Annotated in this window: 55 protein-coding genes, 1 tRNA gene and 1 riboswitch (1 of these 57 cut by a window edge); of the genes, 22 read left to right on the top strand and 34 right to left on the bottom strand. The window is 69.3% G+C overall.

What is annotated here, in order from left to right:
• Positions 1–144, bottom strand: partial view of an IclR family transcriptional regulator gene (locus G5S38_RS06690; RefSeq protein ID WP_268921049.1) — the 5' end (the start) only. 573 nt of this gene lie to the left of the window's left edge; the window shows 144 of its 717 coding nt (coding positions 1–144); the start codon lies at positions 142–144; the stop codon falls past the left edge of the window.
• On the bottom strand, positions 141–1328 hold the full coding sequence (locus tag G5S38_RS06685) for an adenosylhomocysteinase (RefSeq protein WP_165066219.1): 1188 nt from the start codon (positions 1326–1328) through the stop codon (positions 141–143). Before G5S38_RS06685 ends, G5S38_RS06690 begins: the two co-directional genes overlap by 4 nt.
• A 47-nt stretch (positions 1329–1375) precedes the next feature.
• Between G5S38_RS06685 and uriH the strand changes: the two genes are divergently transcribed.
• Positions 1376–2323 (top strand): uridine-preferring nucleoside hydrolase UriH, encoded by a 948-nt coding sequence (gene uriH, locus G5S38_RS06680; protein WP_165066216.1) that lies wholly within the window; start codon positions 1376–1378, stop codon positions 2321–2323.
• Between the two features lie 14 nt (positions 2324–2337).
• Here uriH and G5S38_RS06675 read toward each other — a convergent pair whose 3' ends face one another.
• The 9 genes from G5S38_RS06675 to G5S38_RS06635 form a co-directional block, all read right to left on the bottom strand.
• Positions 2338–2670 carry a hypothetical protein gene (locus G5S38_RS06675; RefSeq protein ID WP_165066213.1) on the bottom strand — a complete coding sequence of 111 codons (333 nt, stop codon included), beginning with the start codon at positions 2668–2670 and terminating at the stop codon, positions 2338–2340.
• The gene (locus G5S38_RS06670; protein WP_165066210.1) at positions 2667–3962 is read right to left on the bottom strand and encodes a thymidine phosphorylase; all 1296 of its coding nucleotides are present in this window, start codon (positions 3960–3962) and stop codon (positions 2667–2669) included. Before G5S38_RS06670 ends, G5S38_RS06675 begins: the two co-directional genes overlap by 4 nt.
• On the bottom strand, positions 3959–4381 hold the full coding sequence (locus tag G5S38_RS06665; RefSeq protein ID WP_165066207.1) for a cytidine deaminase: 423 nt from the start codon (positions 4379–4381) through the stop codon (positions 3959–3961). Before G5S38_RS06665 ends, G5S38_RS06670 begins: the two co-directional genes overlap by 4 nt.
• On the bottom strand, positions 4378–5691 hold the full coding sequence (locus G5S38_RS06660) for an ABC transporter permease (protein ID WP_165066204.1): 1314 nt from the start codon (positions 5689–5691) through the stop codon (positions 4378–4380). Before G5S38_RS06660 ends, G5S38_RS06665 begins: the two co-directional genes overlap by 4 nt.
• Positions 5688–6962 carry an ABC transporter permease gene (locus G5S38_RS06655; protein WP_165066201.1) on the bottom strand — a complete coding sequence of 425 codons (1275 nt, stop codon included), beginning with the start codon at positions 6960–6962 and terminating at the stop codon, positions 5688–5690. Before G5S38_RS06655 ends, G5S38_RS06660 begins: the two co-directional genes overlap by 4 nt.
• Positions 6959–8479 (bottom strand): ABC transporter ATP-binding protein, encoded by a 1521-nt coding sequence (locus tag G5S38_RS06650; RefSeq protein WP_165066198.1) that lies wholly within the window; start codon positions 8477–8479, stop codon positions 6959–6961. Before G5S38_RS06650 ends, G5S38_RS06655 begins: the two co-directional genes overlap by 4 nt.
• Before the next feature lie 138 nt (positions 8480–8617).
• A complete protein-coding gene (locus G5S38_RS06645) occupies positions 8618–9730 on the bottom strand; it encodes a BMP family lipoprotein (protein WP_165066195.1) in 1113 nt (370 codons plus the stop codon).
• 177 nt (positions 9731–9907) lie between these two features.
• Complete coding sequence (locus G5S38_RS06640) at positions 9908–10969, bottom strand: BMP family lipoprotein (RefSeq protein WP_165066192.1); 1062 nt, start codon at positions 10967–10969, stop codon at positions 9908–9910.
• 10 nt (positions 10970–10979) lie between these two features.
• Entirely contained in the window at positions 10980–12101 is a 1122-nt protein-coding gene (locus G5S38_RS06635; RefSeq protein ID WP_165066189.1) for a mannose-1-phosphate guanylyltransferase, read from the bottom strand.
• A gap of 172 nt (positions 12102–12273) precedes the next feature.
• Between G5S38_RS06635 and G5S38_RS06630 the strand changes: the two genes are divergently transcribed.
• The 5 genes from G5S38_RS06630 to G5S38_RS06610 all read left to right on the top strand — a co-directional run bounded on the left by G5S38_RS06630 (position 12274) and on the right by G5S38_RS06610 (position 17083).
• On the top strand, positions 12274–13413 hold the full coding sequence (locus tag G5S38_RS06630) for a glycosyltransferase family 4 protein (protein WP_165066186.1): 1140 nt from the start codon (positions 12274–12276) through the stop codon (positions 13411–13413).
• Positions 13414–13583: 170 nt separating this feature from the next.
• Complete coding sequence (sdhC, locus tag G5S38_RS06625) at positions 13584–14033, top strand: succinate dehydrogenase, cytochrome b556 subunit (protein WP_407943828.1); 450 nt, start codon at positions 13584–13586, stop codon at positions 14031–14033.
• A gap of 4 nt (positions 14034–14037) precedes the next feature.
• Positions 14038–14502 carry a succinate dehydrogenase hydrophobic membrane anchor subunit gene (locus tag G5S38_RS06620; protein WP_165066183.1) on the top strand — a complete coding sequence of 155 codons (465 nt, stop codon included), beginning with the start codon at positions 14038–14040 and terminating at the stop codon, positions 14500–14502.
• Positions 14502–16328, top strand: coding sequence for a succinate dehydrogenase flavoprotein subunit (gene sdhA, locus G5S38_RS06615; RefSeq protein WP_235928942.1), 1827 nt, complete (start codon positions 14502–14504; stop codon positions 16326–16328). Before G5S38_RS06620 ends, sdhA begins: the two co-directional genes overlap by 1 nt.
• Entirely contained in the window at positions 16328–17083 is a 756-nt protein-coding gene (locus G5S38_RS06610) for a succinate dehydrogenase iron-sulfur subunit (RefSeq protein ID WP_165066180.1), read from the top strand. Before sdhA ends, G5S38_RS06610 begins: the two co-directional genes overlap by 1 nt.
• A 396-nt stretch (positions 17084–17479) precedes the next feature.
• Here the strand turns inward: G5S38_RS06610 and G5S38_RS06605 are convergent, their stop codons facing one another.
• Both G5S38_RS06605 and G5S38_RS06600 read right to left on the bottom strand, forming a co-directional pair.
• On the bottom strand, positions 17480–18304 hold the full coding sequence (locus G5S38_RS06605) for a hypothetical protein (RefSeq protein WP_165066177.1): 825 nt from the start codon (positions 18302–18304) through the stop codon (positions 17480–17482).
• A gap of 36 nt (positions 18305–18340) precedes the next feature.
• Entirely contained in the window at positions 18341–18676 is a 336-nt protein-coding gene (locus tag G5S38_RS06600) for a hypothetical protein (protein WP_165066174.1), read from the bottom strand.
• A 152-nt stretch (positions 18677–18828) separates the two neighbouring features.
• Between G5S38_RS06600 and G5S38_RS06595 the strand changes: the two genes are divergently transcribed.
• From G5S38_RS06595 to G5S38_RS06545, 11 genes are all read left to right on the top strand, one after another.
• A complete protein-coding gene (locus G5S38_RS06595; protein ID WP_165066171.1) occupies positions 18829–19968 on the top strand; it encodes a YihY/virulence factor BrkB family protein in 1140 nt (379 codons plus the stop codon).
• Positions 19969–19977: 9 nt separating this feature from the next.
• The gene (locus G5S38_RS06590; protein WP_165066168.1) at positions 19978–20823 is read left to right on the top strand and encodes an exodeoxyribonuclease III; all 846 of its coding nucleotides are present in this window, start codon (positions 19978–19980) and stop codon (positions 20821–20823) included.
• A 152-nt stretch (positions 20824–20975) separates the two neighbouring features.
• On the top strand, positions 20976–21989 hold the full coding sequence (trpS, locus tag G5S38_RS06585; protein WP_165066165.1) for a tryptophan--tRNA ligase: 1014 nt from the start codon (positions 20976–20978) through the stop codon (positions 21987–21989).
• Entirely contained in the window at positions 21986–22597 is a 612-nt protein-coding gene (locus tag G5S38_RS06580) for a GNAT family N-acetyltransferase (protein ID WP_165066162.1), read from the top strand. Before trpS ends, G5S38_RS06580 begins: the two co-directional genes overlap by 4 nt.
• Positions 22598–22651: 54 nt before the next feature.
• A riboswitch (FMN riboswitch) is annotated at positions 22652–22805 on the top strand.
• 88 nt (positions 22806–22893) lie between these two features.
• Entirely contained in the window at positions 22894–23976 is a 1083-nt protein-coding gene (ribD, locus tag G5S38_RS06575) for a bifunctional diaminohydroxyphosphoribosylaminopyrimidine deaminase/5-amino-6-(5-phosphoribosylamino)uracil reductase RibD (RefSeq protein WP_165066159.1), read from the top strand.
• On the top strand, positions 23976–24617 hold the full coding sequence (locus G5S38_RS06570) for a riboflavin synthase (protein ID WP_165066156.1): 642 nt from the start codon (positions 23976–23978) through the stop codon (positions 24615–24617). The genes ribD and G5S38_RS06570 overlap by 1 nt, the downstream gene beginning before the upstream one ends.
• On the top strand, positions 24614–25912 hold the full coding sequence (ribB, locus tag G5S38_RS06565) for a 3,4-dihydroxy-2-butanone-4-phosphate synthase (protein ID WP_165066153.1): 1299 nt from the start codon (positions 24614–24616) through the stop codon (positions 25910–25912). Before G5S38_RS06570 ends, ribB begins: the two co-directional genes overlap by 4 nt.
• Positions 25909–26424 carry a 6,7-dimethyl-8-ribityllumazine synthase gene (gene ribH, locus G5S38_RS06560; RefSeq protein WP_165066150.1) on the top strand — a complete coding sequence of 172 codons (516 nt, stop codon included), beginning with the start codon at positions 25909–25911 and terminating at the stop codon, positions 26422–26424. The genes ribB and ribH overlap by 4 nt, the downstream gene beginning before the upstream one ends.
• Before the next feature lie 303 nt (positions 26425–26727).
• Positions 26728–28092: an MFS transporter gene (locus G5S38_RS06555; RefSeq protein WP_165066147.1), complete on the top strand. Its 1365-nt coding sequence runs from the start codon at positions 26728–26730 to the stop codon at positions 28090–28092.
• 69 nt (positions 28093–28161) lie between these two features.
• A complete protein-coding gene (locus tag G5S38_RS06550; RefSeq protein ID WP_235928941.1) occupies positions 28162–28374 on the top strand; it encodes a hypothetical protein in 213 nt (70 codons plus the stop codon).
• 118 nt (positions 28375–28492) lie between these two features.
• Positions 28493–30406 carry an ABC transporter ATP-binding protein gene (locus G5S38_RS06545; protein WP_165066144.1) on the top strand — a complete coding sequence of 638 codons (1914 nt, stop codon included), beginning with the start codon at positions 28493–28495 and terminating at the stop codon, positions 30404–30406.
• Between the two features lie 60 nt (positions 30407–30466).
• Here G5S38_RS06545 and G5S38_RS06540 read toward each other — a convergent pair whose 3' ends face one another.
• Genes G5S38_RS06540 through G5S38_RS06525 form a run of 4 tightly spaced genes read right to left on the bottom strand, consistent with a single transcriptional unit; the run spans position 30467 to position 34415 of the window.
• The gene (locus G5S38_RS06540) at positions 30467–31273 is read right to left on the bottom strand and encodes a TrmH family RNA methyltransferase (RefSeq protein WP_165066236.1); all 807 of its coding nucleotides are present in this window, start codon (positions 31271–31273) and stop codon (positions 30467–30469) included.
• A 28-nt stretch (positions 31274–31301) separates the two neighbouring features.
• Positions 31302–32792 carry an NAD-dependent succinate-semialdehyde dehydrogenase gene (locus tag G5S38_RS06535; protein ID WP_165066142.1) on the bottom strand — a complete coding sequence of 497 codons (1491 nt, stop codon included), beginning with the start codon at positions 32790–32792 and terminating at the stop codon, positions 31302–31304.
• Complete coding sequence (locus tag G5S38_RS06530; RefSeq protein ID WP_165066139.1) at positions 32789–33373, bottom strand: isochorismatase family protein; 585 nt, start codon at positions 33371–33373, stop codon at positions 32789–32791. The genes G5S38_RS06535 and G5S38_RS06530 overlap by 4 nt, the downstream gene beginning before the upstream one ends.
• A gap of 46 nt (positions 33374–33419) precedes the next feature.
• Positions 33420–34415 (bottom strand): Gfo/Idh/MocA family protein, encoded by a 996-nt coding sequence (locus tag G5S38_RS06525; protein ID WP_165066136.1) that lies wholly within the window; start codon positions 34413–34415, stop codon positions 33420–33422.
• A gap of 139 nt (positions 34416–34554) precedes the next feature.
• On the opposite strand from G5S38_RS06525, the gene G5S38_RS06520 reads away from it, so the two are divergent.
• Both G5S38_RS06520 and G5S38_RS06515 read left to right on the top strand, forming a co-directional pair.
• On the top strand, positions 34555–35298 hold the full coding sequence (locus G5S38_RS06520) for a fumarylacetoacetate hydrolase family protein (RefSeq protein WP_165066133.1): 744 nt from the start codon (positions 34555–34557) through the stop codon (positions 35296–35298).
• Positions 35299–35337: 39 nt separating this feature from the next.
• On the top strand, positions 35338–36111 hold the full coding sequence (locus G5S38_RS06515) for a cyclase family protein (protein WP_165066130.1): 774 nt from the start codon (positions 35338–35340) through the stop codon (positions 36109–36111).
• A gap of 19 nt (positions 36112–36130) precedes the next feature.
• Here G5S38_RS06515 and G5S38_RS06510 read toward each other — a convergent pair whose 3' ends face one another.
• The 3 genes from G5S38_RS06510 to G5S38_RS06500 all read right to left on the bottom strand — a co-directional run bounded on the left by G5S38_RS06510 (position 36131) and on the right by G5S38_RS06500 (position 39785).
• Positions 36131–37801 (bottom strand): thiamine pyrophosphate-binding protein, encoded by a 1671-nt coding sequence (locus G5S38_RS06510; RefSeq protein WP_235928943.1) that lies wholly within the window; start codon positions 37799–37801, stop codon positions 36131–36133.
• A gap of 103 nt (positions 37802–37904) precedes the next feature.
• On the bottom strand, positions 37905–38927 hold the full coding sequence (locus G5S38_RS06505) for an aldo/keto reductase (RefSeq protein WP_201276609.1): 1023 nt from the start codon (positions 38925–38927) through the stop codon (positions 37905–37907).
• A gap of 207 nt (positions 38928–39134) precedes the next feature.
• On the bottom strand, positions 39135–39785 hold the full coding sequence (locus tag G5S38_RS06500; protein ID WP_165066124.1) for an NADPH-dependent F420 reductase: 651 nt from the start codon (positions 39783–39785) through the stop codon (positions 39135–39137).
• A 165-nt stretch (positions 39786–39950) separates the two neighbouring features.
• Between G5S38_RS06500 and G5S38_RS06495 the strand changes: the two genes are divergently transcribed.
• Together G5S38_RS06495 and G5S38_RS06490 are read left to right on the top strand one after the other, a co-directional pair.
• Positions 39951–40280 (top strand): DUF7882 family protein, encoded by a 330-nt coding sequence (locus G5S38_RS06495; protein ID WP_165066122.1) that lies wholly within the window; start codon positions 39951–39953, stop codon positions 40278–40280.
• Entirely contained in the window at positions 40277–40546 is a 270-nt protein-coding gene (locus G5S38_RS06490) for a TetR/AcrR family transcriptional regulator (protein WP_165066119.1), read from the top strand. The genes G5S38_RS06495 and G5S38_RS06490 overlap by 4 nt, the downstream gene beginning before the upstream one ends.
• A 63-nt stretch (positions 40547–40609) precedes the next feature.
• On the opposite strand, the gene G5S38_RS06485 is transcribed toward G5S38_RS06490, so the two are convergent.
• From G5S38_RS06485 to G5S38_RS06430, 12 genes are all read right to left on the bottom strand, one after another.
• On the bottom strand, positions 40610–41503 hold the full coding sequence (locus tag G5S38_RS06485) for a DUF808 domain-containing protein (RefSeq protein WP_165066116.1): 894 nt from the start codon (positions 41501–41503) through the stop codon (positions 40610–40612).
• A gap of 149 nt (positions 41504–41652) precedes the next feature.
• Positions 41653–41725 (bottom strand) — tRNA-Thr (locus tag G5S38_RS06480).
• Positions 41726–41771: 46 nt separating this feature from the next.
• Positions 41772–42410, bottom strand: a complete 639-nt coding sequence (locus G5S38_RS06475) for a TetR/AcrR family transcriptional regulator (RefSeq protein WP_165066113.1) — start codon at positions 42408–42410, stop codon at positions 41772–41774.
• 105 nt (positions 42411–42515) lie between these two features.
• Positions 42516–44057, bottom strand: coding sequence for an alpha/beta hydrolase (locus G5S38_RS06470; protein ID WP_165066110.1), 1542 nt, complete (start codon positions 44055–44057; stop codon positions 42516–42518).
• Positions 44054–45217: a DNA polymerase III subunit delta' gene (locus G5S38_RS06465; RefSeq protein WP_165066106.1), complete on the bottom strand. Its 1164-nt coding sequence runs from the start codon at positions 45215–45217 to the stop codon at positions 44054–44056. The genes G5S38_RS06470 and G5S38_RS06465 overlap by 4 nt, the downstream gene beginning before the upstream one ends.
• Before the next feature lie 63 nt (positions 45218–45280).
• Complete coding sequence (gene tmk / locus G5S38_RS06460) at positions 45281–45898, bottom strand: dTMP kinase (protein WP_165066103.1); 618 nt, start codon at positions 45896–45898, stop codon at positions 45281–45283.
• A gap of 1 nt (position 45899) precedes the next feature.
• Positions 45900–48905 carry a type I DNA topoisomerase gene (gene topA / locus G5S38_RS06455; RefSeq protein ID WP_165066100.1) on the bottom strand — a complete coding sequence of 1002 codons (3006 nt, stop codon included), beginning with the start codon at positions 48903–48905 and terminating at the stop codon, positions 45900–45902.
• A 144-nt stretch (positions 48906–49049) separates the two neighbouring features.
• The gene (locus tag G5S38_RS06450) at positions 49050–49499 is read right to left on the bottom strand and encodes an Rv3654c family TadE-like protein (protein ID WP_165066097.1); all 450 of its coding nucleotides are present in this window, start codon (positions 49497–49499) and stop codon (positions 49050–49052) included.
• A 95-nt stretch (positions 49500–49594) separates the two neighbouring features.
• Positions 49595–50020: a TadE family type IV pilus minor pilin gene (locus tag G5S38_RS06445; protein ID WP_268921048.1), complete on the bottom strand. Its 426-nt coding sequence runs from the start codon at positions 50018–50020 to the stop codon at positions 49595–49597.
• A complete protein-coding gene (locus G5S38_RS06440; RefSeq protein ID WP_165066091.1) occupies positions 49962–50153 on the bottom strand; it encodes a DUF4244 domain-containing protein in 192 nt (63 codons plus the stop codon). Before G5S38_RS06440 ends, G5S38_RS06445 begins: the two co-directional genes overlap by 59 nt.
• Before the next feature lie 94 nt (positions 50154–50247).
• Entirely contained in the window at positions 50248–51177 is a 930-nt protein-coding gene (locus G5S38_RS06435; protein WP_165066088.1) for a type II secretion system F family protein, read from the bottom strand.
• Positions 51170–52438: a TadA family conjugal transfer-associated ATPase gene (locus G5S38_RS06430; protein WP_235928940.1), complete on the bottom strand. Its 1269-nt coding sequence runs from the start codon at positions 52436–52438 to the stop codon at positions 51170–51172. Before G5S38_RS06430 ends, G5S38_RS06435 begins: the two co-directional genes overlap by 8 nt.
• A gap of 416 nt (positions 52439–52854) precedes the next feature.
• Here G5S38_RS06430 and acs point away from each other — a divergent pair, with 416 nt between their 5' ends.
• A complete protein-coding gene (gene acs, locus G5S38_RS06425) occupies positions 52855–54822 on the top strand; it encodes an acetate--CoA ligase (protein ID WP_165066082.1) in 1968 nt (655 codons plus the stop codon).
• Positions 54823–54974: 152 nt separating this feature from the next.
• On the opposite strand, the gene G5S38_RS06420 is transcribed toward acs, so the two are convergent.
• Complete coding sequence (locus G5S38_RS06420; protein ID WP_165066079.1) at positions 54975–55436, bottom strand: RidA family protein; 462 nt, start codon at positions 55434–55436, stop codon at positions 54975–54977.
• On the bottom strand, positions 55436–55594 hold the full coding sequence (locus G5S38_RS06415; protein ID WP_165066076.1) for a DUF4177 domain-containing protein: 159 nt from the start codon (positions 55592–55594) through the stop codon (positions 55436–55438). Before G5S38_RS06415 ends, G5S38_RS06420 begins: the two co-directional genes overlap by 1 nt.
• Positions 55595–55831 lie beyond the last annotated feature (237 nt).

The raw sequence follows: 55831 nt of genomic DNA, 5'->3' as shown, positions 1-55831 counted from the left end.
GGCCGCGACCTCGGCCTGCGTGAGCCCGCCGCCCTGCTCTGCGAGGAGCTCGAGCACGTCGAGAGCCTTGTCGAGCGCTGGCACCGCATAGCCGGGCGGTCCATCCCCATCGCCGGAAACCGGGCGAGCGGCCTCGGCGGTCATCGCTCCGCGCCCATCACGGCGAGCATCCGCCGGGCGATGAGCCTGTCGATGTCGTCGGGCACCGGCTGCGCGCCCGGGGCGAGCGATGCCGCACCGGTCGCGACCCGCTCGAGCGACAGGGCCTGCAGGAGGAAGCCGAGGTCCATCGACTCGAGCGAGTTGCCCTTCGGCTCGCGGCCGGCGAGGTTCACCATGCGCCCGTTCGCGAGCAGGATGACGTGGCGTCCGCCCGGGAGGTCGATGCGCTCGATCGCCTCGTCGAGCTCCCGCACCGCCACGGCGCCCGCCTTGAGGGCGGCGACGTCGATCTCCCAGGGAAAGTGGCCGCAGTTCGCGAGGATCGCGCCATCGCCCAGCAGCGCGACGACGTCATCGCCGACGATGCCGGGGCGCCCCGTCGCCGTGATGACGACGTCGGCCCACCCCGCGAGGTCATGCATCCCGCCGACCCGGAACCCGTCGAGCGCCGCCTCGAAGGCCTTGAGCTCGTCTACCTCGACGACGGCGACCTTGCCGCCGAGCGCCCTCAGGTACCTGGCGACGCCACTGCCGCACCACCCGTAGCCGGCGACGAGGAACCGGCGCCCCGGGATCATCAGGTTGGTGATACGCATGAAGCTCTCGACCACCGACTGGCCGACCGCGTGCCGGTTCTCGCCGATGGCCTTGAGCAGGCTGTCATTGATCACGAAGACGGGGAACGGCACGCGCCCCGCGAGTTCGCTGCGCAACCGGTCGCCCCCGGAGGTCGTCTCCTCGGTGCCGCCGAGGATGCCCGCGGCAGCTCCGCGCGCGATGACTCCCGCGGCCAGGTCTCCCCCGTTGTCGAGCAGCATGGTGGGCGCAGCGTCCAGCACGCGCGCAACGTTGGCGTGGTGCTCGTCGATGCTGTCGTCGCGCCGGCCGAACACGGTCATCCCCTGGTCGCGCAGCACGGCGACGGTGTCGTCCTGGGTCGAGCCGTGGTTGCCGGTCGCGACGATCTCGGCGCCGCCTGCTGCCAGGGCCTCCAGCAGCACCGCCGTCTTGGGTTCCAGGTGCAGCGACATGCCGATCCGATGCCCGGCGAATGGCTGGCTCCCGGCGAACTCGGCCCGCACGGCCGCGAGCAGCGGCATGCGCGACCTGATCCATTCGATGCGGTTGCGGCCGCGGTCGAGCAGGTCTGTCGTCGTGTCATCCATGACGGAAGACTACGCCAGTGAATGTGAGTTTCATATATGCTCGCGTCATGGCGACGAAGATCATCCTCGACTGCGACCCTGGGCATGACGACGCGATCGCGCTGCTGCTCGCGCACGGCAATCCCGACATCGACCTGGTCGCCGTCACCACCGTGCACGGCAACCAGACCATCGAGAAGGTGACGCGCAATGCGCTGGCGGTGGCCCGCATCGCCGGGGTCACCGGAGTGCCGTTCGCTGCGGGAGCGCACCGGCCGCTCGTGCGGGTGGCGGAGGTCGCGGCATCCATTCACGGCGAATCCGGGCTCGACGGGCCCGCCCTGCCCGAACCGACGCTCGAACCCGACGCCAGGCACGCCGTCGACCTGATCATCGACACCGTGATGGAGGCGGAGCCCGGCACGATCACGCTGGTTCCGACCGGCGCGCTCACGAACATCGCGATCGCCGCCCGAAAGGAGCCGCGCATCGTGCAGCGGGTGCGCGAGATCGTGCTGATGGGGGGTGGATACCACGGCGGAAACTGGAGCGCGGCATCCGAGTTCAACATCGTCATCGACCCGGAGGCGGCGCACATCGTCTTCAACGAGTCGTGGAAGGTCACGATGGTGGGCCTCGACCTGACACACCAGGCCATCGCCACCCCGGAGGTGGTCGCGGCGATCGCGGCGGTCGACACCGGGCCGGCGCGCTTCGTGGTGGAGCTGCTCGACTTCTTCGGCGAGACCTACCGCGACCAGCAGGGATTCGAGCACCCGCCGGTGCACGACCCGTGCGCGGTCGCCCTGGTGATCGACCCGTCGGTGATGACGGTGGTTCCGGTGCCGATCGACGTCGAGCTCACCGGAACGCTCACCCTCGGCATGACGGTCGCCGACTTCCGCTCGCCCGCGCCCGCTGGCTGTACGACGCACGCCGCGACCGCCCTCGACCGCGAGCGGTTCTGGGCACTGGTGGTCGACGCGCTCGAGCGCATCGGCGACGTGCGGGTCTAGGCGACCCGGGCGCTCTACTTGAGCACGCGCGCCACGACGCCGACGACCACGCCGACCGCGGCGAGGCCGAGCAGGCGCCGGAACGGGTTCGCGCCCGTGGTCGCCTCGGAGACTCCCCACCAGCCGGCGGCGATGGTGGCGATGGATGCCGCCACCTGCCTGGTCTCGGTGTCGCTCGACGTCCAGCGCACGATGATCGCGGCCGTCGTCACCAGCGCGGGAAAGTTCGGCGTCTCCGCGGCGACGAGTTCACCGGTCGACCGGTCGCGCAGCAGCCAGCCGACGAACCGGCCGATGGGGTCGCGGCCGGGGGAACCCGCGATGGTGCCTGGAGTGCCGAGTGTCATGATCCGATCCGATCTGCGATGAGCGGGCCGCCGGTGACGATCTCGTCGCCGTCGGTGCCGATGCGGTACGCGCCGTCGAGGGCCTCGATGGCGCGGGAGAAGCGTTCGGGTTCGTCGGCGCTGAGGGTGAACAGCGGCTGGCCTTCCGTCACCGTGTCGCCGGGCTTCGCGTGCAGGTCGATGCCGGCGGCGTGCTGTACCGGGTCCTGCTTGCGGGCACGTCCGGCGCCGAGGCGCCAGGCCGCGATGCCGAATGGCAGCGCCTGCTGCTCGACGAGCACCCCCGATGTGGTGGCCGTGACCACGTGCGTCTCGCGGGCTGCCGGCAGGGCGGCATCCGGGTCCCCACCCTGAGCCGAGATCATCGCGCGCCAGGTGTCCATCGCGCGGCCGTCGCGCAGGGCTGCCTCGACGTCGGCGTCGGGCTGGCCGGCGAGGCGCAGCATTTCCCTCGCCAGCGCGACGGTGAGTTCGACCACGTCGGCCGGTCCGCCACCGGCGAGCACCTCGACCGATTCGCGCACCTCGTTGGCGTTGCCGATGGCGAGCCCGAGCGGCACGTTCATGTTGGTGAGCAGGGCGGATGTCGCGACGCCGGCGTCCTCTCCGAGCGCGACCATCGTCTCCGCCAGTTCGCGGGACTGCGCGATGTCGGTGAGGAACGCACCGGATCCGAACTTGACGTCGAGCACGAGGGCGGAGGTGCCCTCGGCGATCTTCTTGCTCATGATCGACGACGCGATGAGCGGGATGGATTCGACGGTGCCGGTGATGTCGCGCAGGGCGTAGAGCTTGCCGTCGGCGGGGGCGAGTCCGGAGCCGGCGGCGCAAACGACCGCGCCGACCTCGTCGAGGATCTCGGTCATCCGTTCGGTGGAGACCGATGCTCGCCACCCCTGGATGCTCTCGAGCTTGTCGAGGGTGCCGCCCGTGTGGCCGAGCCCGCGACCGGAGAGCTGCGGTACGGCGACGCCGAACGAGGCGACGAGCGGCGCGAGCGGCAGGGTGATCTTGTCACCCACGCCTCCCGTGGAGTGCTTGTCGGTGGTGCGCTTGGTGAGCCCGTCGAAGCTCATCCGCTCGCCGCTGTCGATCATCGCGAGGGTGAGGTCGCGAATCTCGCGGCGTTCCATTCCGTTGAGGAAGATGGCCATCGCCATGGCGGCCATCTGCTCGTCGGCGACGTAGCCGCGCGTGTAGGCGTCGACGAGCCATCGGATCTGCTCGGTGGAGAGGGTGCCGCGGTCGCGCTTGCCGCGAATGAGGTCGACGACGTCGAAGGGTTCGATCATTGCTCTGGGGTCTCCTGGTCGGTGGCCCGGTAGGCCTCGAGGGTGCGCGGTCCGAAGGCGTCGGGAATGACCTCGTCGATGGTGCGGATGCCGGACACCGTCTCGAGCAGCATGCCGGGAGCGGAGTGTTCGTAGAGCAGCTGGCGGCAGCGTCCGCACGGCATCAGGGCGCCGCCCTGGCCGTCGACGCAGGTGAAGGCGACGAGCTTGCCCCCGCCGCTCATGTGCAGGGCGGAGACCAGCGCGCACTCGGCGCACAGCGTCAGCCCGTAGGAGGCGTTCTCGACGTTGCAGCCCGCGATGACCCGGCCGTCGTCGACGATCGCCGCGACTCCCACCGGGAACTTCGAATACGGCACGTAGGCGTTGCCCATCGCGTCGAGCGCGACCGCGCGGAGGGCGTCCCAGTCGACGGTCATGACTTGATGTACGGCTTGCCGGCGGCCGCGGGTCCGCGCACGCGCCCGACCAGGCCGGCGACGGCGACGATCGTGACGATGTACGGGAGCATGAGCATGAATTCGCTCGGCACGGGCGACCCGATGATGCTGAGCACGTTCTGCAGGTTGGTGGCGAAACCGAACAGCAGCGCGGCGAGGGTCGCCCTGATCGGATCCCACCGCCCGAAGATCACCGCGGCGAGGGCGATGAACCCGGCACCCGCGGTCATCTCCTTGTTGAATGCGCCGACCGCGCCGAGGGTGAGGTACGCCCCGCCGAAGCCCGCGATGGCGCCGGCGAGGGAGACGTTCCAGAACCGGGTACCCGTGACGTTGATGCCGACGGTGTCCGCGGCCTGCGGGTGTTCGCCGACGGAGCGCAGCCGGAGGCCCCAGCGGGTGTGGAACAGCCCGATGTAGACGGCCGCGATGGTGAAGTACATGACGTACACGATGATCGTCTGGCGGAACAGCACCGGTCCGAGCACGGGGATCTCCGACAGCACGGGGATGTTGATGCGTTCGAGGCGGGGCGGCGAGTTGAGCAGCGTGGGGTTGGCGCTGAGCACCTGCGAGAACAGGAAGCCGGTGAGCCCGGTGACGAGCACGTTGAGCACGACGCCGACGATGACCTGGTCGACCAGGTAGCGGATGGAGAACGCAGCGAGCACGAACGACACCAGCATGCCGGCGACCATCGCCGCGAGCAGTCCGAGCAGCGGCATCTGGGTGATCGACGCGACGACGGCGGAGACGAAGGCACCGGCGAGCAGCTGGCCCTCGATGGCGACGTTCACGACCCCGACCCGCTCGGAGATGACGCCGCCCAGCGCACCGAAGATCAGGGGAACGCTGATACCCAGCGTGCCGATCAGCAGGCCCGCGACGGGAAGGGTGGAGCCCGCGGACGCCCAGACCAGGAAGCCGACCACGAAAAGGAACCCGAAGACCGCGATTGCCCACAGCGGGGTCGCCTTCGCCGCGCGCGACAGGGTGAAGCTCCACGCGGTGATGGCGGCGAGCAGGATGACGATGACGACGCCGGTCGCCCGGGCGGGGAAAGGGATGGTCGGCAGCTGGATCACGTCGGATCCGGTCGACAGCCGGAAGGTGGAGATTCCGTCGCGGCCGATCACGATGAAGAGCAGGATGCCGATCACCGTGAAGATGGCGAACGCGACCGGCGCCTTCCAGCTGCGGATCTCCGCGCGCTCGAGGGCTATCACGTCGGCGGTGCCGGCGGCGTTCTCCGGCGTGTCCGGGTGGTTGTGCTGGGTCACCGTGCTCATGATGTCGCCGCCTTCTTGCTCGCGCGGGGGGTGCGGGTGGCACCGGGAGTGGGCAGTCTGAAGATGCTGCGCACGAGCGGCGGGGCCGCGATGAACAGCACGATGAGCGATTGCACGACGAGCACGATGTCGATGGGAATGCCCTCAGCCGCCTGCATCGAGAATCCACCGGCCTTGAACGCGCCGAACAGGATGCCGGCGAAGAACACGCCCCACGGCCGTGACCGCCCGAGGAGCGCGACCGTGATGGCGTCGAACCCGATGCCGGCGTCGATTCCGGAACCGAACCCGGTCGTGATGGTTCCGAGCACCTGCGCGGTGCCGGCGAGCCCGACGAGTCCCCCGGAGAAGAGCATCGCGTAGACGTAGACGCGCTTGACGTTGATGCCGGCGACGCGGGCCGCGTTGGGGTTTGCCCCGACCGCGCGGAACTGGAAGCCGGTGCTCGATCGCTCGAGCAGGTACCAGACGAAGATCGTCGCGGCGATGACGAAGATGAAGCCGGCGTGCAGGTTGTAGCCGGCGCCGAGGAGGTCGGGGAAGACCGCCGTGTCGGAGATCGGCGGCGACTGCGGGTTGTTGCTCGACGGGTTCTGCAGTACCGGGGTGCGCAGGAAGTAGGAGACGAGGTAGAGCGCGACGAAGTTGAGCATGATCGTGACGATCACCTCGTGCGCGCCGGTCCTGGCCTTGAGCACGCCGACGACGCCACCCCAGATGGCACCGCCGAGGATGCCCGCAATGACCGCGACGATGAGGTGGATGCCGTACGGCAGTTCGAGCGAGAAGCCCACCCAGCCGGCGCAGGCGGCGGCGATGAGCATCTGGCCGCGGCCACCGATGTTGAACAGCCCGACGCGGAAGGCGAGGGCGACGCCGAGGCCGGCCGCGATCAGCGGGGTGGCGAAGTTCAGGGTCTCGGTGAGGGGGCGGATGCCGTCGGCGAACCCGGGGCGCCGGAAGTTGTAGACCGACCCCTGGAACAGTGCGACGTAGGCACCGGAGACCGCGTCCCAGATCGCCCTGAAGGTGTCGGCGGGGCGGGAGAAGAAGTACCCGGCCGCCTCCTGCACGTCTTCGTTGGTGATGGCGATAAGCACGCCGCCGACGACGAGGGCGAGGAGCACGGCGAAGACCGAGATGGCTGCGCTGCCGCCAATGAGGTCGCGCAGGAAGGCGGACGAGCGCGGCTCGTCGGCCGGTGGCCGTTCCTTCGTGGCCAGGAGGGCCTCGTCGGCAGCCTGGCCCCTGACTGGCAGCTGGTCGCTCATGCGGAGACCTGCGCTTCCGGGTGGTGCTCGCCGGCCATCATGAGGCCCAGGATGTCCCTGGGGGTGTTGCCTGGAACGATTCCCACTATTTCTCCGCGGTACATGACCGCGATGCGGTCGGCGAGGGCGACGACTTCGTCGAGTTCTGTCGAGACGACGATGACCGGCGTACCGGCATCCCTCGTCTGCACGATTCGGGTGTGCACGAATTCGATCGAGCCTACGTCCAACCCGCGGGTCGGCTGCGCGGCGACGAAGAGGCGCAGGTCACGGCTGAGTTCGCGGGCGAGCACGACCTTCTGCTGGTTTCCCCCGGAGAGGCGGCCGACGGGGGTGGTAATGCCCTGGGCGCGCACATCGAACTCGGTGACCTTCTGCTCGGCGAATTCGGCGAGGGTGGCGAGCTGCAGCGTGCCTGCCTTGACAAACGGCTCGCCGATGCTGCGATCGAGCATCAGGTTCTCCGAGATGGTGAACGTCGCCACCAGCCCGTCTTCGGTGCGATCCTCCGGAACGAAGCCAACCCCGGCGTCGAGCACGCGCCGCACGCTGAGCCCGGTGAGCGGCTTGCCGTCGAGCTCGATGCGGCCGGTGACGCGTTCCTGCAGGCCGAGCAGCGCCTCGGTCAGTTCGGTCTGCCCGTTGCCCTGCACGCCGGCGATCGCGAGAATCTCGCCCGCCCGCACTTCGAAGCTCACGTTGTTCACGACGATCTGGCCGCGGGGGTCGACGACCGACAGGCCATCGACGGTGAGGGCAGCGGGGCCGGGAGCGGCCGGCGCCTTGTCGACGGTCAGCTCGACGGCGCGGCCGACCATGAGGGACGCGAGTTCGGCGTTGGTCGCGGTGGGCTCGGCCTCACCGACCACCTTGCCGAGCCTGATGACGGTGATGCGGTCGGCGACTTCGCGCACCTCGCGCAGCTTGTGGGTGATGAAGACGATGGAGGTGCCGGCCTCCTTCAGCTGGCGCATGATGACGATGAGCTCGTCGGTCTCCTGCGGGGTGAGCACGGCGGTCGGCTCGTCGAAGACGAGCACCTTCGCATCGCGGGAGAGCGCCTTGATGATCTCGACGCGCTGCTGCACACCAACGGGCAGGTCTTCGACGAGGGCGTCAGGGTCGACGTCGAACCCGAAGCGGGCCGAGATCTCACGCACCATCGCGCGGGCCGCGGCGAGGTCGAGCCTGCCGCCGAATGAGGTCTCCTCGTGGCCGAGCATGACATTCTCGGCGACGGTGAACACCGGGATGAGCATGAAGTGCTGGTGCACCATGCCGATGCCGGATGCCATGGCGTCGCCGGGTCCGGAGAACTTCTGCGCCACGTCGTCGAGGAGGATCTGGCCCTCGTCGGCCTGGTAGAGGCCGTAGAGCACGTTCATCAGCGTGGACTTGCCCGCGCCATTCTCGCCGAGGAGCGCATGGATCTCGCCGGGCTGCACGACCAGGTTGATGTGGTCGTTGGCCACCAGGGCACCGAAGCGCTTGGTGATCTCACGGAGTTCGAGCTTCATGTGGTCCTATCTACGCTGTGGCCGACCTGACGATTCTGCCGCACTTCTGGCGACCGGCAGTGCAAAACGGGGAAGCCGGCTGGTGCTCCGGCTTCCCCGTTTGGGTCGTTCTCGTACTAGAAGGTGCTGTGCTGCCGACTACTCGGCGAGGTACGACTCCACGACGATGTCGCCGCTGATGATGGACGCGGTGATCTCGTCGAGCTCACCCTGCAGGGTGTCCGCGACCTGGTCCTCGTAGTTGTGGAACGGTGCGATTCCGACGCCCTCGTTCTCGAGGGTTCCGAGGTACGGGGTGTTGTCGAACTCGTCATTGCCCGCGCCCTCGACGACCTCGGCCACCGCTACCTTCATGCCCTTGAGCACGGAGGTGAAGTAGAGGTCCTCGAAGGTCGGGTCCGATTCGAACAGGTCGGCGTCAGCACCGATCAACACGATGCCGGCGTCGGGGTTCGCCGCGTTGGCGTCGGTGATTGCCTGGCCGGCGCTCTGGTAGATCGGTCCGCCGACGGGGAAGATCACGTCTGCACCCTGGTCGATCAGGTTGGTGGCGGCGCTGAGCGATTCGGTGCCGGCTTCGAACGTACCGATGAACGTTCCGTCGGCCGCTTCGCGGTCCCAGCCCAGCACCGAGACGTCGGTGCCGTTCTGCTCGTTGTGGTAGTCGACGCCCTGGGCGAAGCCGTCCATGAACACGCTGACGGTCGGGAAGTTCTGGCCGCCATAGGTTCCGACGATGCCGGACGTCGAGTAGCTGGCGGAGGCGTAGCCGGCCAGGAAGGCTGCCTGCGCGGTGTCAAAGACGATCGGCTTGATGTTCTCCGCGTCGGTGGCGCCGTCGAAGTCGAGGTCGGCGGTGTCGTCGATGATGCTCCAGTTGACGTCGGGGTTCGCGGTGGCGCCCTCGACGGTGGCTGCGGCGAGGTTGAAGCCGACGGTGACGACCAGGTTGCAGTCCTGGGCGATCAGGTTGTCGATGTTCGGTCCGTAGTCGGCGTCGCTCGTGGACTCGACCTCGGTGTACTCCGAGCCGACGGCCTCGGCGCCATCCTGCAGGCCCTCGAAGCCGAGCTGGTTGAACGACCGGTCGTCGAATCCTCCGGTGTCGGAGACCATGCAGGGGAGGAAGTCCGACGTTGCGGCCTCTCCGCCCTCTTCTTCTTCGGGTGCTGCCGAACAGCCGGCCAGCAGTACACCGACGCTGGCGATGGCGAGGCCGGCGAACGCGGCCTTTCGGGTGCGATTTCTCACAATGTCCTCCAACTGGAGCCCGGGCGTGGATGGCCGGGCGGATATGGTTCCTCACGTTACCGGGCGTTCAGAATGGCTCACGGTCGATTCCGCGCGCCGCTACCCAATGGTTACAAAGACGCGACTACACCGAAACCTGCGCGAAATGCGCGCTGGGCGCTATTCGGCGGCCAACGCTCAGTTTGGCGCGCTGGGTGAGGTGACCTGCACGCTGCCGTCGACGATCGACGCTCGCAGCGCCTCGATCTCGGCCGAGAGCTCCGGGCTGACCGACGCCTCCAGGTCGTGGAACGGGGCGAGGCCGACGCCCTCGTTCGCGAGCGTGCCGATGTAGGAATCGTTGGTGAACGCGCCGGACTGGCTGTCGCCGACACTCGCGATCACCGCGTCGCCGGTGTTCTTGAGCACCGACGTGAGGATGATGGGCCTGAATTCAGCAGGAAGGGTGTCGTAGCCGTCGTTGTCGACCCAGATGATCGAGACTCCGCCCGCTTCGAGGGCCGCGGTCGCTGCTCCTTCGCCGACCTGGCCCGCGACGGGGAGGACGACGTCGGCTCCCTGGTCGATGAAGGCCTGAGTGGTGGCGAGTCCCTTGGCGGTGTCTTCGAAGTCGCCGGTGAAGGTGCCGTCCTGCGCGACCTTGTCCCAGCCGAGCGCGACGACCGCGGTGCCGTGCACCTCGTTGTACTTCGCGACGCCGTCGACGAAGCCGTCCATGAACAGGGTGACGGGAGGCTGGTTTCCCCCGCCGAAGGTGGCGACGATGCCCGAGGTGGATACCCCGGCAGCGAGGTACCCGGCGAGGTAGGCGGCCTGCGCGGTGTGGAAGACGATGGGCTTGACGTTGGGTGCCTCGACGATCTCGTCGACGATGGCGAAGTCGACGTCGGGGTTCAGTTCTGCTTGCTCGGCGGTGCCGGCCGCGAGTTCGTAGCCGACGGTGAGCACGTAGCTGCAGCCGGTGTCGACCGCGGACTGCACGTTGGGCGCGAGGTCGGTCTCCGACGTCGAGACGAGCACCTGCGCGGCGAGGCCGAGGCTCTCCTCCGCCTCCTGCAGGCCGGCCCAGCTGGACTGGTTGAACGACCGGTCCTCCAACCCCCCGGAGTTGGTGACCATGACGGCGCAGAAGTCCGATTCTGCTGCGGCGTCCTCCTCGGGAGGGGTCGCACAGCCGGCGAGAACGATGAGGGAGATGGATGCGACGGCGACTGTTCTACCGACCGGGAGTCTTGACATGGCCGACAGGCTACAAGACGTCACTGCTCCCGGACAGCTTAAGAGCATCCACAACTGCCTTGACTCGCTGGGCGTTTGCACTGGTGGTCACCAGCAGCGCATCCGGGGTGTCGACGACGACGATGTCGGTAACTCCGATGAGCGAGATGAGGCGCCCGGTCTGGCTGATCACCACGCCACTCGAGGCGTCGGCGAGCACGCGTGCGTTCTCGCCGAGGATCGCCAGGTCCGACGGCCGCCCGCCGGAGTGCAGCTTCGCGATGGCGGCGAAGTCCCCGACGTCGTCCCAGTCGAAGCGTCCGGGAATCACCGCGAGGCGCCCCGACGCCGCGGCCGGTTCCGCGACCGTGTAGTCGATGGCGATCTTCTTGAGCCCTGGCCAGATGCGGTCGACCGCCGCGCCCCGCTCCGGGGTGTCCCACGCCGCGGCGAGTTCGGTGATCTCGGCGAGCAGCTCGGGCTCCGCCTTGCCGAGCTGCTCGAGCAGCACGTCGGCGCGCGAGATGAACATGCCGCCGTTCCAGAGGTAGTTGCCGTCGGCGAGGTACTCGGTGGCGGTCTCGAGGTCGGGCTTCTCGACGAATTCGTCGGCGATGATCGCATCGGGCGCCGCATCGATGGCGAGCGACCCGTGACAGCGGATGTAGCCGAAGCCGATGGCGGGCTCGGTCGGCGTGATGCCGATCGCCGCGATGTAGCCGGCGTCCGCGGCGGCGACCGCCTGCGAGACCGCCCGCCTGAAGCCGTACTGGTCGTTGATGACGTGGTCGGCGGCGAACGACCCGATGATCACGTTCGGTTCCCGCCGCACCAGGATGGCCGCGGCGAGCCCGATGGCGGCCGTGGAGTCCTTCGGCTCGCTCTCGAGCACGACGTTGTGGTCGGCGAGGTCGGGCAGCTGGCCCTCGACGGCGGCGCGGTGCGCACGGCCCGTGACGACCATGATGCGGTCCGGCCCGGAGAGCGGGGCGAGCCGGTCCCAGGTGCCGCGCAGCAGCGTGCTGCCGGAGCCGGCGAGGTCGTGCAGGAACTTCGGGGCGTCTGCCCGGGAGAGCGGCCACAGGCGCGAGCCGATTCCACCCGCGGGAATGATGCTGTAGAACCGGTCCATCGGGTCGGAATGCTCAGTCATGGCCTCACCCTAACCAATGCCCGCACCGCAGCAGGCGCTCCTGCGCGCCGGCGCCGCCCCAGTTCGAGTGACGGGCGCTCGACGGCCGCCCCCGCCCGACACGTGCTATTCACTCCCCGGCCACGGCGCCCGGTTACGGTTCGAGCACCTGCACGGAGACGGAGCCAGCACGGTGCGAGTAGCTATTGTCACGGAGTCCTTCCTTCCCACCATCAACGGCGTGACTACGAGCGTCTGCCAGGTACTCGACTACCTCGCGGCGCACGGGCACGACGCCATCGTGATCACGCCGGCGGCGGGAGCACCGAAGAGGTACGCGGGGTTCGCCGTGCACCAGGTGCCGGCGTTCGCGTACCGCCAGTTTCCGGTCGGCCTCCCGAGCCCGATGGTGCAGCGGCTGCTCGCCGACTTCTCGCCCGACGTCGTGCACGCGGCATCCCCCTTCCTCCTCGGTGCACAGGCGATGAGCGCGGCCCGCCGCCTCGGCATCGCCACCGTGGCGATCTTCCAGACCGACGTCGCCGGGTACGCCAGGCGCAACAACCTCGGCCAGGCCACCAGGCTGGCGTGGCGCCTGGTGCGCTGGGTGCACGACGGGGCCGACCGCACGCTCGTGCCGTCGAGCGCGTCGATGGCCGACCTGCAGTCCGCGGGTGTCGGCAGACTCGCGCGCTGGGGGCGCGGCGTCGACCTCGAGCGATACCACCCCAGAAATAAGGTGGATGCCAGGACTGCGCGCCTGCGCAGGCGCATCGCCCCGCACGACGACGTCGTCGTGGGATACGTCGGCCGGATCGCCCCCGAGAAGCAGGTCGAACGCCTGCGCGTGCTCGCGGGACTTCCCGGCATCCGGCTCGCCATCGTCGGCGGCGGACCGTCGATGCCCGCGGTCACCGCGGCGCTGCGCGGGATGCCCGTCACCTGGCTCGGATCCCTGGGCGGCGCCGACCTCGCGAGGGCCTACGCCGCGATGGACGTGTTCGTGCACACCGGCACCGAGGAGACGTTCGGGCAGACCATCCAGGAGGCGCACGCATCGGGGCTGCCGGTGATCGCTCCCCGCTCGGGCGGACCGATCGACCTCGTCGACCACGGCACAGACGGGTTCCTGTTCCACCCCGATCGCGACCCCGAGCTGCGCGCCTACGTGGAGCTCCTCTCGACCAGCGCCCGCAGGCGCGCACGCATGGGCGAGGCCGGTCGGCGCGCGGTGCTCGGCCGCTCGTGGGATTCGGTGTGCGACGAACTGATGGCCCACTACACCGACGCGATCGAGACCCGGCGGCTCGCGCTGGCTGCAAAACAGGTGTGAATTACCGTCGTTTCCGGGCCAGAACGGCCGAAAGTGTCTCGATATCGAGCTACTAAGGTTCCCCTTGCCAGCGTGATACCAGCCTCCCGAATACACTGGAAATCGTTCGGTCGACGGACACATGCTTGCCCCGGCGTCGGGGCCTCAATCATCCGCAGGGAGGGTTACTCGTGTCAGAGAAATCCGCGGGAACCGTGTCCGCACCACAGCCAGACAAGAAATACCCGCTGCCGAAGCTCTCAGCGCCGAAGATGCCGAGGGGCACCCTGTACCGGGGCAACACCGGGATGTGGTCGTGGGTACTCCACCGCATCACCGGTGTCGCGATCTTCTTCTTCCTCCTCGTGCACATCCTCGACACCGCCCTCGTGCGGGTCAGCCCCGAGGCATACAACGCCGTCATCAACCAGTACAAAACGCCGATCATGGGCTTGGGCGAGCTCGGGCTCGTCGTCGCCATCGGATTCCACGCCCTCAACGGCCTGCGCATCATCCTGATCGACTTCTGGAGCGTCGGCCCCCGCTATCACAAGCTCATGTTCGTGGTCGTGATCCTGCTCTGGATCGTGCTGCTCGTGGGCTTCACCCCCCGCCACCTCATGCACGTCTTCGGAGGCTGACACCATGACTACCGTCGACGTCGAAACCCCCCGCTCACCCCGCCGCGCCGAGCGCTCCGGCCGGGGCATCAACCTCGAAAAATGGGGCTGGATCTACATGCGCGCCAGCGGCGTCGTGCTGGTCGTGCTGATCTTCGGCCACCTCTTCGTCAACCTGGTCGCGGGCGAGGGCGTCAAGGCCATCGACTTCGCGTTCGTCGCCGGCAAGTGGGCCGACCCGTTCTGGGTCGTGTGGGACACCCTGCTGCTCTGGCTCGCCCTGATCCACGGCGCCAACGGCATGCGCACGATCGTCAACGACTACGCAAGCAACGAACTCCTCCGCCGCATATTCAAGGGTGCGCTCGTCGTATCCACTGTCGTCCTCCTCATCTTGGGAACCCTCGTGATCTACACCTTTGACCCCTGCCCCGACGTCTCAGCCGACCAGCTCGAGCTCCTCCCCTCGTTCTGTGGAGTTGGAGCGTAGTGGCGACGCTGGGCCAGACGCCAGGCGTCGACGGCACCACGGTCGATGGGATCCACTACCACCAGCACGACATCGTGATCGTCGGTGCCGGCGGGGCCGGTATGCGGGCGGCCATCGAAGCCGGACCGCACGCCAACACCGCGGTCATCTCGAAGCTCTACCCGACCCGGTCGCACACCGGGGCCGCGCAGGGCGGCATGGCCGCAGCGCTCGCCAACGTCGAGGAAGACAACTGGGAGTGGCACACCTTCGACACCGTCAAGGGCGGCGACTACCTGGTCGACCAGGACGCCGCTGAGATCCTGGCGCGCGAGGCCATCGACGCCGTCATCGACCTCGAGAACATGGGCCTCCCGTTCAACCGCACGGCCGACGGCAAGATCGACCAGCGCCGCTTCGGCGGCCACACCGCGGAGCACGGCAAGTCGCCCGTGCGCCGGGCCTGCTACGCCGCGGACCGCACCGGCCACATGATCCTGCAGACCCTGTACCAGAACTGCGTCAAGCACGGCATCAACTTCTTCAACGAGTTCTACGTGCTCGACCTGCTGATGACCGACGTCATCGAGAACGGAGTCGCAACCACGAAGCCCTCCGGAGTCGTCGCCTACGAGCTCGCCACCGGCGAGCTGCACGTGTTCCAGGCCAAGGCCGTGATCTTCGCAACCGGTGGGTTCGGCAAGATCTTCAAGACCACCTCGAACGCGCACACCCTCACCGGAGACGGCGTCGGCATCATCTGGCGCAAGGGACTCCCCCTCGAGGACATGGAGTTCTTCCAGTTCCACCCGACCGGCCTCGCCGGCCTCGGTATCCTCTTGTCGGAGGCCGCCCGCGGTGAGGGCGCGATCCTGCGCAACAGCGAGGGCGAGCGGTTCATGGAGCGCTACGCGCCCACCATCAAGGACCTCGCGCCCCGTGACATCGTCGCGAGGTGCATGGCCACCGAGATTCGCGAGGGACGCGGCGGTGGACCCAACAAGGACTGGGTCTACCTCGACATCACCCACCTCGAGCCCGCGGTGATCGACGCGAAGCTGCCCGACATCACCGAGTTCGCCCGCACCTACCTGGGTGTCGAGCCGTACTACGAGCCGGTTCCGGTGCTCCCCACCGCGCACTACGCGATGGGCGGAATCCCGACCAACGTCAAGGCCGAGGTGCTCCGCGACAACGACACCGTCGTGCCTGGGCTCTACGCCGCCGGTGAATGCGCCTGCGTGAGCGTTCACGGCTCCAACCGCCTCGGCACCAACTCGCTGCTCGACATCAACGTGTTCGGCAAGCGCTCGGGAAAGAACGCGGTCGAGTACGTCAAGACCGCCGAGTTCGTTCCGCTGCCGGCCGACCCCACCGCGGGTGTCCGTGGGCTGATCGAGAAGGTCCGCAGTGGCGACGGCACAGAGCGCATGGCCGTCATCCGCAAGGAACTGCAGGACTCGATGGACCGCAACGCGCAGGTGTACCGCACCGACGAGAGCCTGGCCGAAGTCACCGAGCTCATCGAGACGCTGCGCGCGCGGTACCGCAACATCCAGCTGCAGGACAAGGGCAAGCGATACAACACCGACCTGCTCGAGGCCATCGAACTCGGCTTCCTGCTCGACCTCGCCGAAGTGCTCGTGTACTCGGCACGATCGCGCAAGGAGAGCCGCGGAGGCCACTTCCGCGAGGACTACCCCACCCGTGACGACGAGAACTACCTCGTGCACACGATGGCGTACCTCACCGGAGACCCCGAATCCGCCGATGCCGGGGAGCACATCCGGCTCGGCACCAAGCCCGTCGTCATCACCAACTACCAGCCGATGGAGAGAAAGTACTGATGAGTACACCAACTATCGAGCGGGAGCCCGTCGCGGCCGACGCCATCCAGAGCTTCACCGCGACGCTGATCATTCGCCGGTTCGACCCGGAGGTCGACGAGGAGCCGCGCTGGGAGGACTTCGACGTCGAGCTGTTCCCGACAGACCGGGTGCTCGATGCCCTGCACAAGATCAAGTGGGAGCAGGACGGCTCGCTGACGTTCCGTCGCTCGTGCGCGCACGGCGTGTGCGGCTCGGACGCGATGCGCATCAACGGTCGCAACAGGCTCGCCTGCAAGACGCTGATGAAGGACCTCGACATTACGAAGCCCATCTACGTCGAGGCCATCAAGGGACTTCCGCTGGAGAAGGACCTCATCGTCAACATGGACCCGTTCTTCGAGAGCTTCGCGGCCGTTCAGCCGTTCCTCATCGCCTCGAGCAAGCCAGACAAGGAGCGCCGCCAGAGCCCCGCCGAGCGGGAGCGCTTCGACGACACCACCAAGTGCATCCTGTGCGCGGCATGCACCTCGAGCTGCCCCATCTTCTGGACCGATGGCCAGTACTTCGGACCCGCCGCTATCGTCAACGCGCACCGCTTCATCTTCGACTCGCGCGACGACGGATCGCAGGTGCGCCTCGACATCCTCAACGACAAGGAAGGCGTGTGGCGCTGCCGCACCACCTTCAACTGCACCGAGGCATGCCCCCGCGGCATCCAGGTCACCCAGGCCATCGCCGAGGTCAAGCAGGCCATCATGCGAGGCAAGCCGTAACACGCACGAAGCGGCATCCAGGTCACCCAGGCCATCGCCGAGGTCACGCAGGCCATCATGCGAGGCAAGCCGTAACACGCACGAAGCGGCATCCAGGTCACCCAGGCCATCGCCGAGGTCACGCAGGCCATCGCCGAGGTCACGCAGGCCATCATGCGAGGCAAGCCGTAACACGCACGAAGCGGCATCCAGGTCACCCAGGCCATCGCCGAGGTCAAGCAGGCCATCATGCGAGGCAAGCCGTAGCACGCATGATGCGGCATCCAGGTCACCCAGGCCATCGCCGAGGTCACGCAGGCCATCATGCGAGGCAAGACACAACGCAGCGAGAGCTGAAAACACAGAACGGCCGCAGGCACCAAATGCCTGCGGCCGTTCTCGCGGTTCCGGTGGGGGTTACTTTCCGAGGCCCACGCGGTCGACGCGGCGGTGGAAGCGCATGCCGGCGAGTCCACCGAGCACGGCTCCGGCCAGGGTGACGGCGAGCGCGAGAAGTGCGGTGACGATAGCGCCCGTAGTGAGGTCGCCCTCTCCCATGGGCAGGCTCGGCACCGCGCCCAGGTCGTAGAGGGTGCTGAACTGGTCTCCGGCGATGGCGCCGATGATGGCGACCACGATGGCAATGACGACGGCCCAGATCCAGACGGCGATGCCCTGCTTGGCGCCGCTGAAGCGCGACATACGACCAGCGACGTAGCCACCGGCGAAGTAGCCGATGAAGAGCACGACGAGTACCACGATGGCGCTGACGAGCGCGATGGTGTCGGCGTTCTGCGCTGCCGTGTCGGCGGCGTCGGATGCACCCGAGGTGGCGTTCAGCCCGAAGACTGCCGCGATACCCGCGGCCAGCGCGGTGAGCAGCACGACGGTTCCGGTCGCGGCGAGCCAGCCGAAGAAGGCCGAGCCGAACTTCATTCCGCCGAACTCCTCCTTCTCGCGGGCGTGCACGTCCTGGCGTACCGTGCGGTTCGACCCGGTGGTGGTCGCGGTGCCGGTGGTGGCCCCGGCCGCAGTCGCTGCGGTCCGGTCGTCACGCGCATCGGCGTCGCGGCGGTACTGGGCGTCGTCGCGGAACTGGGCGTCGTCGCGTGCGTCGTTGTCGCGGGCGGAGCCGGTCCTGCGGGCGGTGCCGTTGGGGTCGTACGCGTTGGCATCATAGCCGTCGCGCCGACCGCTGTTGTCGTTACCCGACGGCGGTAGGGGGTTGTTGGTGTTGCTCATGGCTGCCTCGCTGCTCTCTGGTGGGGGGATGGTGTCTTACAGGTCGAGTGCGTTGACGTCGCGTGCGTGGTCGCGATCGTCGTCGGACTGCGGCTGGGGAACGCCGAGTGCGACCGAGGCCGACTTCATATTGGCGACGAGCTCGTCGTCGAGGAGGTCGTCGGTCGCGCTGTCCTCGGGGATGGCCACGAGCTGGCTCGCCGGTCCGAGGAGCACCGTGACGGTGCGGATGTCGTTCTCGGCGAACAGGGCGGGGATCTCGACGGCGGCAGAGGTGTCCCTGCGGGCGAGCGCCTCGGCGTAGAAGACGAGCGCGTCAGCAATGGCGTCGCCGGTGACAAGGTTCTCGCCAGCGTAGTGAATGCGCTTCATGGGTATTCCTAACGGTTGCTTCGAGAGTATGGCTATGCATGGACCGCTGACAGGGCCTTGACAGCCCGCCCCCGGGTTGGGGCACGGTGCCGCAGCATCCACTCGCAAAGCCTTCGGAGTGGAGGCCGGTCGCGACTGCATAGGGTTGGCACATGGCCGAAAACGCGAAGTCCGCGGGCGACCCGCCCCCCGCCGGCGGCGCTCCCCTCATCGACCGGATCTTCGCGCTCAAGATCGTGCGCCTGTGGTTTCGCTACCTCGAACGCGGCGGACTGCTGATGGCCTTCGGGCTGTCGTACCAGGCGCTGTTCGCGGTGTTCGCCGGGCTGTGGGTGGGGTTCTCCATCGCCGGGTTCGTCATCCAGGGCAACGTCGGCCTGCAGGAATCCCTGATCGACACGATCGCCGAATCGGCACCGGGGCTCATCGAGACCTCGACCAGCGAGGGCGCCATCGATCCGCAGACGCTGCTCGAGACGCAGGGCCTCACCTGGACCGGGTCGATCGCCATCGTGGGCCTGCTGCTGACCGCCCTGGGCTGGCTGGCGTCGGCGAGGACTGCGGTGCGCACCATCTTCGACCTCGCCCCCGGTCCCGTCGAGTTCCTCGGGTTCCTCCTGCTCAAGCTCAAGGACCTCGGCCTCGGCCTGCTGTTCGGTGTGGCACTGGTGGTCTCCACCGTGCTCTCGACGGTGAGCACCACCCTGCTGCGGTTCTCCCTCGATCTCATCGGGGTCGGGTCGGATTCGCTGGCCGCGGTCGTGCTGACCCGCATCGTCGGCCTCACGGTCGTGCTGCTCATCGACACCACGGTGCTCGCGGCGCTGTACCGGGTGCTGGCGCAGGTCCCCATCCCGTTCCGCAGGCTGGTCAGCGGGGCGCTGATCGGCGGGGTCGCGCTCGGCGCGCTCAAGTTCCTCGGCGGGGCGTTGCTCGGCGGGGCCTCCCGCAACCCGCTGCTGGCGTCGTTCGCCGTGATCATCGGCCTGCTCATCTTCTTCAACCTCGCGTGCCAGGTCATCCTGCTGAGCGCGACGTGGATCGCGGTCGGCATGGAGGATGCCGGCATCGCCGCCGACCCGAAGGCCGAAGCCGAACGCATCGAGCGGGAACGCCTCATCGAACGCGGACGGGAGGCGGAAGAAGCAGACGCGCGGCCGGGCGGGTTCGCGCGGCTGTGGCAGCGCGTGCGCGGTGGCGGCTCGCCGGCCCCGGGGGATGCGGCAGGCGTAGACGGGGGCGACGCCGACCGCACGGGTCGCGCGCGGGACCGCGTCGGTGGCGACACCTAGACTCGCCCCATGCCCACACCCCTGCGCGTCGCATCCGTCAACACCAACGGCGTGCGCGCCGCATTCCGCAAGGGAATGGGGCCGTGGCTCGATGCCAGGGGCGTCGACATCCTCGCCCTGCAGGAGGTTCGGGCGACCACCGAAGACCTCGAGGGGCTGCTCGGCGACGAGTGGAGCATCGTGCACGACGCCGCGACGGCGAAGGGGCGGGCGGGCGTCGCGCTGGCCTCGCGCAATCGCGCGTCGATCCACCGGGTGACCCTCGGCGACGACGACTTCGACAGCGCGGGGCGCTGGCTCGAAGCCGACTACGAGGTCGGCGGGTCGATCGTCACCGTCGTGAGCACCTACGTGCACTCCGGCGAGGCCGGCACCGCGAAGCAGGACGAGAAATGGAAGTTCCTGGCCGCGATGGAGCAGCGCCTCCCGGAGCTCGCGGCCCACTCGGAGTATGCGCTCGTCGTCGGCGACCTCAACGTCGGGCACCGCACCCTCGACATCCGCAACTGGAAGGGCAACGTGAAGCGCGCCGGATTCCTGCCACAGGAGCGGGCGTACTTCGACCGGTTCATCGGGCCGGCGGGCGAGACCGTGACCGCGGTCGACGGCACGACCGGCGCGGGGCTCGGCTGGGTCGACGTCGGCCGGATGGCGGCAGGCGAGGTCGACGGCCCGTACACCTGGTGGTCGTGGCGCGGCCAGGCGTTCGACAACGACACCGGCTGGCGCATCGATTACCAGCTCGCGACACCGGCACTCGCGCAGAAGGTCACCGCGTATTCCGTCGACCGCGCCGACGCGTGGGACCAGCGCTGGTCAGACCACGCCCCGGTCGTCGTCGACTACGCGATCTGACCCAGAGCGAACGGTCGGGCGCCTCAGCCGGGTGCGGCAGCGGCAGCGGGGCACGGCAGCCGCAGCGGCAGCGGCAGCGGCAGCGGGGCACTTCAGCCGGCGCGTCAGCCGGGCGCGTCGGACCACGCCCGCGCACCTGAAAGACTGGGGGGATGACCACCCAGCCCCGCCTCTTCTCCGGCATGCAGCCGTCCGCATCGTCGCTCCACATCGGCAACTACATCGGTGCGCTGGTGCAGTGGCGCGACATGCAGAAGACGCACGACGCGATCTTCTGCGTGGTCGACCTGCACGCCCTCACGGTTCCGCAGGAGCCGGAACGGCTGCGCGAGCAGATCCGGCGCACGGCGGCGCAGTACATCACCGCGGGCATCGACCCGACCGAGTCGACGCTGTTCGTGCAGTCGCACGTGCCGGCGCATGCCGAGCTCGCCTGGGTGCTGAATACGATCACCGGGTTCGGCGAGGCCAGCCGCATGACGCAGTTCAAGGACAAGGCGTCGAGGCAGGGGGCGGATGCCGCGTCCCTCGGGCTGTTCGCGTACCCGACGCTGATGGCGGCCGACATCCTCCTCTACGGCACGAACCACGTGCCGGTCGGCGACGACCAGAAGCAGCACGTCGAGCTCACCCGCGACCTCGCGAACCGCTTCAACAGCCGGTTCGGCGACACCCTCGTCGTGCCGGAGCCGGTCATCCTGAAGGAGGGCGCCCGCATCTACGACCTGCAGAACCCCGAGGTCAAGATGAGCAAGTCGGCCGCGAACCAGAACGGCGTGGTCTTCCTGCTCGACGAGCCGTCGAGGACGGCGAAGAAGATCAAGTCGGCGGTCACCGACACCGGCCGCGAGGTGCGCTTCGACCGAGGCGAGAAGCCCGGCGTCTCGAACCTGCTCACCATCCTGTCGTCGTTCGGCGGCCAGAGCGTCGCCGAGCTCGAGACCGCCTACGAGGGCCGCGGGTACGGCGACCTGAAGAAAGACGTCGCCGACGCGGTGGTATCGGTGTTCGAGCCGATCCGCTCCCGGGCGCTTGCGCTGCTCGAAGACCCGACGGAGCTCGACCGCATCCTCGCCGACAGCGCCGACCGCGCGGGCGTGATCGCCGAGACCACCCTGGCTGCGGTCTACGACCGGATCGGCCTCCTGCCGCGCACCCGCCGATGACCGACCCCGCTGTGCCCGACCCCGCTGTACCCGCCGGGGTCACCACACCAGTGCTGCGCACACCGCGACTGGTGCTCGACCTGGTCGGCCTGCAGGACGCCGATGCGATCGTGCAGTACTGCCAGGACCGCGAGCTGCAACGCGCGATACCCGTTCCCGTGCCCTACCGTCACGCCGACGCCGTGGATTTCGTGACGGGGTTCGCGCGCACCGCCGCGACGTCGGCGCACGGGCATCCAGGCACCGTCGCACTGTGGGCCATACGCCAGCACGGCGCGTTCGCCGGGGTGATCGAGCTGCGGTTCGAGGAGCTCGCGTCGGCGACGCTGGGATTCTGGCTCGGAAGACCGTGGCGCGGCGCCGGAATCATGTCGGAGGCGCTGGCCGCGGTGTGCGACCACGGCTTCGGGGAGCTCGGACTGCGACGCATCCACTGGGCGGCCGTCGCGGGCAACACTGCGTCAGCAGCGGTCGCCGCCCGAGCCGGGTTCCAGTTCGAGGGCGTCATGCGCCAGTCGATGGTGCACCGCGACGAGCGGGTCGACAGCTGGGAGGCCAGCCTGCTCGCGCACGACCCGCGCACCCCGGCGCGCGGCTGGCCGCTGTAGCCGCACGCGGGAATAGTCCGCCGCGGGGAGCGTTGACTACACTCAGCAATGAAGTACGTGCTCCGGGGTCGGTGAAAGTCCGAACCGGCGGTGACAGTCCGCGACCCGCGGCCTCCAGAAACGGAGGCATCGGTTGAGCCGGTGGAATTCCGGGACCGACAGTAATGAGGCCGAAAGGCCTCTCAGTCTGGATGATAGGACGCACGCGCGGGCGATGTTCGATGCCCGCGACCGCCGGTATTCGGCGGTGCACGAACCCGGAGTCCGTCTCGATCGACCGAGATGTCAGGAACCGGATGACCAGAGAGAGTGTGACGACCGCGATGCGGCGTGCGCTGGCGATCGCCGACCGGGGGCCAGTCACCGGGGTAAACCCGCGCGTCGGCTGCGTGATCCTCTCCCCCGCCGGTGACCTGCTGGCCGAGGGATGGCATCGCGGCGCCGGCACCCCGCACGCCGAGGTCGCCGCGCTGTCGGCGCTCGCGAACCCCGCCGACGCGGTCGGCGCGACCGCGGTCGTGAGCCTCGAACCGTGCAACCACCACGGCCGCACCGGTCCGTGCAGCGAGGCCCTCATCGCCGCCGGGATCGCCGAGGTCGTCTATTCCGTCGACGACCCGGGCGAGCACTCCGGGGGCGGAGCCGAGCGGCTGCGCTCCGCCGGCGTCGAGGTGACCGGTGGCGTGCTCGCCGCCGAGGGCGGGGCGTTCCTCAGGGTGTGGCTCACCGCGGAGCGCGCGGAACGCCCGTTCGTGACCCTCAAGTGGGCATCGAGCCTGGATGGGCGCGCGGCCGCCGCCGATGGCACCAGCCAGTGGATAACCGGCACCGCGGCCCGGCACCACGTGCACGAGCGGCGGGCGGCATCCGACGCCATCATCGTGGGAACCGGAACAGTGCTCGCCGACGACCCCAGCCTGACCGCCCGCGGCGAAGCGGGTGAGCTGACGGCACACCAGCCCGTTCCCGTCGTGATCGGCGAGCGCGCGGTGCCGGCGAACGCGCGCATCCGGCAGCACCCGCAGCCGCTGGTCGCCGTAGGCCACCACGATCTCGCCGCGGCCATGCGGCAACTCTTCGACAGCGGCATCCGACACGCCTTCGTCGAGGGTGGGCCGACGCTCGCCAGCGCGTTCGTGGCCGCCGGCCTGGTCGACGAGTACCTCGTCTACCTCGCCCCCACGCTGCTCGGCGGGCCGCGCCTGTCGATCGGCGAGATCGGCGTCGGCACCCTCGCCGATGCCCGCCGACTGCGCATCGACTCGGTCGAGCAGCTCGGCGACGACCTGGTCGTCATCGCGCGGCCAATACCGCCGCACACCCACGACACCACTCCCCAGACTCACCCCGCGGACGCCCGCCACGAAAGGACCACCTGATGTTCACCGGAATCATCGAAGAACTCGGCACCGTCGTCGCCTGGGAACCCGGCCCCGACGCCGGCCGCCTCACCGTGCGCGGCCCTCTCGCGGTCAGCGACGCCGCCCACGGCGACTCGATCTCGGTCAGCGGCGTGTGCCTCACGGTCGTCGACCAGGGCGACGACTGGTTCACCGCCGACGTCATGGCGCAGACCATGGCCATGAGCACCCTCACCGCACCGGTCGCCGGCGACGTCGTCAACCTCGAGCGCGCGGCACAGGTCGGCGACCGCCTCGGCGGCCACATCGTGCAGGGCCACATCGACGGCACGAGCGAACTGCTCTCGATCACCGAGGGGTCGGCATGGCGAGTACTGCGCTTCACCCTCGCTCAGGATGTCGCGGCGCTCGTCACCGGCAAGGGGTCCATCGCGGTCGACGGGGTCTCGCTCACGGTCAGCGCGGTCGGCCCCGACTGGTTCGAGGTGTCGCTGATTCCGGAGACCCTCGCGGTCACCACCCTCGGGCGCAAGGCCGTCGGCGACACGGTCAACATCGAGACCGACATCCTCGCCCGCCACGTGGAGCGCATGCTCCAGCTGCGCGGCTCGGGATCCGGTGGCACGGCCCCACACGCTACAGAACAGGACGCATCATGAGTCTCGCCGACATCCCCACCGCCCTCGACGCACTGCGCGCGGGCAGGCCAGTGATCGTGGCAGACGACGAGGGGCGCGAGAACGAGGGCGACGTCATCCTGGCCGCCGAGCTCGCCAGCCAGGAGTGGATCGCCTGGCTCGTACGCAATTCCTCCGGCTTCATCTGCGCCCCGATGACCAACGCGATCGCCGACCGCCTCGAGCTGCCGGTGATGGTCGTGCGCAACGAGGATCCGCGCGGCACCAATTACACGGTGACGGTGGATGCCGCGAACCGCCTCAGCACGGGAATCAGCGCGAGCGACCGCGCCCACACGCTGCGCGTGCTCGCCGATGTCGCGTCGACGCCGTCGAGCCTCAACCGACCAGGGCACATCCTGCCGCTGCGCGCGGCCGAGGGCGGCGTTCGCGAACGCAACGGGCACACCGAGGCCGCCGTCGACCTGCTCAAGCTCGCGGGCCTCACGCCGGTCGGCGCCATCTCCGAGATCGTCGCCGACGACGGCGAGATGATGCGCCTGCCCGGCCTCATCGAGCTCGGCGCCCGCGAGGGCATCCCGGTCATCACCATCGAATCGCTGGTCGACTACCTGCACGAGGTGCACTCCGACGCCGAGGTGCCGGTCGTAGTGCCGATCCCCGAGACGTCGCGCGTGATCTTCGAGGTCGAGACCGTCGTGCCGACCACGCACGGCCCGTTCCGCATGCGCGCGTACCGCGACCGCATGACCGGGGCCGACCACCTCGCCGTCATCGCGGGCAACCCCGGCGACGGCGCCCTGGTGCGGGTGCACTCGGAGTGCCTCACCGGCGAGGTGTTCGGCTCGCTCAAGTGCGAGTGCGGGCCGCAGCTCGACGCCGCCCTCGAGATGATCCAGGAGCACGGCGGCGTGGTCGTCTACATGCGCGGGCACGAGGGTCGCGGCATCGGCCTGGTCAACAAGCTGCGCGCGTACCGCCTTCAGGACGACGGCCTCGACACCCTCGACGCCAATGTCGCGCTGGGGTTCCCGATCGACGGCCGCGACTACGGGGCCGCCGTGTCGATCCTCGAAGACCTGGGCATCTCCCGCGTCCGGGTATTGACGAATAATCCCGATAAGCTGCAGCAGCTATCGGACCGCGGCATCACCGTGCTCGAGCAGGTACCCCTCGTGGTGGGCATCGACGGGTTCAACGAGGCGTACCTCGGTGCGAAGCGCGACCGGATGGGGCACATCCTCCCCGACGACCGAATTCTCGACACCGTCGTGGCAGCTGCTGCGGCCCAGACCATCAAGGAGCAGGAACTATGAGCACCGACGGCGCACCCGAGATCGACACCATCGACGCGGCCGGACTGCGGGTGACCATCGTCGCCGGCCTCTGGCACGAGGTGATCGCCGAGGGACTCCTCGCCGGCGCCCAGCGCTACCTCGCCGCGGCCGGCGCCGACGTCACCGTGGTGCGCGTCTCCGGCAGCTTCGAGCTGCCCGTCGTCTCGCGCGCCGCCCTCGACTCCGGCGCCGACGCGGTGGTCGCCCTCGGCGTCATCATCCGCGGAGGCACCCCGCACTTCGAATACGTCGCGGATGCCGCGACCTCCGGCCTCACCCAGGTGACCGTCGTCACGGGCAAGCCGATCGGCTTCGGCGTGCTCACCGTCGACAACGAGCAGCAGGGCCTCGACCGCGCGGGCCTCGATGGATCGAAGGAAGACAAGGGAGCGGAGGCCGCCGAGGCCGCGGTGTCCACCGCCATCGCGATCCGGTCGATCATGATCACCGAGGCGACGCGTGCCGCTGCGGCCATGGCCGGCAGCCACTAGGCCATGCGTAACCCGCTGCTATACATCCGCATCATCGTGACCGTGGCGGCCATCGTGCTCGCGGTGCTGTTCGTGCAGAAGGTGTTTCTCGGCGGCTGAGGCACGGGCACACGTGGCCACGGGCCCGACAGAACGGTGCCCGGCCCGCCGCCCCGCTTGCATCGACTGGTGAGCGTAAGCTGTGAGGCGGCCGTCACGAGCGGCCCGTGTTCCTCGCCGCCCGGACCCCGCCTCCGCCTGCCACCCCGCAGGCCGGTCGCGCGCGTCCTCCGGCGTTCACTTTCTTCCGCGGAGTTCCAGCGCATGTCTTCCACCTCTTCCCCGGCGTCGTCGACGTCCCCAGCCAAGACCAACCCCCGTTCGCGGGTGATCTTCGCCAGCCTCATCGGCACGTCGATCGAGTTCTACGACTTCTACGTCTACGCCACGGCGGCCGTACTGGTCTTTCCCGCGCTGTTCTTTCCCAGCGACGACCCCACGACGTCGCTCCTGGCCTCGTTCGCGGCCTTCGGCGCCGCCTTCGTCGCGCGCCCCATCGGGTCCATCGTCTTCGGCCACTTCGGTGACCGCATTGGCCGCAAGGGCACGCTCGTCGCCTCCCTGCTCACCATGGGTATCGCGACCGTGCTGATCGGCTGCCTGCCCACCGCTCTGACGCCCGGCTGGGAGATCCTCGCCCCCGCGCTCCTCGTGCTTATGCGCTTCGCCCAGGGCCTCGGCCTCGGCGGCGAATGGAGCGGCGCCGCACTGCTCGCCACGGAGAACGCCCCGGAGGGCAAGCGCGCCATCTACGGCACGTTCCCCCAGCTCGGCGCCCCGATCGGCTTCATCGTCGCGAACGGCGTCTTCCTGATCCTCGCGACGACGCTGAGCGACGAGCAGTTCCTGTCGTGGGGATGGCGCGTGCCGTTCCTCGCCAGCGCCGTGCTCGTGATCATCGGCCTCTACGTGCGGTTCAAGCTCATCGAGACCCCCGCGTTCCAGAAGGTCAAGGAATCGGGCGAGGTCGCGAGCCTGCCGCTCGCCGCGGTGTTCAAGTCCAGCTGGTACAACGTGATCCTCGGCACGTTCATCATGCTCGCGACCTACACGCTGTTCTACCTGATGACCACGTACACGCTCACCTACGGCACGACGCCCACCGACGCCGCGCTGCCCGGTCTCGGCTACGCGCGCAACGATTTCCTCGTCATGCTGATCTTCGGGGTGGTGTTCTTCGGCATCTTCACGCTGGTGTCCGGCCCCCTCGCCGAACGCTTCGGCCGTCGCGCCCACCTCATCGTCGTGACCTGCGCGATCATCGTGTTCGGCTTCCTGTTCGTCCCGCTGCTCGGCGGCGGCGACATCGGCGTCAATGCGCTCCTCGTCATCGGCTTCACGCTCATGGGCCTGACCTTCGGCCCGATGGGTGCGCTGCTGCCGGAGCTGTTCCCGACCAACGTGCGGTACACCGGCTCGGCAATCAGCTACAACGTGGCCAGCATCCTCGGCGCCGCGGTCGCCCCGTTCATCGCGGTCTGGCTGTGGACCGTGGCCGACGGCAGCCCGGTGCTGGTCGGCATCTACCTCAGCACCATGGGCGTCATCACGCTCGTCGCGCTGCTGCTGAGCAAGGAGACGCGCGACCTGGAGTACACCGCGAACACCAGCGGAAAGGTCTCCCGCTAGAGCTCGCCGCATCACCGGATCGTCAACCGTAGTTGACCGACACCCGTCGGTCAACTACGGTTGACTTTTGTGACGGACCACTTGAGAACACTGGCCTCCGAGTCGGGCGACGAGAACCCGCTCACGGCACTGCGTGCCGTGAGCGAACTGCGCAGGGAACTGCAACGGCACGAAGCTACGCTGGTGCGGGCGGCCCGAAACCGGGGGTATGGCTGGCAGATGATCGCCTCCGCCATGTCGGTGTCGAAGCAGGCCGTGCACAAGAAGTACGGCCGCAGCTGACGCGGGCACCCAGCGCCCGGAGATCACCGCCCGCCCCACCGGTGGGCCGATCCCCGGCAGGCCGCGCCTCCGACCGATCGACCCTCCACCACGCACCGCCCGCCGACAGAGAGTGACAATGAGCGAAACGACGCGACCTGGCCGAACGAGACGCGGTCGGTCCGACGATGACGGGGGCCCCCGCGCCACGTTCTCGCAGCTCCTGCCGTACCTGTTCGAGCACAAGAAGGTGCTGTCGTTCGTCGTCGTGCTGAGTGTGCTCGGTGCCGCGGCATCCCTCGCCCAACCGCTCATCGTCAGCCAGGTCATCACGGTCGTCGAGGCCGGGGACTCGCTGCAGTTCCTCGTCTGGGCGCTGGTCGCCCTCGTCGTCGCCTCCGGCCTCATCACCGGCTTCCAGCACTACCTGCTGCAGCGCACCGGTGAGGGCGTCGTACTGTCGAGCAGGCGCCGCCTGGTCTCCCGCATGCTCAACCTCCCCATCAGCGAGTTCGACACCCGCCGCACCGGCGACCTGGTCTCCCGCGTCGGCTCCGACACCACGCTGCTCAGGGCAGTGCTGACCCAGGGACTGGTCGAGGCCATCGGCGGCAGCGTCACGTTCGTCGGGGCCCTGATCGCGATGGCGATCATCGACCCCGTGCTGCTCGGGCTCACCGTTCTCGTGATCGCCGTATCGGTGGTGAGCGTGGTCACGCTCAGCGCACGCATCCGTGTCGCCAGCCGCAAGGCGCAGGAGAAGGTGGGCGACCTGGCCGCCGCGGTCGAGCGGTCGATCACTGCCGTGCGCACGATTCGCGCCGCGAACGCCGCCGACCGTGAGATCGCCGCCGTGCAGAAGGATGCCGAGGGCGCCTGGGCCATGGGCATCAGCGTCGCAAAGATCTCTGCGCTGGTCGTGCCCATCGCCGGTATCGCGCTGCAGGTGTCGTTCCTCGTCGTTCTCGGTGTCGGTGGATTCCGGGTCGCCAGCGGCTCGATCACCATCGCCGACCTGGTGGCGTTCATCCTGTTCCTCTTCCTCATGATCACGCCGCTCGGCCAGGCGTTCGGTGCCGTCACCGCGGTGAACCAGGCGCTGGGCGCGCTCGGCCGCATCCAGGAGATCATCGGCCTGCCGATCGAGACCGATGGCGACGCCGCGATCGCGAAAACGGCGGCTGCGCCGATGCAGTCGGATGCCGCCATCAGCTTCGAGAACGTGCACTTTCGCTATGCCGGGCAGCCGGTTGCGGAGGGCCCCGCCACGGAGAAAGCCGGCGCCACCGCCATCAGCGCCTCCACCTCCACCGCGACCGGCAGCTCCACCTCCGCCACCAAGGCCGACGCCGACGCTCCGGAGGCCCGCGACACGACCGTGCTACGCGGCATCTCGTTCGCCGCGCCCCGCGGCAGGCGCACCGCCCTCGTCGGGCCATCCGGGGCGGGCAAGAGCACCATCCTGGCCCTCATCGAGCGGTTCTACGACCCGACCGATGGCGTGATCCGGCTCGGCGGCGTCGACCTCCGCGCCATCGACCGCGATGCGCTGCGCGCGCAGATCGGCTACGTCGAACAGGATGCCCCCGTGCTCGCCGGCACCCTGCGCGAGAACCTCGCGCTCGGTGCGCCCGGCGCGACCGACGCCGAGTGCATCCAGGTACTACACGACGTCAACCTCACCGAGGTGCTCGACCGCAACGAGCTCGGCCTGCACGCGCCGGTCGGAGAGGGCGGCGTCATGCTCTCCGGTGGCGAACGCCAGCGGCTGGCCATCGCGCGCGCGCTGCTCGCTGCGGCCCCCATCCTGCTCCTGGACGAGTCGACGTCGTCCCTCGACGGCATGAACGAGCAGCTGCTGCGCAAGGCGATCGACGCGGTCGCGGTCGACCGCACCCTCATCGTCATCGCGCACCGGCTCTCCACCGTGGTGGATTCCGACCAGATCGTCGTGCTCGACCACGGCGGAGTGGTGGGCGTCGGAACGCATTCCGAGCTCGTCGCGAGCACTCCCCTGTACCGCGACCTGGCCAAGCACCAGCTGCTGGTGTAGCCACCAGCTGCTGGTCTAGCCACCAGCTGCTGGTCTGGCGGCTGCTGGTCTGGCGGCGGGTCAGGCCAGCGACCACATCGCGACGGCGCTGGCCGCCGCCACGTTGAGCGAGTCGATGCCGTGCCGCATCGGAATGCGCACGACCGTGTCGGCCGCGGCCACCGCCTCCGCACTCAGCCCGTCGCCCTCGGCCCCGAGCACCATGGCGACCCTCTCGGGGGCGGATGCCGCGAACTCCCGCAACCCGACGGCGCCGTCGGTCAGCGCGAGCGCCGCGATGTGGAACCCCGCGTCGTGCAGAAGGTGGCGCGTTGCATCCCACTCCCCCACCCGCGTCCACGGAACCTGCAGCACCGTGCCCATGCTCACGCGGATCGCCCGCCGGTAGAACGGGTCGGAGCACCGCGGTGTCACGAGCACGGCATCCGCCCCGATCGAGCCGACCGACCGGAACACCGCGCCGACGTTCGTCGGATCGGCGACGTTCTCGAGCACGACAACCCGTCGCGCGCCCGCGAGCAGCGACGCGGCCGATGGCAGGGCGGGCCGGTGCATCGCCGCGATGAGCCCGCGGTGCAGCAGGTACCCGGTCAGCTCCGCGAGCAGGTCGGACGGCCCGGAGAAGACCGGCACGTCGCCGTACCCGTGGGAGTCGAGGAGCGCGACCGCATCGTCGACCGAGGTTCCCAGTGCCAGCACCGAGCGCGGCGCGTGACCGGCCGCGAGCGCGCGCTGCAGCACGAGCAGCGACTCCGCGATGTAGAGGCCGTGCTCGGATCCGCGCGACTTCTTGAGCGCGACGTCAGTCTGGTGGGCGAAGTCGGCGAGTCGCGGGTCGTCGAGCGACGCGATCTCAATCACCGGCATGATCTGCACCGGTCGACGGTGAACCCCGTCACGACGCGGCGTCCCCCACCAGCGTGTACTTCGTCTCGAGGAACTCGAGGATCCCCTCGGCCCCACCCTCGCGCCCGAGGCCCGACTGCTTGACCCCGCCGAACGGCGCCGCGGCGTTCGAGATCACGCCGACATTGAGCCCCATCATGCCGGTCTCGAGCGCGTCGATCATCCGGTGCCCGCGCGCGAGGTCGCGCGTGTACACGTAGCTGACCAGGCCGTACTGGGTGTCGTTGGCCTGTCGAACGGCGTTCGCCTCGTCGGTGAAGGTCGAGATGGCGAGCACCGGGCCGAAGATCTCCTGGCTCAGGATGCCGCTTCCCGGCGCCACCCCGGTGAGCACCGTCGGTTCGAAGAACGTGCCGGGTCCGTCGATTCGGCGCCCGCCCGTGCGCAGCTCCGCGCCTCGCGCGACGGCGTCGTCGACGAGCCCTGCCACCTTCGTCACGGCCGCGGCGGTGATCAGCGGCCCGATCTGCGTGCCGTCCTCGGCGCCGCGTCCGACCCGCAGCGCGCCCACGCGCTCGGTCACGCGCCGGGCGAACTCGTCGGCGACACCCTCCTGCACGATGAAGCGGTTCGCCGCCGTGCACGCCTCCCCGATGTTGCGGAACTTCGCGAGCATCGCGCCGTCGACCGCCGCATCGAGGTCGGCATCGTCGAACACCACGAACGGCGCATTGCCGCCGAGTTCCATCGACGTGCGCAGCACCCCGTTCGCCGCCTGCGTGAGCAGGCTCACCCCGACCGCGGTCGACCCGGTGAAGCTGAGCTTGCGCAGTCGCGCGTCGGCGATGATCGGTGCCGAGACCTCCTGCGACTCGGTGGTGGTGATCACGTTGACGACGCCAGCCGGCAGCCCGGCGTCCTGCAGCAGCTGCGCGAGGAACAGCGTGGTGAGCGGCGTGAGCTCCGACGGCTTGATCACCGAGGTGCAGCCCGCGGCGAGCGCGGGCGCGAGCTTGCGGGTGGCCATGGCCAGCGGAAAGTTCCACGGCGTGATGAAGTAACTCGGCCCGACCGGGCGCCGCGTCACGATCATGGTGCCGGTGCCCTCCGGGGTGCGCCCGTAGTGCCCGGGGATGCGTACCGCCTCCTCGCCGAACCAGCGCAGGAATTCCCCGCCGTAGGCGACCTCGCCGCGTGACTCGGCGAGCGGCTTGCCCATCTCCAGGGTCATCAGCAGCGCGAAGTCCTCGGCTCGCTGCTGCAGCAGGTCGAACGCCGCGCGTAAGAGCTCACCGCGCTCGCGGGCCGGGGTGGCCGCCCAGCCGGGTTGGGCGACGGCAGCGGCATCCATCGCCCTGAGGCCGTCGGCGATGGATGCGTCGGCGACCGTCAGCAGTTCGCCCCCGGTCGACGGGTCGGAGACCGCGAGCCCCCGCCCCGACGTCGACTCGACCCACTCGCCCCCGATGAACAACCGGGTGGGAACCCGCGCGAGCAGGGCGACCTCGTCGGCGGGCCGTGGGGCGCTGGGCCCGCTCATCGGGATTCGGCGATGGTCACCCCGGCGTCGGCGAGGGTGGCCAGTGCCGCCTCGCTCGATGCGGGGGCGACGCCGGCGACGAGGTCGCGCAGCACGCGCACCGACCGGCCGCCCTTGACCGCGTCGAGCGCCGACGCGAGCACGCAGTAGTCGGTGGCGATGCCGACGACGTCGATGTCGGTGACGCCCAGCTCGTCGAGGGTCTCGGTGAGCGACGACCCGTCGTCGACGGTGCCCTCGAAGATCGAGTAGGCGGGCACGCCCTGCCCCTTCTGCACGTGGGCGGTGACGGCCGACGTGTCGAGGGCGGGGTGGTAGTCGGCGCCGGGGGTTCCCGCCACGCAGTGCGGCGGCCAGGTGGTGGAGAAGTTCGGCGCGGCGCCCGCGGCCGCGAAGTGCCCGCCGTTGTCGCCCACTGGGTCGTGCCAGTCGCGCGACGCGATGACGTGGTCGTACACCCCGGGGTTCGCCTCGAGATAGGCGGTGACGCCGGCTGCGACCGCCGCCCCTCCGTCGACCCCGAGGGCGCCTCCCTCGGTGAAGTCGTTCTGCACGTCGATGATGAAGAGTGCGCGGTTCATGCGGTGGCCTTCCTGCTCAGACTGCGGAGGTTCAGACTGCGAAGATTCAGACCGCGAGGATCTCGGCCGGGTACTGCAGGCCGATCTGGCGGCGGATCTCGTCGAGAGTGCCCATGATGCGCACGCTCTCCTCCGGCGGGAGGATGACGCCGGCCGTGAAGCGGGCGTCGACCAGGCGTTCGACCTCGGCGGCCTGGTACTGCATGCCGCGGTTCTTCACATCGGATTCGTAGGTGTCGACGACGTCGCCATCGGAGTTGTAGACGGTGAACGAGGTGGCGTTGTACCAGACCCGGTCGATGGCGATCCAGCCCTCGGTGCCCTGCACGGTCGCGGTGTTGGGGCCCGACGCGTCGAGGGCGGTGGTCAGGATCGCCTGCCTGCCCTCCTCGTAGTCGAGGATCACCGAGGTCGACCGGTCGACGCCGGTGGCCGTGAACGACGCGGAGGCGTGGATCGCGGTCGGCTCACCGAGGATGTCCCACGCGAACGAGACGGGGTAGATGCCGAGGTCGAGCAGCGCACCTCCGGCGAGCGCGGGATCCTGCAGGCGACTGGTCGGGTCGGCCGACAGCTTCTGGGTGTGGTCGACGACGATCGAGCGCACGTCGCCGATGGTGCCGGCGGCGACGATCTCGCGCAGGCGAACCATGTGCGGCAGGTAGCGGGTCCACATGGCCTCGAGCACGACGAGGCTCTTGCTCTCGGCGAGTTCGGCGAGGATCGCCGCCTGCTCCTGTGTCACGGTGAACGCCTTCTCGACGAGCACGTGCTTTCCGGCCTCGAGGGCGAGGCGGGCGTGCGCGTAGTGGTGCGAGTGCGGGGTCGCGACGTAGATGATGTCGACGTCGGGGTCGCCGACGAGCTCGTCGTAGCTGCCGTAGGCCTTCTCGATGCCGAACCGGTCGGCGAACTCGCGGGCCGATGACAGCGAGCGCGAGCCGACGGCGGTGACGACAAACCCGTCGCCGAGCAGGTCGGTCGTCTGGGAGGCTGCGATGCCCCCGGGGCCGAGAATTCCCCAGCGGAGTGTGCCTGGCATTGGTTCCTTCCTCGCGGACCGCACGGTCCGCCACCACAGCAAAATCTAACAGTCGCGCCCGGCCTGCTCCCGCCCGGCGGCCGCCCGGCGGGATAGATTGGCCATTGCTCAACAGGTTCTCCCCGCAGGAAGGCCACCGATGACCGACGACCTGGCAGCCCCGGCAGCCCCGGCAGCAGCCGACACGCACGGCGCCCCCGGCATTCCCGACCCCGTCGAGCCCACGACACTGCCGATCGCCGGCTCCGACCGCAGCTGGCCCGTGCGCCGGGTGTTCTGCGTCGGCCGCAACTACGCCGACCACGCGCGCGAGATGGGCAACGATCCAGACCGCGAGCCGCCGTTCTTCTTCACCAAGCCCGCCGACGCCGTCGTTCACGCGAGCGGCAGCATCCCCTATCCGCCCCTCACCACCGACTTCCACTACGCGGTCGAGTTGGTGATCGCCATCGGCCGCGGCGGGGCAGACATCGAGGTGGATGCCGCGGCTGGCCACATCTTCGGATACGGCGCCGGCATCGACCTGCCCCGTCGCGACCTGCAGCGAGAGGCGAAGGACAGGGGCGGCCCGTGGGACTGGGCCAAGGCGTTCGATCTGTCGGCCCCGGTCAGCGCGATCCACCCGCTGCCGACGATCCTCGACTCCGGGCGCATCTGGTTGAGCGTCAACGGCGAGCTTCGCCAGGACGGCGACCTGGCTGCGATGATCTGGCCGGTCGCCGACATCGTCGCTGCGGCGTCGCGCGCGGTCAGCCTGCAGCCAGGTGACCTCATCTTCACCGGCACGCCCGCGGGCGTCGGTCCGCTGCAGCCGGGCGACGTGGTCACCGGCGGCGTCGAGGGCGTCGACGAGTTCACGGTGACCATCACCGGTCGCGCGTAGCGCAGCATCCACCCCCTTTCAGAGACCCGAGGAGACCCCATGACCGTGCTCACCGACCTCACCGCCGCGCTCGTCGACGGCAGCATCGAGGTCATCGACCTCACGACGCCGCTCAGCAGTTCGACCCCTGCGCTGCGCCTGCCGCCGCCGTTCTCGAACCTCATCGACTTCAGCCTCGAGCAGGTCAGCGCCTACGACGAGCCAGGCCCGTACTGGAAGCACCACAACATCCACACCGGCGAGCACATCGGCACCCACGTGGATGCCCCGGTGCACTGGATCAGCGGACGCGACGGGCACGACGTGGCGAGCATTCCCGTGGCGCGGCTCGTCGGGCCGGCGTCGGTCATCGATGTCAGCGCCGAGAGTGCGGCCGACCCCGACTTTCTCCTCGAGGTCGAGCACGTCGAGGCGTGGAAGCGTGAGCATGGCCCGCTCGCCGCGGGAACCTGGCTGCTGATGCGCACCGGCTGGGAGACGCGTGCGGGGTCCGAGGAGACGTTCCTCAATGCCGACGCGACCGGCCCGCACACTCCGGGCGTCTCGGCGGCGTGCGCCCAGTGGCTCGCCGAGCAGACACCGATCGCGGGACTCGGCGTCGAGACCGTGGGCATCGACGCGGGTTCGGCGGGCGGCATGGACCCGGCGTTTCCCGCGCACTACTTTCTGCTCGGCAACGACAAGTACGGACTCACCTCGCTCCGCAACCTCGGCGCCCTGCCGCCGGTCGGCGCGACGATCGTGGTGAGCCCGCTGCCGATCGTCGGCGGCACCGGCAGCCCGGCGCGGGTGCTGGCGCTGGTCGAGAAGTAGGCGGCGGGGCAGCGGAGCCTCAGTGCCCCCTGAACGCCTCCGCCAGCCACCACGCGCCGCCGTCGGACGCGATCTTCGCGTCGATGACGAGCGGTGCGGTGGGGCCGGACGCGAGCCATGCCCGCACGGGCTCGAGGTCGTCGATCGTGCGCACGGTGATGCCCGTGGCACCGTAGCCGGTGGCGATGGCGGCGGCATCCGTCTCGGGAAAACGCACGAGTGACAGGTCCTCTCCCTCGCCGAAGTGGTGCACCTCGGCGCCGTACGCGCTGTCGTTGTAGACGATCACGACGAGCGGGATGCGCAGCCGCACGGCCGTCTCGAGCTCGGCGATCGCCATGAAGAAGCCGCCGTCGCCGGTGCCGAGCACGGGGAGTCGGTCGGGCTGCGCGATGGCCGCACCGATGCTCGTCGCAAGCCCGAGCCCCACCGACTGGAACGCCTGCGTGAAGCAGAAACCGAATTCGTCCGGCACGCGCAGGTAGGCGCTGGGGTAGCCCATGAAGTTGCCGGAGTCGATCGAGACAATGCGTTCGGCTGGCAGCATGGCGTCGAGCGCGGCGGTCAGCTCGCGCGGGTCGATGCGGTCGGCGGTCGACAGCGAGCCGGCGGGCAGGTCGCCGTTGGGGAGCGTCTCGATGGCGACGTCGGTCCAGTGGATGCCGCGGCCGATGCGATCCCGCACCTGTGAGGTGCGATAGCCGCTGCCGATGCGCGGCTCGGCGTCCAGCGCGGCGAGCACGTCGACCGCGGTGACCGCGCTGTCGCCGACGATGCCGAGGTGCACCGGACGGTTGGCGCCGATGCCGGCGGCTTCGACGTCGACCTGGGCGACCGTGGCATCCACCCCGATCAGGTTGCCGTGGCGCATGGTCCACATGTTCAGCGCGCAGCCCCAGCCGACGATGAGGTCGGCGCTCCGGATGAGCTCCGCGGCGAGCGGCGAGGAGAACCCGCCCGAGATGCCCAGCGCGAACTCGTCGCCGACGAACAGGCCGTTGGCGACGGCGGAGGTCGCGACGAGGGCGCCGGATGCCTCCGCGAGCGCCCGCAGTTCGTGGCCGGCGTGCCTGGCACCGCGGCCCGCGACGAATACCGGTCGCTCGGCGGCGCGGATCGCCGCCGCCAGCTGCGTGACCGAGGCGGCAGCGGGTCGGATCGCCGGGATCGGTGTGTGCTGGGGTGCGCCCGCGGCGGCATCCATCGCCCCAGCGGGGGCCTCCATCGCCTGCACGTCGAGCGGCAGGTTGAGCACGACGGTGCGACGATCGTCGACGGCGGTGCGGTAGGCGCGCACGGTGTCGGCCACCGCGGACTGCGCGGAGTGCACCCGCTCGGCGACCGCCCCGACGCTCACGACGAGGGCGTCCTGGTCGATGCGAAAGTTGGAGCGCACGGCCGATGCGGCGACGTCGGCGGTCAGTACGATCATCGGCGTGCGGCTCTTCGCGGCCTCGGCGATACCGGTGACGGCGTTGGTGAGCCCGCAGCCCTGGTGGGTACTGGCGATCGCGGGTAGTGCGCCCATGCGGGAGAACGCGTCGGCCATGGTCGCCGCTCCCCCCTCGTGGCGGGTCGTGACGACGGGAACCCCGGATGCCGCGAGCGCGTTCGTCACCGCGAAGTTGCCGCTGCCCACCACGGTGAACACGTGGCCGATGCCCAGGCCGGCGAGGGTGCGGCCGACCAGCTCGGCGACGGTCGTGCCGGGCGCACCAGCTGCTTCGGGTGCATCTTTCGCGCTTGGTGCACCGGCCGCGCCGGGCCCGCTCTCCGCGTCGCTCACTCCGCGCTCACTCGGGGCTGGCGGCGACCCCGGCCGCCCGAACCTCGGCGTAGTCCTCGTCGGTGAGCTCGAGGGATGCCGCGGCGAGCCAGCCGTCGATCTGGTCGGGTCGACGGGCGCCGACGATCGCGCCCGTGACGCCGCGAAAGCCGAGCGTCCACGCAACGGCGGCTGCCGCCTGCGAGACGTCGTGGCGTTCCGCGACCCGGCCGAGGGCCGCGCCGATGGCGAGGTTCTGGTCGAGCCGGATGGTGAACTCGTCATTGCTGCGGCGCCAGTCGCCATCGTCGAGGCCGGCGACGCGCTCGGCGGTGAACGCGCCGCTGAGCAGGCCTGACCCCATCGGGCTGTAGACGATCGATGCGGTCTCGTGGGCTGCGCACCATGGCAGCACGTCGGACGCGCTCTGCGGGGCGATGGCAGAGAACTTGGGCTGCAGCGAGTCGACGTGGCCGAGCCCCTCGGCGATCTCGAGCTGGATCACCGTGTGGTTCGACAGGCCGACGGCGCGCACCTTGCCCGACGCCTTGATGTCGAGCATGGCCTGCCAGTAGTCGTTGATGGGCGTTCCGTCTTCGGTCGGCCAGTGCACCTGGTACAGGTCGATCTGCTCGACGCCGAGGCGACGAAGGGAGTCGTCGACCTCACGCTTCAGGGATTCGGGGTTCGCCATCTTGCGTGACGGCGTGGAGTGGTCGTCGTCGTCCCAGACCACGCCACCCTTGGTGAACACGTAGGGACGGTCTTCCACCGCGAAATCGCGGATGGCACGGCCGACGACCTCCTCGGAGTGGCCGAGGCCGTAGATCGCGGCGGTGTCGATCCAGTTGACCCCGCGCTCGATACCGTGGCGGATGGCGGCGAGCGACTCGTCGTCGTCTTGCGCACCCCAGCCGTTCGCCCATTCGCCGCGGCGGGCGCCGCCGATGGCCCAGGCGCCGAAGCCCACGCGGGTGATCTCGAGATCCGTGCGGCCGAATGTCACTACGGGCAGGTCGGTCTTCATGGTGGGGTCCGTTCGTCTCGTCACTGAGGTGCTGGTGCTGGGCGTGTACTGGGCGGCTGCGGCTGCAGCTGCAGCTGCGGGGAGCTGGAGTCCGTGCGAGCGCTCCTGCTGGTGCGCCCCGCGGGTGTCATCTACCTGAGTTTATTCTCGAACTGGGCCCGGAACTGCCGCCGGGACCTGCCGCGGCGGGGCGACCGCGTGCTGCAGCGCCCCGCCGGAGGAACAGCCCGGTTACTGGCTGTTCTTGTTGCGCTCGGCGAGCGCGAGGTTGGCGCGCAGTTCGACGGCGTTCTGTCGCACGACGTAGGCGGGCTGGTCGCGCTCGAAGCGCCAGCTCTCGTCGAGGGTGCCGGCGTCGACCGTGTCGAACCCGAACTGGTTCTGCAGCGCCGCGACGAGTGCCTTGGCGTTGTCGTCGTCCCCGGCGATCGCGAGGGCGCGACGGTTGGTGGTGCCCTCTGGCAGCGCGTCGTCGGTGATTGCGCCGAAGTAGATGTGGTTGAACGCCTTCACGACGGTGCTCTGCGGCAGGTGCGCCTGGAGGAGGCCCGAGACGGTGGCCGACTCGGAGTCGAGCTCGGCGATCTGGCCGTCACGCTCTGGGTAGTAGTTGTTGGTGTCGATGACGATCTTGCCGGCGAGGGGCGCGACCGGAACCTCGCGGTAGTTCTTGAGCGGAACCGTCACGACGACGATGTCGCCTGCCGCGCCCGCTTGCTCGGCTGTCGCGGCGGTCGCGTGCTCGCCCAGTTCGGCGATGAGGTCGGCCAGGGTCTCCGGTCCCCGGGAGTTGCTGATCACGACATCGTGGCCGGTCTCGATCGCCGTGCGCGCGATCTGGCTGCCGATGTGTCCTGCTCCGATGATTCCGATAGTTGTCATGCGGGTGCCAACAGGCGGCGTCGGTGAATCGATACCGCATCGATGAGACTGGGGGAATCTTGGCAAAGGTGAGTATCCTGCTACCAGCTGACTATTCGATCGCCGCCGGCGAGTGACCAAGTCCCCGTTTCGAGAATGCGCAGCCGAAATTCTCCGGGAGACGACATGGGTACTTTTACCTACGACAGCAGCGTGATCGTGGATTTCGAGGACAGGCTCCTCCTCCACCTCCAGATCGTCATCACGGCGAAGCTCAGGCGAGACGAATCGTTCATGTTCAGCTGGTCGAAGCCCGACGAGGTGGGCGGCCGCACCACGGTGTGGATCGACCGGCACGTTCCGGTCTCGTTCGACTTCACGCACAGCGCCATGCCGAGCATCAACCGGCAGTGGGTCGAAGAGCTGATGGCGACCACGCATCGCACGTCGGGGCTGCAGATCCTGCCCGAGGCGACCCAGGCCGACGTCGCGCGAGAGCACGCGGTCGTCACATGACCACGCAGATCGAGAACCCCGTCCTACGAAACGCCCCGCGCCAGAAACGGGCGGGGCGAACCGTGGCCACGATCGAAGCGGCCGTGCGCGACATCCTGGCCGACCCGGAATGGGGTCGGGACCGGCTGACCACCGGGCAGGTCGCCAAACTGGCCGGCGTGTCGATCGGCACCATCTACCGGTACTTTCCCGACCGTCTGGCGCTTCTCGATCACGTCTGGCCAGACCGGGGAAGCACCTTCCTCGCCGCCGATCCGGTGGAGTGACGCCAGACGAGCGAGGCCGCGTCAGTGACGCCGCCTCGATGACGCCGTTTCAGTGATGCCGACTCAGTGACCGGCGTTGGCCGGTTCGCGGCGCTTCACGACGCGGGTGATCGCCATCACGACACCGGCGATGATCATGCCGAGCACGACACCGAATACGGCAGACACCGCTGTGTCGGCGATCCACACCACGACCGGTCCGGCCGCCTCGACGGCGTCCGTCACCACGTGCAGCAGGTCGTAGGGGGCATGCCAGAAGGTCTCGGCGAGGTTGACGGTCACCAGGTGCCCGCCGACCCACAGCATGGCGACCGTTCCGATGATGCTGATCGCCTTAAACACGAACGGCATGGAGTGGACGACGCGCGCACCGACGCGGCGCACCCCGCGCGCCTCGCTCTTCATGAGGCGAAGGCCGATGTCGTCGATCTTGACCAGGAGTGCGACGGCCCCGTAGACGAGGGCCGTCATGCCGAGGCCGATCACCACGAGGGCAGCGAGGGTCATCCAGATACCGAGATCGGCGTCGAGGCTCGCGAGCGAGATGAGCATGATCTCGCTCGACAGGATCAGGTCGGTGCGCACGGCGCCGGACACCAGCTTCTTCTCATCCCGCACGTCGGTGTCCTTCGCGGCGTGGTGCACGCCGAACCACTCCAGGACCTTCTCGGCGCCCTCGAAGCACAGGTACGAACCGCCGAGGATCAGCAGGTACGGCAGAACCCACGGCGCGAACGCCGAGAGCAGGAGCGCGAGGGGGATGATCACGACGAACTTGTTGATCAGGCTGCCCCGGGCGATGCGCCAGACCACGGGGAGCTCGCGCGCCGGGGTCAGCCCCTGCACGTACTGGGGAGTCACGGCCGCGTCGTCGATGACGACCCCGGCGGTCTTCGCGCTCGCCTTGAGGGCGGCGGTGAGGATGTCATCGACAACCGCGAGCAGGCCGACCGACATGGGTTCTCCTTAGATGCAATGGGTGTGCGCCGCGGGGAGCTGGCAGCAAGCCCAAGGGTAACCTGCGCCGGTGGCACGGCGATGGCTCGCGGTGCGCGACACCAGGACAAGCTCCGGTGATGGATGCTGCTGTCCAGCGTTACGAACGGAGCCGCCTGTCAGAATCGAACTGACGACCTTCTCATTACGAGTGAGATGCTCTACCGACTGAGCTAAGGCGGCGTGCACGCCGGATTTCTCCGGCGACACAGCTCAACAGCCTAGCCGATCATTCTGCGGGTGCCCGCGCGACGATCTCGGTCACGTGGGTGAAACTCGAGACCAGCCCGTCGGTGAGGGGGATCTCCCCGTCGGTGTCGGCCCATCGCGCCCACGCGTGGCGCATGGCACCGACCGCCATCAGGGTGACCAGTTCGGCGCGGTCCTGCAGGGCGTCGGAATCGGCGGCCCAGGTCGGGTCGTCCGCGGCGAGGCGTCGCGCGACGACGGTCGTGAGCTCCGTCTCGAAGGAGCGCATGGTGGCGAGACGCATGGCGAGCAGGTGGGGGTGCGATTTCAGCACGCGTCGTCGCAGCTGCATGAGGTCGACCTCCGCGGGAACCGATTCGACGGCATTGCCGATGAGCACCGCCAGGTCGTGGAACAGGTCGGAATGCGGGCCCGCGACCACGAAGGTCTCCAGGTGCACGCCGGCCGGGATGGTGAGCGGATCGCCGACGATGGCGGCTTCCTTCGACGCGAAGTAGTTGAAAAAGGTGCGCGGGGCAACATCCGCCCTGGCGCTGATGTCATCGATGGTGACCGAGTCGAAACCCCGCTCGAGAACGAGGCTGAGCACCGCGAGCTGGATCGCGCGGCGGGTCGCGAGGCGCTTGCGCTCGCGGAGGCCCTGGGGTTCGGCGGTCATGCCCCCGAGTGTCGCAGTTCGCACGGGGCGACACAAACTGCGGGTCACGCCCCTGGCGCGCCGGCACCGTTGCCGGTCGCCGCGCGCAGCTGGGCGGTCGCGGGGTCAGCAGACGGTCTGGTCGGCCGGGGGCGTGTCGGAGATGAAGAAGTCGTCGACCGCGTCGTTGATGCAGTCGTTGGACTTGTTGTAGGCGGTGTGCCCCTCCCCCTCGTAGGTGACGAGCAGCCCGTTTTCAAGCTGGCCGGCCAGGTTCTCGGCCCAGACGTACGGCGTCGCCGGGTCGTTCGTGGTGCCGATGACGACGATGGGTGCCGAACCCTCTGCGGCGATGGCGACGCGTTCCCGGGTGGACTCGAACGGCCACGACGCGCAGGCCGTTCCGCCGTACGACATCGACGGCCCGAACACCGGTGCGAGCCGGGCGAGTTCGGCGGCTTCTGCCTCGAGGGTCTCCGTCGTGCTCGTCACCGCGTAGTCGAGGCAGTTGATGGCGATGAACGCCTCGGTCGAGTTGTCGGCGTACGTGCCGTCTTCATCGCGCGAGTAGTAGCTGTCGGCGAGCAGGAAGGCGTAGTCGGCATCTCCCGACATGACGCTCGCGAACAGCTCGCTCAGGTACGGCCAGTTGTCGACGCTGTAGAGCGGCAGGATGATCGCGGTGAACATGTTGCTGCTGCCGAGTTGCCGACCGTCGGTCGCGCGCAGCGGGCTCCCGGCGAGGCTGTCGAGCACTGCCTTGACCTGTAGGGCCGCCTGGTCGACGCTGCCGCGGAATGGGCAGTCGGTCGTTCCGACGCAATCCTCGAGGTAGGCCCGCAGCGCACTCTCGAAGCCCTGGGCCTGCGTGGCCGTGACGTCGAAGTCAGAGGTGGAGGGGTCGATCGCGCCATCGAGCACGAGCTTGCCGGTCTTGTCGGGAAACAGGTCGGCGTAGGTGGCGCCGAGCAGGGTGCCGTACGAGTAGCCGAGGTAGTTGAGCTTCTCATCGCCGAGGATGGCCCGCAGCATGTCGAGGTCCTTCGCCGCGCTGACGGTGTCGACGAACCCGAGCAGGTCTCCGGTGTGCTCGAGGCACGCCTGGCCGAACGCGGCAGACGACTGCTCCAGTTCGCCGATGTACTCCGGGGTTCCCACCGGGTTCTCGGCGATGTCGAACAGAAACCCGTCGAGCTCGCTCGGGTCGTCGTAGCAGGAGACGGCCGATGACCGGTTGACGCCGCGGGGGTCGAAGCCGACGGTGTCGTAGCTGCCCTGCAGCCGGTCGGACACCGCGTAGTCGAGGCTGTCGCGCACGAAGTCGTAGCCGGAGCCGCCCGGCCCGCCCGGGTTGATCAGCAGAGACCCCATGGCCGTGCCGTCGGCGGAGGACCGGATGAGGGCGAGGTCGATCGAGTCGCGTTGCGGGTCGTTCCAGTCGAGGGGGGCCTCGGCCGTGGCGCACTGGAACTCGCCCTCGCACGCACGCCAGGTGAGCACCTGCGAGTAGAACGGCTCGATCTCTGCCGCGACTTCTTCGCCGGTGGGGGTCGAGGTCGCATTCGGCTGGGTGGGTAGGAACTGTGACACGCACCCGGTGAGCATCAGGGTGGCGGCAAGCACCGCCGCGACGACGGTGGCGGCGCGGGTGCGTGCGGGGCGGGTCATTGCTGGGCCGTTCGTCGGGTTGCAGTGATCAGCATCGCCTCGAGCGCGAGCGCGGGGGCGATATTGCCCTCGATGCGGCGCCGTGCCTCGGCGATCGCGTCGAGGGTGGCGAGGGTCTGCTCCGGGGTGGCAGCGGCGCTCGCCCGCCGGAGGTCGGGCATGATGCTCGCGTTGACGAGCTCGCCGCCCACGCCGAGCTGCAGCAGCAGGATGTCGCGGTAGAGAGAGAGCAGGTCGACCATGATGCGGTCGATGCCGTCGCGGAGGCTGCGGGTCGCGCGCCTCTTCTGGTCTTCTTCGAGGGCCTTCAGCTGCGACCGGAGGGCGGGCGGCACCGTGGCACCCGGCGCGACCCCGAGCGACCGCAGCGCGTTCTCGCGTTCCTCGGCGTCGCGCTCGGCGGTGATGGCCTTGGCGTCCTGCCCTGCCACCTCGAGCAGGGTCGCGGCCGCGACGACCGCGTCAGACACCGATCGTATGCGCAGCGCGGTCTGCAGGGTCTGCTCGCGGCGTTGCCGGGCGTTCTCGTTCGTGGCGAGGCGATGCGCCATGCCGATGTGGCTCTGGGCCTCGCGGGCGGCCCTGGTGGCTGCGGCGAGGTCGATGCCGTCGCGTCGCGCGATGAGGTCGGCGACGTCGGCGACCGCGGGCACCCGCAGTCGCACGGTGCGCACCCTGGACCGGATGGTGGGCAGCAGGTCGGCCTCGCTCGGGGCGCACAGGATCCAGACGGTGCGCGGCGGTGGCTCCTCGAGCGCCTTGAGGAGCACATTGGATGCCGCCTCCCGCATGCGATCGGCATCCTCGATGATCATCACGCGGTAGCGCGCGGCCGATGGCGAATAGTTCGAGTTCTTGACGAGGGTGCGCACCTCGTCAATGGTGATGATCACCCTCTCGGTGCTGAGCACGCCGAGGTCGGGGTGGGTGCGTGCATCGACCTGGCGGATGGTCGCGGTATCCCCGTCGGGATTGCCGTTGCTGAGCAGCGCCGCCGCAAACGCGTACGCGAGGTTGGAACGCCCCGACCCCGGCGGCCCGGTGATGAGCCACGAGTGCGTCATCGACCGGCTAGCGTCGCCGGCCAGGGACTCCTCGGCGGCCGCCCGAAAGGTGGCGATGGCATCGGCCTGCCCGGTCAAGTCATCCCATACGGACATGGCGCAAGCCTAACCGGGGGCACGGACATCCCCCTGGGGTGTTCAGGGGCGGTACGACGACGGTCACAGCAGCGTTGCCACCCGCACCCTGATCGCCTCTGCCAGCTCATCGATGGCACGGGCGGCATCGAGCACGAGGAACCGGTCGGGCTCCGCCGCCGCGAGTGCGAGGAACGAGGTGCGCACGCGGTCGTGGAACTCCGCCTTCTCGGATTCGAGGCGGTCGAATACCTTCTCGTCGGCGTCGAGCCTGGCGCGGCTCTCCGCCACGCCGAGGTCGAGCAGCACGGTGAGGTCGGGCAGCAGCCCCTCGGCGGCCCAGAGCGACAGGTCACGCACCTCGGAACCGTCGAGCACCCTGCCCGCTCCCTGGTAGGCGACGGATGAATCGAGGTAGCGATCCTGGATGACGATCTCACCGCGATCCATCGCCGGGCGCACCACCGTCGCCACATTGTGTGCGCGATCGGCGGCATACAGCAGCGCCTCGGCACGGGGAACGATGTGACCGCGGCTGTGCAGGATGATCTCGCGCAGCTCGAGGCCGAGGTCGGTGCCGCCCGGTTCGCGGGAATGCACGACCGTATGCCCCTCCGAGACCAGCCACTGCGCGAGGAGGGCGGACTGGGTCGACTTTCCCGACCCGTCGCCGCCCTCCAGTGTGATGAAGAGCCCGGCCACGCTACTCGGAGACCGTGGTGCTGGAGGCCGTGGTGCTGGCCGCCGTCGTCGTCGCGGGATTCTTCGCGGCGGCCCCCCGCGCAGTGGTACCGGCGGGCTTGCGTGCGGTGGTCGGCTTCGCGGCGGTCGTCTGTGCTACGGCGGGCTTCTTGGCTGCGGCGGGCTTCGCCGCTGCCGGCTTCTTCGCGGCCGGGGTCTTCGCCGCGGCAGTCTTCGCCGCTGCCGGCTTCTTGGCCGCCGGCTTCTTCGCTGCCGGCTTCTTGGCCGTCGCGGCACGCGGCTTGGCCGGCCCCTTGGCGCGCTTGTCGGCGAGCATCTGTACGGCGCGCTCGAAGTCGATCTCCTCGATGGTCTCCCCGCGCGGAATGGTCGCGTTGGTGGTGCCATCGGTCACGTAGGCGCCGAAGCGGCCGTCCTTGATCTTGATCGGCTTGCCGCTCTCCGGGTCGGCGTCGAATTCCTTCAGCGCACTGGAGGCCGCACGCCCGCCGTACTTCGGCTGTGCGAACAGCTCGAGTGCGCCGGGAAGGTCGATGTCGAAGATCTGGTCTTCCGACGTGAGCGACCGGGTGTCGGTGCCCTTCTTCAGGTAGGCGCCGAACTTGCCGTTCTGGGCGGTGATGTCGTCGCTGGTCTCCGGGTCCTGGCCGACCACCCGCGGCAACGCCAGCAGCCGAAGGGCGGTCGGAAGGTCGACGGTGGCGAGGTCCATCGACTTGAAGATCGATGCGGTGCGCGGCTTGACCGCCGCGGGCTTCTTGGCCGGGGCCTTCTTCTTCGGGGCCGGGGTGACCTCGCCGGTGGCGGGGTCGACGGTCTCGGCAGTTGCGGGCGCCTCCGGCTCGGGCTCGGGGTCGGGCTCGAGCTCCGTGACGTACGGGCCGAAGCGGCCGTCCTTGGCGACGATGCGCTTACCGTTGTCGGGGTTGATGCCGATCACCCGGTCGGAGACCACGGGGGCGTCGACGAGCTCCTGCGCCTTCGCGGCGGTCAGCTCGTCAGGCGCGAGGTCCTGGGGCAGGTTGACGCGGCGCGGGGTGACCGGGTCGGCGCCCTCGACGGGTGCCGCGGCATCCGGTTCGACCTCGAGGTACGGGCCGTACTTGCCGATGCGCAGGGTGATGTCGGCCGTGATGGCGATCGAGTTGATGCTCTTCGCGTCGATGTCGCCGAGGTTGTCGATGACGTTGCGCAGGCCACGGTGCTTGTCGCTGCCGAAGTAGAAGTCCTTGAGCCAGTCGACGCGGTCCTGCGAGCCGCCCGCGATGCGGTCGAGGTCGTTCTCCATGTCGGCGGTGAAGTCGTACTGCACGAGATCGCCGAAGAACTGCTCGAGCAGGCGCACGACCGAGAACGCGATCCAGTTGGGCACGAGCGACTGGCCACGGGGGGTGACGTACCCGCGGTCGATGATCGTGGAGATGATCGACGCGTAGGTCGACGGCCTGCCGATACCCAGCTCTTCGAGGGTCTTGACCAGGCTGGCCTCGGTGTAGCGCGGCGGAGCGCTGGTCTCGTGGCCCTTGGCCTCGACGGCGGCGATGGAGAGCAGCTGGCCCGGCGTGAGCGGGGGCAGTTTGGCCTCGCTGGGCTCGGCGGCGGCGTTGCGCTCTTCGTCGCGGCTCTCTTCGTATGCCTGCAGGAAGCCGCGGAAGGTGATGACGGTGCCGCTCGCCGTGAACTCGGCGACGGTCGGGCCCTGCCCCGGAAACTCGGCGAGCGAGGTCGCGGCGGCGGCGGAGACGACCACGGATGCGGTCGACCCCTTGGCGTCGGCCATCTGCGACGCGACGGTGCGCTTCCAGATCAAGTCGTAGAGCTTCCAGTCGTTGCCACGCAGGGTGGACTGCAGCTCGGGAGGCGTGCGGAAGGTGTCGCCGGCCGGACGGATGGCCTCGTGGGCCTCCTGGGCGCTCTTGTTCTTTCCGCTGTACATGCGGGGCTTCTCCGGCACGGTGTCGGCGCCGTAGAGCGACGCGGCCTGTGACCGGGCAGCGGAGATCGCCTGCTGCGAGAGGTTGGGCGAGTCGGTTCGCATGTACGTGATGTAGCCGTTCTCGTACAGTCCCTGGGCGACGCTCATGGTCTGGCGAGCGGTGAAGCGCAGCTTGCGGGCCGCCTCCTGCTGGAGCGTCGAGGTGGTGAACGGCGCGGCGGGGCGGCGGGTGTAGGGCTTCGAGTCGACCGAGAGCACGGTGACGGTCGCGTCGTCGCGGCGCAGCGCGGCGCTGAGCGCTTCGGCCGCGGTCTCGTCGAGCACGGTCGCGCTGCTGGTGAGCTTTCCGTGGTCGTCGAAGTCCTTGCCCTGGGCAATGCGGGCACCGTCGACCCTGGCGAGGCGGGAGTCGAACTCGGTGCCGCCGTCGGCCGGGGCGATGCGGGCGAGCAGGTCCCAGTAGCTGGCGGCGGTGAAGGCGAGTCGCTCGCGCTCGCGGTCGACGACGAGCCTGGTCGCGGCGGACTGCACCCGGCCCGCGGAAAGACCGGGGCCGACCTTGCGCCAGAGCACCGGGGAGATCTCGTAGCCGTAGAGACGGTCGAGGATGCGTCGCGTCTCCTGCGCGTCGACCAGGGCGGTGTCGATGTCGCGCGTGTTCTGCTTCGCGTGCTCGATGGCCTCCTTGGTGATCTCGTGGAACACCATGCGGCGCACCGGCACGGTGGGCTTGAGTTCGTCGAGCAGGTGCCACGCGATGGCTTCGCCCTCGCGGTCCTCATCAGTTGCGAGGTAGAGCTCGTCGGCGTTCTTGAGTGCCCGCTTGAGGTCGGCGACTGTCTTGCGCTTCTGGTCGGAGACCACGTAGTAGGGCTCGAAGCCGTTGTCGACGTCGACCGAGAACTTACCCAGCGACCCCTTCTTCAGTTCGGCGGGGAGGTTCTTGGGCTCGACCAGGTCTCGGATGTGGCCAACCGAGGCCTGCACCTCGTAGTCGTCTCCGAGATACTGGGCAATCGTCTTCGCCTTGGCTGGCGACTCGACGATTACCAGTTTTTTCGTGCCTGGCACCTTGCTCCTTGGTTCTGCTGAGGGTCGTGGGCGCGGGAATAGCTTCCCCGGCGTCACCGTCTGCTGTGCGGTCGTGACATCGCTCAACGGATGAGGGATGAACCCCTGACACGCACACCATACACACCCAACCGTCCCGGGTTCCTAATCACCCGTCGGGGACGACGGCCCCGCCGATGAGCCGTCGGCCATTCCCGGCGGACCCGCCGTGGCCGTCGCCGAGAGCCGGAATGTGGCCACCGCCACCGTCGTCGTGACGGTCGCGACGACCCCGTCCAGGCGGCATCCGTCGACCGTCGCACCGTTCTCCACTGCCACCGCGTCGGCCAGTACGCATGGTGCGCCCGGTTGGATGCCGACTGCCGCATCGGCCGCGGCGAGCGCCGACGCATCTGCGGCTGAAGATGCCTGGCGGTGCGCGACCAGAACGGCGGTGACGGGCAGCACCGCGGTCGTCGCCACGAGCACTGCGGCGATGATCGCCACCGCGAGGATCGACCCCGCCCCCGCGTCGGTGGCCAGGCGGAGAGCGGCCTCCCCCGCCATGCGGCGGACGACCCGGATCGCGGGGTGACGAGTGACCTGAACAGGCACCGGGAGCGCTCCCTTCTATATAGGCGTATGCAATGTGCAGTGGGGGTGACGTGGCGGAGCCGAGAGAATACGAGCGCCCCCTGTTTCCGCGCGCGTTAAAGGCCGCCGGCGAGGGCGCAACTGCTCGCCGCGAGGGTGACCGCCGAGAACATTCCGGTTCCCGCCGCGGTGACCCGCACGCACAGCATCTCGCCGCGGTTCTCCACCGCCAGCCGCGCCCCGGGAGCGACCGTCGCGAGCAAGCCGGACGCGGCGGCGGCGCCCTCGCCGCGCGCGGCCGTCCTGGCCGCCATCGCAGCGGCGTCCTGCAGCACGAGCTGCCGGCCCGCGAGCTGCACGGCGGCGAGGCAGAGCGCGAGCAGCAGGATGACCGTCGGAACCACCACCGCGAATTCCGCCGTCACACTGCCCCGCTGGCGCCGCAACTCGCCGCACCGCCCGCCGCACCCGTCGCCGGTTGCGCTATCCGGCGAAAGTGAGGGCACGGTGCACCAGGTCGGTGAGGATGCCCCGCACCTCATCGCTGCGCATGATCACCACCAGGAGCCCGGCGAACCCCACCGCCGCCATCGTCGCGATCGCGTATTCGGCGGTCGCCGCGCCCTCGTCGTCGTTCCGCAGTCTCGCCCGCAGTGCCAGCATTCTCTCGATCATCGTCGTCCTTCGGTTCATGGGTTGATCGGCTCGCGGCCAGTGTGCCGGGAGGCTGCGTCCGTCGTGCCTGTCGAGGGAAGACCGGTGTCCAGGCTCAGAAGTCGGCGACTGTGGACGAGATGACGGAGATGAGGAGCGGCGCGACGCCGACGACCATGAACGCGGGGAGCACGCACAGGCCGAGCGGCAGCATCAGGCTGACCGCGAGGGTGGCTGCGCGGCGGTCGCCGTCGCTGCGGGCGATCCGGCGCTCCTCGTCGGCCTGGCTCCGCAGCAGCGCGGCGGCCGGCACCCCGGCGGCGCGGGACAGGTCGAGCACCTCCGCCACGGCCGCCTCCGACCCGTCGGGCGGGAGGCCGCATGCGGTGCGGGCGCGCTCAACGGCGTCGACCGCACGCGGGATCGCCGCGCCACCCGACACGGCGATGGCCATCAGGTCGAGCGTGAGCCCCGGCGTCAGGCGGGTCGGTCGGGCAGCGTCCACCATGCGCCGGTTCCACAACCGGGCGGCGAGCATGAGCATGCACCCGAGACCGAGGCACACCGCGCCGGGGATGGTGGTGAACAGCGTTCCGAGCACGTCGAACCCGAGCACGATGCCGAACAGCAACCCGACCGCGGGCAGCGCCATCACCATGCGGGCGGTGGCGACGGGAGCGGCGAGCGCCGTCTCGAGGTCCCTCTCTATCTGCGCGAGCGCCCGCAGCGAGACCGCGAAGTCGCGCAGTGTGGGCGCGAGGGGCGCCCCGGCATCGGTCGCGACCCGCCACGCCGCGGCGAGGCCCCTCCAGGCCCCGGCGTCGGCCGGCGCGACGGTGTCGAGCGCGGCGACGATGCTCGCGTCGACCGGCGCGCCCGTTGCGGCGTCGTTCGCGACCCGCTCCAGCATCGCCGTCGCCCCGCCCGCTGGCTGCTGCGCGAGGTACCGCCAACTCGATGCGGGCGCCACCCCGGCAGCGAGCAGTACGGCGAGCTTGTGCACGACCGATGCGACCGGATCGAGCGACCCGGTCGGTTTACGCACGACCGCCCGCGCCCGGCGCGGGGCCGCCCCTGCTCACCGGCCCGCCTCTACCCAACGGCCCGCCTCTGCCCACCGGCCCGCTCCTGCTCACCGATGCGCTCGCGTTCCCGCTCACCGGCCCACCCCCGCTCACCGGCCCACCCCCGCTCACCGCAAGGTCGTCTGCACCGGGCGGGATCGACACCTCGACCATGCACAGCCGGTCGTGCGCGTCGAGGGCGAAGCGGCCCATCCGGGCGAGTCGCCGGATGCCGTGGCGTCGTTCGAGGTGCAGCACGGAGTGGATGGCGCTGACCGTCTGGCGGGCGACGGCGGTCGGCCCGAGCCCTGCGAGCGCGCCGAGCGCCTCCATCCGCGCGGGAACGTCGGCGAGCGAGTTCGCGTGCAGGGTGCCGGCGCCGCCGTCGTGCCCGGTGTTGAGCGCGGAGAGCAGCTCGCGAATCTCGGCCCCGCGGCATTCCCCGAGTACGAGGCGGTCCGGCCGCATCCGCAGCGCTTCTCGCACGAGGCGTTCGAGGCTCACCGCCCCCGCCCCCTCGACGTTCGCCTGCCGCGCTTCGAGCGAGAGAAAGTGCGGGTGGTCGACGCGCAGTTCTGCGACGTCTTCGATCGCGACGATGCGGTCGGTCGGCGGGGCGAGCGCGAGCAGGGCGCCGAGGAACGTGGTCTTGCCGCTACCCCCGGCGCCGGTCAGCAGGATGTTGCGGCGCCGGTCGAGCAGGCGCCGCACCGCACCGGATGGCACGTCGGCGAAGAAGCCACTGGCCTCGAGCCCGTCGACGGTGATCGTCGTGACCCGGGGCAGCCGGATCGACAGCAGAGTGCCGGAGGTCGATACCGGCGGCAGCACGGCGTGCACCCTGATGCCGTCGTGCAGGCGCACGTCCATGCACGGCGTCGCCTCGTCGACGTGTCGCCCCCCGGTCGCGATGAGCCGCACGGCGAGCACGCGTACCTCGTCTTCGTCGAGCAGGGGGTGTGGATGCCGCTCCGCCCCGTCACCGCGGTCGACCCAGACCTCACCAGGGCCGTTGATGAACACATCCGTCACCGCGGGATCCGCGACGAACTGCCGCAGCACGCCGAACTCGTCGAGCTCGCGCCCATCGCGCGCGAGGCGCCGGGACGGGGTCACCGGCAGCTGCGCCCCACCGGGCGACCCCGCGCCGCCCGCACCCCCGGTCACCGCATCCGCGCGTCGCGCGACGAAGCGCTCCCCCGGTCGCTGGCCCCACCCGGGCCGGAGCACTGCACTGGTCATGCCCCCACCCTCGGCGACCGGCGACCGGCCCCGCGGTAGAGCGGCGGAGCCTGTGGTCAATGCAGCTGGGGCAGCGCGGTGGAGGAGCATTCGTGGCCCAGGCGGTCGCAGCGACGCTGCTTACGACGGCCCGGGCTTAACGAGAGGGGCGGCACCGGTTGGGGGGAACTGGTGCCGCCACAGTGACGCCGGATTGGGGGGAATCCTGATGGCATCACTAACCGAATTCAATTCGGCAGCTTTGAGTGTAGTGCAGATCTGGCCTCAGGCAAAGGGTCTCACCGGCCGGATCGCCCCGAATCACCGCCCGCGGGCTGCGGTAAACCGCACGATCTCCCCGAATACGAGCGGCCCTTAGGATGGTGCGCGAGGGCCCGCGCCGATGCGGAATCCATGAGGTCAAAGGGGATCCATCCATGCCTAGCAACTCCATCGACAGCCTTCTGCACGAGGAACGCCGCTTTCCGCCCCCCGAGGAATTCACCGGGTCCGCGGTCGCGACAGGCGCGCTCTACGAGCGGGCGGCCGAGGACCGGCTGGCGTTCTGGGCCGAGCAGGCGAGGGAGTTGCACTGGGATACCCCGTTCACGGAGACCCTCGACTGGAGCAATCCACCGTTCGCGCGCTGGTTCGCCGACGGCACCCTGAACGTCGCCTACAACTGCCTCGACCGGCACGTCATCGCCGGCAACGGCGATCGGGTGGCCATCCACTGGGAGGGCGAACCGGGCGACAGCCGCACCATCACCTACGCGCAGCTGACCGACGAGGTCAAGCGTGCCGCCAACGTGCTCACCTCGCTGGGCATCGAGGCGGGCGACCGGGTCGCGATCTACATGCCGATGATCCCCGAAGCCACCGTCGCCATGCTCGCGGTCGCGCGCATCGGCGCCGTGCACTCCGTCATCTTCGGCGGCTTCAGCGCCGACAGCCTCCGCGACCGCATCGACGACGCCGGAGCCAAGCTCGTGATCACCGCTGACGGTGGGTGGCGCAAAGGTGCCGTGCTGCCCCTCAAGCCCACGGTCGACAGCGCCCTCGCCAAGTCGGCGAAGAACACCGTCACCAACGTGCTCGTCGTCAAGCGCGGCGAGAACGAGATCGAGTGGACGGACACCCGAGACGTGTGGTGGCACGACACCGTGCATGGGGCATCCGCCGAGCACGAGGCGCAGCCTTTCGAAGCCGAGCAGCCGCTGTTCATCCTCTACACCTCCGGCACCACCGGCAAGCCCAAGGGCATCCTGCACACCAGCGGCGGATACCTCACGCAGGCGTCGTTCACGCACCGCAACGTCTTCGACCTCAAGCCCGAGACCGACGTGTTCTGGTGCACTGCCGACGTCGGCTGGGTGACCGGCCACAGCTATGTCGTCTACGGCCCGCTCGCCAACGGCGCAACCCAGGTGATGTACGAGGGCGTTCCCGATTCCCCGGCGCCCGGACGCTGGTGGAAGATCATCGAGAAGTACGGCGTCACGATCCTGTATGCCGCGCCCACCGCCATCCGCACCTTCATGAAGCTCGGGCGTGAGATCCCGCAGGCCTCCGACCTGTCGAGCCTGCGGCTGCTCGGGTCGGTGGGAGAGCCGATCAACCCCGAGGCGTGGATCTGGTACCGCGACATCATCGGCGCGGGCAAGACCCCGATCGTCGACACCTGGTGGCAGACCGAGACCGGCGCCATCATGATCTCCGCCCTGCCCGGCGTCACGACCCTCAAGCCGGGTTCGGCGCAGACCCCGATTCCCGGGATCTCGATCGACGTGCTCGGCGAAGACGGCACGCGCGTCGACCCGCCGAACGGAGGTCTGCTCGTGGTCTCCGAGCCGTGGCCGTCGATGCTGCGCGGCATCTGGGGCGACCCCGAGCGCTTCAAGGAGACCTACTGGTCGAAGTTCGCCGCGCTCGAGGGGTCGAAGTACTTCGCCGGCGACGGTGCGCACGTCGACACCGACGGCGACATCTGGCTGCTCGGCCGCGTCGACGACGTGATGAACATCTCCGGCCACCGACTGTCGACCACCGAAATCGAGTCGGCCCTGGTGTCGCACCCGATCGTCGCCGAAGCGGCGGTGGTGGGTGCCGCAGACGAGACCACCGGGCAGGCCGTGGTCGCGTTCGTGATCCTGCGATCGAAGCAGGCAGGCAAGCAGACGGCGGACGAGGCATCCACCCTGCTCCGGACCCACGTCGGCCAGCAGATCGGTGCCATCGCCAAGCCGCGCCAGATCTTCGTCGTGAACGAGCTGCCGAAGACGCGCTCGGGCAAGATCATGCGGCGCCTGCTGCAGGACGTGGCCGAGGGTCGCGCCATCGGCGACACCACGACGCTCGCCGACACCTCGGTGATGCAGATCATCAGCGACAAGATGAAGGCCTGACGTCATCCTCGGCCGTTAACGCCGACGGGCCCGCAGTCACGATGAGCGTGACGGCGGGCCCGTAGTGCGTTCGGCCAGGCCGAAGCCGAAGCAGAGGTCAAAGCCGAAGCGGAACCGAGGCCGAAGCAGAGGCCGAAGCCGAAGCCGAAGACTCAGGCGAACTCGAGGATCACTTCGACCTCGACCGGCGAGTCCAGCGGCAGCACTGCGACTCCGACCGCGCTGCGGGCGTGTACCCCGGCATCGCCGAAGACCTCGCCGAGCAGCTCGGAGGCCCCGTTGATCACCCCGGGCTGGCCGGTGAAGGTCGGGTCGGATGCCACGAAGCCGACCACCTTGACGACGCGCGTCACCCGGTCGAGCGAACCCAGCACCGTCTTCGCCGCGGCGAGCGCGTTCATGGCGCACACCGCAGCCAGGTCCTTCGCCTGGTCGGCGGTCACTGCCGCGCCGACCTTGCCGGTCGCGGGCAGCGCGCCGTCGACGAAGGGCAGCTGCCCCGAGGTGAAGACCAGGTTGCCCGTGACGACCGCAGGGGTGTAGGCGGCGACGGGGGGAACCACCGACGGAACGACCAGCCCGAGCCGGGCGAGGTTGTCGTCTACCTGCGACATCAGGAGCCCGCGACCTGGCGCTTGAGGTAGGCGACGAGGCCGCCCTCCGGACCGGTGACGACCTGCACGAGCTCCCATCCCTCGGAGCCCCAGTTGTTCAGGATCGCGGCGGTGTTATGGATCATGAGGGGGGTGGTGAGGTATTCCCAGCGAGGCATGGAGGTGTCCGTTCAGTTTGGAAAAAGGCATTATCCCTTACCCTGAGTCTATGTCTGAGCAAATTCCGAGGCCTGTTGGCGTGCTGGGGGCCCTCGCCGGCCTGGTAGGCGCGAGCGTCGTGGCGGGCGTTCTCATCACCGCCATGATCACTCCCCGTCTCTTATACCCACCTTGCGCTGCTCTCGAAGAGGACAGTGTAGGTCTTCGCGGGTGGCCGTTCATCTAAAAAAAAAGAA

The organism is Marisediminicola senii (assembly GCF_011057645.1).
GTDB classification, from domain to species: domain Bacteria; phylum Actinomycetota; class Actinomycetes; order Actinomycetales; family Microbacteriaceae; genus Marisediminicola; species Marisediminicola senii.
The sequence above is the reverse complement of the archived record's forward strand: the minus strand, read 5'-3'. Positions and strand labels throughout refer to the sequence as shown.

Coding starts and splice junctions, on each gene's coding strand:
- G5S38_RS06525 (WP_165066136.1), bottom strand. CDS start 34,415: ATGCCAGGCACACTCCGCTGGGGAATTCTCGGCCCCGGGGGCATCGCA.
- G5S38_RS06655 (WP_165066201.1), bottom strand. CDS start 6,962: ATGAGCGACCAGCTGCCAGTCAGGGGCCAGGCTGCCGACGAGGCCCTC.
- G5S38_RS06430 (WP_235928940.1), bottom strand. CDS start 52,438: ATGACCAGTGCAGTGCTCCGGCCCGGGTGGGGCCAGCGACCGGGGGAG.
- G5S38_RS06665 (WP_165066207.1), bottom strand. CDS start 4,381: ATGACCGTCGACTGGGACGCCCTCCGCGCGGTCGCGCTCGACGCGATG.
- G5S38_RS06475 (WP_165066113.1), bottom strand. CDS start 42,410: ATGACCGCCGAACCCCAGGGCCTCCGCGAGCGCAAGCGCCTCGCGACC.
- G5S38_RS06540 (WP_165066236.1), bottom strand. CDS start 31,273: ATGCCGGTGATTGAGATCGCGTCGCTCGACGACCCGCGACTCGCCGAC.
- G5S38_RS06470 (WP_165066110.1), bottom strand. CDS start 44,057: ATGACCCGCCCCGCACGCACCCGCGCCGCCACCGTCGTCGCGGCGGTG.
- G5S38_RS06660 (WP_165066204.1), bottom strand. CDS start 5,691: ATGAGCACGGTGACCCAGCACAACCACCCGGACACGCCGGAGAACGCC.
- G5S38_RS06535 (WP_165066142.1), bottom strand. CDS start 32,792: ATGAGCGGGCCCAGCGCCCCACGGCCCGCCGACGAGGTCGCCCTGCTC.
- G5S38_RS06500 (WP_165066124.1), bottom strand. CDS start 39,785: ATGACAACTATCGGAATCATCGGAGCAGGACACATCGGCAGCCAGATC.
- G5S38_RS06515 (WP_165066130.1), top strand. CDS start 35,338: ATGACCGTGCTCACCGACCTCACCGCCGCGCTCGTCGACGGCAGCATC.
- G5S38_RS06555 (WP_165066147.1), top strand. CDS start 26,728: ATGTCTTCCACCTCTTCCCCGGCGTCGTCGACGTCCCCAGCCAAGACC.
- ribB (WP_165066153.1), top strand. CDS start 24,614: ATGAGTCTCGCCGACATCCCCACCGCCCTCGACGCACTGCGCGCGGGC.
- G5S38_RS06445 (WP_268921048.1), bottom strand. CDS start 50,020: ATGAGGTGCGGGGCATCCTCACCGACCTGGTGCACCGTGCCCTCACTT.
- G5S38_RS06440 (WP_165066091.1), bottom strand. CDS start 50,153: ATGATCGAGAGAATGCTGGCACTGCGGGCGAGACTGCGGAACGACGAC.
- G5S38_RS06610 (WP_165066180.1), top strand. CDS start 16,328: ATGAGTACACCAACTATCGAGCGGGAGCCCGTCGCGGCCGACGCCATC.
- G5S38_RS06685 (WP_165066219.1), bottom strand. CDS start 1,328: ATGGATGACACGACGACAGACCTGCTCGACCGCGGCCGCAACCGCATC.
- G5S38_RS06595 (WP_165066171.1), top strand. CDS start 18,829: ATGGCCGAAAACGCGAAGTCCGCGGGCGACCCGCCCCCCGCCGGCGGC.
- uriH (WP_165066216.1), top strand. CDS start 1,376: ATGGCGACGAAGATCATCCTCGACTGCGACCCTGGGCATGACGACGCG.
- G5S38_RS06545 (WP_165066144.1), top strand. CDS start 28,493: ATGAGCGAAACGACGCGACCTGGCCGAACGAGACGCGGTCGGTCCGAC.
- G5S38_RS06590 (WP_165066168.1), top strand. CDS start 19,978: ATGCCCACACCCCTGCGCGTCGCATCCGTCAACACCAACGGCGTGCGC.
- G5S38_RS06520 (WP_165066133.1), top strand. CDS start 34,555: ATGACCGACGACCTGGCAGCCCCGGCAGCCCCGGCAGCAGCCGACACG.
- G5S38_RS06485 (WP_165066116.1), bottom strand. CDS start 41,503: ATGTCGGTCGGCCTGCTCGCGGTTGTCGATGACATCCTCACCGCCGCC.
- ribH (WP_165066150.1), top strand. CDS start 25,909: ATGAGCACCGACGGCGCACCCGAGATCGACACCATCGACGCGGCCGGA.
- G5S38_RS06490 (WP_165066119.1), top strand. CDS start 40,277: ATGACCACGCAGATCGAGAACCCCGTCCTACGAAACGCCCCGCGCCAG.
- G5S38_RS06580 (WP_165066162.1), top strand. CDS start 21,986: ATGACCGACCCCGCTGTGCCCGACCCCGCTGTACCCGCCGGGGTCACC.
- G5S38_RS06635 (WP_165066189.1), bottom strand. CDS start 12,101: ATGACTGAGCATTCCGACCCGATGGACCGGTTCTACAGCATCATTCCC.
- G5S38_RS06600 (WP_165066174.1), bottom strand. CDS start 18,676: ATGAAGCGCATTCACTACGCTGGCGAGAACCTTGTCACCGGCGACGCC.
- G5S38_RS06620 (WP_165066183.1), top strand. CDS start 14,038: ATGACTACCGTCGACGTCGAAACCCCCCGCTCACCCCGCCGCGCCGAG.
- G5S38_RS06530 (WP_165066139.1), bottom strand. CDS start 33,373: ATGAACCGCGCACTCTTCATCATCGACGTGCAGAACGACTTCACCGAG.
- acs (WP_165066082.1), top strand. CDS start 52,855: ATGCCTAGCAACTCCATCGACAGCCTTCTGCACGAGGAACGCCGCTTT.
- trpS (WP_165066165.1), top strand. CDS start 20,976: ATGACCACCCAGCCCCGCCTCTTCTCCGGCATGCAGCCGTCCGCATCG.
- G5S38_RS06670 (WP_165066210.1), bottom strand. CDS start 3,962: ATGATCGAACCCTTCGACGTCGTCGACCTCATTCGCGGCAAGCGCGAC.
- G5S38_RS06420 (WP_165066079.1), bottom strand. CDS start 55,436: ATGTCGCAGGTAGACGACAACCTCGCCCGGCTCGGGCTGGTCGTTCCG.
- G5S38_RS06570 (WP_165066156.1), top strand. CDS start 23,976: ATGTTCACCGGAATCATCGAAGAACTCGGCACCGTCGTCGCCTGGGAA.
- G5S38_RS06495 (WP_165066122.1), top strand. CDS start 39,951: ATGGGTACTTTTACCTACGACAGCAGCGTGATCGTGGATTTCGAGGAC.
- G5S38_RS06465 (WP_165066106.1), bottom strand. CDS start 45,217: ATGTCCGTATGGGATGACTTGACCGGGCAGGCCGATGCCATCGCCACC.
- G5S38_RS06605 (WP_165066177.1), bottom strand. CDS start 18,304: ATGAGCAACACCAACAACCCCCTACCGCCGTCGGGTAACGACAACAGC.
- G5S38_RS06640 (WP_165066192.1), bottom strand. CDS start 10,969: ATGTCAAGACTCCCGGTCGGTAGAACAGTCGCCGTCGCATCCATCTCC.
- G5S38_RS06650 (WP_165066198.1), bottom strand. CDS start 8,479: ATGAAGCTCGAACTCCGTGAGATCACCAAGCGCTTCGGTGCCCTGGTG.
- G5S38_RS06415 (WP_165066076.1), bottom strand. CDS start 55,594: ATGCCTCGCTGGGAATACCTCACCACCCCCCTCATGATCCATAACACC.
- G5S38_RS06675 (WP_165066213.1), bottom strand. CDS start 2,670: ATGACACTCGGCACTCCAGGCACCATCGCGGGTTCCCCCGGCCGCGAC.
- ribD (WP_165066159.1), top strand. CDS start 22,894: ATGACCAGAGAGAGTGTGACGACCGCGATGCGGCGTGCGCTGGCGATC.